The 42,084-nt window shown below is 44.9% G+C and carries 32 protein-coding genes; 20 read left to right on the plus strand and 12 right to left on the minus strand.

Annotated features, from left to right (window positions below; all coding sequences use genetic code 11):
• From QUA77_RS19020 to QUA77_RS19030, 3 genes are all read left to right on the plus strand, one after another.
• A partial coding sequence (locus QUA77_RS19020) for a WD40 repeat domain-containing protein (protein WP_445302090.1) occupies window positions 1-242 on the plus strand: 242 nt, incomplete at its 5' end.
• A complete protein-coding gene (locus QUA77_RS19025) occupies window positions 239-1,384 on the plus strand; it encodes an AAA family ATPase (protein ID WP_333451808.1) in 1,146 nt (381 codons plus the stop codon). The genes QUA77_RS19020 and QUA77_RS19025, both read left to right, overlap by 4 nt.
• 281 nt (window positions 1,385-1,665) lie before the next feature.
• On the plus strand, window positions 1,666-2,247 hold the full coding sequence (locus QUA77_RS19030; protein WP_333451810.1) for an HAD family hydrolase: 582 nt from the start codon (window positions 1,666-1,668) through the stop codon (window positions 2,245-2,247).
• A 15-nt stretch (window positions 2,248-2,262) separates the two neighbouring features.
• Here the strand turns inward: QUA77_RS19030 and QUA77_RS19035 are convergent, their stop codons facing one another.
• The 5 genes from QUA77_RS19035 to ftsH2 all read right to left on the minus strand — a co-directional run bounded on the left by QUA77_RS19035 (window position 2,263) and on the right by ftsH2 (window position 10,409).
• On the minus strand, window positions 2,263-3,492 hold the full coding sequence (locus QUA77_RS19035; protein ID WP_333451812.1) for an ATP-binding protein: 1,230 nt from the start codon (window positions 3,490-3,492) through the stop codon (window positions 2,263-2,265).
• Between the two features lie 6 nt (window positions 3,493-3,498).
• Window positions 3,499-6,426 carry a PAS domain S-box protein gene (locus tag QUA77_RS19040; protein WP_333451814.1) on the minus strand — a complete coding sequence of 976 codons (2,928 nt, stop codon included), beginning with the start codon at window positions 6,424-6,426 and terminating at the stop codon, window positions 3,499-3,501.
• Between the two features lie 128 nt (window positions 6,427-6,554).
• Window positions 6,555-7,844: an aminopeptidase P N-terminal domain-containing protein gene (locus QUA77_RS19045; protein ID WP_333041974.1), complete on the minus strand. Its 1,290-nt coding sequence runs from the start codon at window positions 7,842-7,844 to the stop codon at window positions 6,555-6,557.
• A 134-nt stretch (window positions 7,845-7,978) separates the two neighbouring features.
• Complete coding sequence (locus QUA77_RS19050) at window positions 7,979-8,389, minus strand: hypothetical protein (RefSeq protein ID WP_333041972.1); 411 nt, start codon at window positions 8,387-8,389, stop codon at window positions 7,979-7,981.
• Between the two features lie 133 nt (window positions 8,390-8,522).
• On the minus strand, window positions 8,523-10,409 hold the full coding sequence (ftsH2, locus tag QUA77_RS19055) for an ATP-dependent zinc metalloprotease FtsH2 (RefSeq protein WP_006633417.1): 1,887 nt from the start codon (window positions 10,407-10,409) through the stop codon (window positions 8,523-8,525).
• Between the two features lie 323 nt (window positions 10,410-10,732).
• On the opposite strand from ftsH2, the gene QUA77_RS19060 reads away from it, so the two are divergent.
• Window positions 10,733-11,815: a ParM/StbA family protein gene (locus QUA77_RS19060; protein ID WP_333041971.1), complete on the plus strand. Its 1,083-nt coding sequence runs from the start codon at window positions 10,733-10,735 to the stop codon at window positions 11,813-11,815.
• 20 nt (window positions 11,816-11,835) lie between these two features.
• On the plus strand, window positions 11,836-12,354 hold the full coding sequence (locus QUA77_RS19065) for a hypothetical protein (protein WP_333041970.1): 519 nt from the start codon (window positions 11,836-11,838) through the stop codon (window positions 12,352-12,354).
• 347 nt (window positions 12,355-12,701) lie between these two features.
• Here QUA77_RS19065 and QUA77_RS19070 read toward each other — a convergent pair whose 3' ends face one another.
• The 3 genes from QUA77_RS19070 to QUA77_RS19080 all read right to left on the minus strand — a co-directional run bounded on the left by QUA77_RS19070 (window position 12,702) and on the right by QUA77_RS19080 (window position 15,942).
• Window positions 12,702-13,625: a hypothetical protein gene (locus tag QUA77_RS19070; RefSeq protein ID WP_333451817.1), complete on the minus strand. Its 924-nt coding sequence runs from the start codon at window positions 13,623-13,625 to the stop codon at window positions 12,702-12,704.
• Window positions 13,626-13,864: 239 nt separating this feature from the next.
• Entirely contained in the window at window positions 13,865-15,262 is a 1,398-nt protein-coding gene (mgtE, locus tag QUA77_RS19075; RefSeq protein WP_333041966.1) for a magnesium transporter, read from the minus strand.
• A 437-nt stretch (window positions 15,263-15,699) separates the two neighbouring features.
• Window positions 15,700-15,942: a hypothetical protein gene (locus QUA77_RS19080; protein ID WP_333451819.1), complete on the minus strand. Its 243-nt coding sequence runs from the start codon at window positions 15,940-15,942 to the stop codon at window positions 15,700-15,702.
• Between the two features lie 100 nt (window positions 15,943-16,042).
• Here QUA77_RS19080 and QUA77_RS19085 point away from each other — a divergent pair, with 100 nt between their 5' ends.
• The 4 genes from QUA77_RS19085 (at window position 16,043) to QUA77_RS19100 (ending at window position 26,656) form a co-directional block, all read left to right on the plus strand.
• Window positions 16,043-16,243 carry a hypothetical protein gene (locus QUA77_RS19085; protein WP_333451821.1) on the plus strand — a complete coding sequence of 67 codons (201 nt, stop codon included), beginning with the start codon at window positions 16,043-16,045 and terminating at the stop codon, window positions 16,241-16,243.
• A gap of 716 nt (window positions 16,244-16,959) precedes the next feature.
• Entirely contained in the window at window positions 16,960-22,449 is a 5,490-nt protein-coding gene (locus QUA77_RS19090) for a PAS domain S-box protein (RefSeq protein WP_333451823.1), read from the plus strand.
• A 126-nt stretch (window positions 22,450-22,575) separates the two neighbouring features.
• Entirely contained in the window at window positions 22,576-25,671 is a 3,096-nt protein-coding gene (locus QUA77_RS19095) for a response regulator (RefSeq protein ID WP_333451824.1), read from the plus strand.
• A gap of 10 nt (window positions 25,672-25,681) precedes the next feature.
• Window positions 25,682-26,656, plus strand: coding sequence for a diguanylate cyclase (locus QUA77_RS19100; protein WP_333041958.1), 975 nt, complete (start codon window positions 25,682-25,684; stop codon window positions 26,654-26,656).
• Window positions 26,657-26,995: 339 nt separating this feature from the next.
• Here QUA77_RS19100 and crcB read toward each other — a convergent pair whose 3' ends face one another.
• On the minus strand, window positions 26,996-27,409 hold the full coding sequence (gene crcB, locus QUA77_RS19105; protein WP_333451826.1) for a fluoride efflux transporter CrcB: 414 nt from the start codon (window positions 27,407-27,409) through the stop codon (window positions 26,996-26,998).
• Between the two features lie 113 nt (window positions 27,410-27,522).
• On the opposite strand from crcB, the gene QUA77_RS19110 reads away from it, so the two are divergent.
• From QUA77_RS19110 to QUA77_RS19130, 5 genes are all read left to right on the plus strand, one after another.
• On the plus strand, window positions 27,523-28,152 hold the full coding sequence (locus QUA77_RS19110; protein WP_333451828.1) for a macro domain-containing protein: 630 nt from the start codon (window positions 27,523-27,525) through the stop codon (window positions 28,150-28,152).
• A 381-nt stretch (window positions 28,153-28,533) separates the two neighbouring features.
• Entirely contained in the window at window positions 28,534-29,139 is a 606-nt protein-coding gene (locus QUA77_RS19115) for a hypothetical protein (RefSeq protein ID WP_333451830.1), read from the plus strand.
• A 174-nt stretch (window positions 29,140-29,313) separates the two neighbouring features.
• Window positions 29,314-31,101: an aspartate--tRNA ligase gene (gene aspS, locus QUA77_RS19120; protein ID WP_333451832.1), complete on the plus strand. Its 1,788-nt coding sequence runs from the start codon at window positions 29,314-29,316 to the stop codon at window positions 31,099-31,101.
• 80 nt (window positions 31,102-31,181) lie between these two features.
• Complete coding sequence (locus tag QUA77_RS19125) at window positions 31,182-32,282, plus strand: AAA family ATPase (RefSeq protein ID WP_333060085.1); 1,101 nt, start codon at window positions 31,182-31,184, stop codon at window positions 32,280-32,282.
• Window positions 32,279-33,037 carry a DUF3226 domain-containing protein gene (locus QUA77_RS19130; protein WP_333451833.1) on the plus strand — a complete coding sequence of 253 codons (759 nt, stop codon included), beginning with the start codon at window positions 32,279-32,281 and terminating at the stop codon, window positions 33,035-33,037. The genes QUA77_RS19125 and QUA77_RS19130 overlap by 4 nt, the downstream gene beginning before the upstream one ends.
• 44 nt (window positions 33,038-33,081) lie before the next feature.
• Here the strand turns inward: QUA77_RS19130 and QUA77_RS19135 are convergent, their stop codons facing one another.
• A complete protein-coding gene (locus QUA77_RS19135; protein ID WP_190663608.1) occupies window positions 33,082-33,315 on the minus strand; it encodes a hypothetical protein in 234 nt (77 codons plus the stop codon).
• 74 nt (window positions 33,316-33,389) lie between these two features.
• Here QUA77_RS19135 and QUA77_RS19140 point away from each other — a divergent pair, with 74 nt between their 5' ends.
• Window positions 33,390-33,707: a ribbon-helix-helix domain-containing protein gene (locus tag QUA77_RS19140; RefSeq protein ID WP_333451835.1), complete on the plus strand. Its 318-nt coding sequence runs from the start codon at window positions 33,390-33,392 to the stop codon at window positions 33,705-33,707.
• Window positions 33,708-33,861: 154 nt separating this feature from the next.
• Here the strand turns inward: QUA77_RS19140 and QUA77_RS19145 are convergent, their stop codons facing one another.
• Window positions 33,862-35,328: a glycosyltransferase family 87 protein gene (locus tag QUA77_RS19145; protein WP_333451837.1), complete on the minus strand. Its 1,467-nt coding sequence runs from the start codon at window positions 35,326-35,328 to the stop codon at window positions 33,862-33,864.
• Between the two features lie 299 nt (window positions 35,329-35,627).
• Between QUA77_RS19145 and QUA77_RS19150 the strand changes: the two genes are divergently transcribed.
• On the plus strand, window positions 35,628-36,815 hold the full coding sequence (locus tag QUA77_RS19150; RefSeq protein WP_333451839.1) for a M20 family metallopeptidase: 1,188 nt from the start codon (window positions 35,628-35,630) through the stop codon (window positions 36,813-36,815).
• Window positions 36,816-37,024: 209 nt separating this feature from the next.
• Window positions 37,025-38,680 (plus strand): SpoIID/LytB domain-containing protein, encoded by a 1,656-nt coding sequence (locus tag QUA77_RS19155; protein ID WP_333451841.1) that lies wholly within the window; start codon window positions 37,025-37,027, stop codon window positions 38,678-38,680.
• A 344-nt stretch (window positions 38,681-39,024) separates the two neighbouring features.
• On the opposite strand, the gene QUA77_RS19160 is transcribed toward QUA77_RS19155, so the two are convergent.
• Window positions 39,025-39,324 carry a ferredoxin gene (locus QUA77_RS19160; RefSeq protein ID WP_106149950.1) on the minus strand — a complete coding sequence of 100 codons (300 nt, stop codon included), beginning with the start codon at window positions 39,322-39,324 and terminating at the stop codon, window positions 39,025-39,027.
• A 525-nt stretch (window positions 39,325-39,849) separates the two neighbouring features.
• Here QUA77_RS19160 and QUA77_RS19165 point away from each other — a divergent pair.
• From QUA77_RS19165 to QUA77_RS19175, 3 genes are all read left to right on the plus strand, one after another.
• A complete protein-coding gene (locus tag QUA77_RS19165; RefSeq protein WP_333451843.1) occupies window positions 39,850-40,890 on the plus strand; it encodes a Gfo/Idh/MocA family oxidoreductase in 1,041 nt (346 codons plus the stop codon).
• A 326-nt stretch (window positions 40,891-41,216) separates the two neighbouring features.
• Entirely contained in the window at window positions 41,217-41,453 is a 237-nt protein-coding gene (locus tag QUA77_RS19170) for a hypothetical protein (protein ID WP_333451845.1), read from the plus strand.
• A 65-nt stretch (window positions 41,454-41,518) separates the two neighbouring features.
• The gene (locus tag QUA77_RS19175; protein WP_333451848.1) at window positions 41,519-41,893 is read left to right on the plus strand and encodes a transposase; all 375 of its coding nucleotides are present in this window, start codon (window positions 41,519-41,521) and stop codon (window positions 41,891-41,893) included.
• The last annotated feature ends 191 nt before the right edge of the window (window positions 41,894-42,084 follow it).

The raw sequence follows: 42,084 nt of genomic DNA on the forward strand, positions 1-42,084 counted from the left end.
GTCACATCTGTTCGGTAAATGCAGTAGCCGTCACTGCTGATGGCAAGCGGGCGATTTCTGGTTCAGATGACAATACCCTCAAAGTCTGGGATTTGTTGAGTGGAAATGTCATTGCCCGTTTGATGGGTGAAAGTTCGATCGCCTGTTGCGCCATTGCACCCGATGGAGTCACAATTGTCGCAGGCGACAAATCGGGCCGCGTATATTTCTTGCGGCTAGAAGGGATGGAGGAACTAACATGAATTCCTCACCTCTCTCAACTCCCATCTCTACCGATTCTTATCCAAAAGAATTTCAGCAACTTCTACGAGAAAAAACCGAGAATTTTGCAGGGCGCAAGTTTGTTTTTTCTGCCATTTCCGACTTTCTAGCCTCCTACAGCCGCGGTTATTTCACAATAGTCGGCACTCCCGGCTGCGGCAAAAGTTCCATCCTCGCCCAATATGTCACCGCCCATCCTCGCAGTATCTATTACAACGCAGCAGTTGAGGGCAAAAATCGAGCTGAAGATTTTCTCGCTTCTGTCTGCACTCAACTGATTGACAAATACCTTGCCGCCAATGGGGAAACATCGGAAATTGTCAAGCTCAAATCTCAACTTCAAAATCTCGAATCCCATGATGGGAGTTGGTTTCTGTCTTTGTTGCTTCAGCAAATTAGCGATAAATTAGCCGTAGCTTGCGAGACGGCACGTCATCGCCAAAAGTTGATAATAGTCATTGATTCTGTAGACGCGATCGCCCGCACGAGTCAGCCTCCCAGCACAAATCTGTTTTATCTGCCGAGATATTTGGGCGATCGTACTTATTTTATCCTCGCCCGCCGCCCGTTTTTGAGAGAGCAATCCGGTTTGTTAATTGAAACGCCCTCTCAAACTCTCGATTTAAGAGATTATCCCGCCCAAAATCGCGAAGATACCCTTAACTACATTCAGCAATACCTATCAACCGCACCGGATTTAACTGCACCGGAATTGGGCCAACAACTCGCAACTGTCAGCGAAGACAATTTCATGTATCTGAGTCAGATGTTACCTGCCATTAACGAAAATTCACACCCCGATGCTAATCTGGGGGAATCCTCACTTGTCTCTGAACTTCCTCCCGGTTTAGCAGCGTATTATCAAAACCACTGGCTGCGGATGAGAGGTGATGCTTTATCGGCGATCGAGTTGTCTGTGCTGAATGTTTTGGTACAATCAACAGCAAGTTTATCTGTAAGTGCGATCGCCAATATAATTGATCTGGATGAATACGATGTTGAAAAAGCGTTAGACAATTGGATCGAGTTCTTAAATAAACAAGAAATGGGAGGAGAACTTTGCTATAGTTTGTATCATAATAGTTTCCGCGACTGGCTGGAAAAACAATCTATTTTAGAATGACGATCGTACCTATATTTTCGCTGTGCCAGCCTATAGTCTTCCTTGTCCAGTCTTCCCGATCCCCCCTAACCCCCTTAATAAGGGGGGGACAAGAGTAGTCAAAGTCCCAAGTGGAAAAAGAGGAGGACTGGAACACTCAAAGTCCCCCTTACTAAGGGGGATTTAGGGGGATCTAGACGCGATTATAAACGATAGATACAAAGGTTTTTAGGCTTAACTTAACACCAACGAGCACTGCCGCATCCTCACCCTAAACCCAATTTTCAAGCAACAATACAACCATGAAACGAGCAGTATTTCTTGACAGAGATGGCGTTCTCAATATCGAAGCCGGCTACATCCACAAAGTAGAAGATTTGCATTTAATCCCCGGAGTCGCCAAAGCTGTACGCCGTTTAAATGACAAACAAATATTTTGCTGTTTGGTTTCCAATCAATCCGGCCCGGCGAGGGGTTATTATCCGGTTAGCCACGTAGAAGCTTTGCACAAACGCCTGTGTCAGCTATTAGAAAATGAAGCGGGAGCCAAGTTAGATGCCCTTTATTACTGTCCTTATTTAAGCGCAGCCGAAGGCGGAACCAACCCAGAATTCACGCGATATACAACGTGGCGAAAACCAAATACAGGGATGTTGGTAGCGGCGGCTTGGGAACAGGATTTAGATTTGCGAAATAGTTTTATGGTGGGGGATAAAGCCACTGATGTTGATATGGCTCACAATGCCGGATGTACTGGTATTTTGGTGCAGACTGGTTACGGAGAAAGCGTCTTGAGTGGGGAGTATCAGCACCATACTAAACCGGATTTTATTGCAGCAAATTTAGCTGCGGCGGTGGAGTGGATTTTGCAACACTTTGATTAGTGTTTGTAGTGGCATTTAAGTTCTTTCTCGTTGAGTCCTACAGGAAAGTGCTACGTAAGGAAGCACGACTGTAAAGGTTGTACCCATGCCCATTTTGCTTTCGCAGGCGATCGCGCCTCCTTGCAATTCCACAGCTTTTTTAACAATTGTTAATCCCAAACCGTTACCTTTAATCTTTGCAGTATTCTTGCAACGGTAAAACATTTCAAATATTTTCCCTACTTCGGTTTCGGGGATACCGATACCTTCGTCTCGGATACGCAGAATTAGTAAGGGAGAGTTAATATTTGTAAAGTGGGAATTGCGAAACAAACACTGAGGAGAGAAGCCGAAAATAGCTTCTTGGTCTCCTTCGCTTGCTGGACGGCATTCCAATTCCAAGGTGACTTGCCCGCCGTTGGGAGAATATTTGATGGCGTTGACAATTAAGTTAGAAATAATGCCGTGCAGCAATTGTTGATCTAACATCGCGCTGGTAACATCTGACGGGATGAATGTTAGTTTGTGCTTGGCTTCATTTCCTAACTGCAATTGAGCCAGCAAGTCTTGACAAAATTCGACTAAATTTATCGGTAATGGATTGCATTTGAGTTGGCCTGATTCTGCTCTGCCCATAAACAGCATATCGTCGATTAGCTGGTTCATCTTTTGGGTAGCTGAGTGCACCAGCCGCAGGGTTCTAACTTGGGATTCGTCCCTGCTGCGAGTTCGATCGAGATCGAGAAGTTCCGCAGAAATTAAAATCGCGTTGAGCGGGTTCCGCAATTCGTGAGCCGCCATTGAAATATACTGGTTTTGGCGGTGCGATTTTTCTTCCACCGACTCTCTGGCTGCTTCGGCAGCTTTGAGAGATTCTCGCATCTTGGTTTCGATTTCGTGTCTGTGCAGGGCAATCTCGATCGCCACCCGCAAATCATTTTGTTGAAATGGTTTGATAATATAACCGAAGGGGTCTGTTAGTTTCGCTCTTTGCAGCGTTTGATCGTCGGCATAAGCTGTTAAAAATACTGTCGGCACATTTTTATTAGTTTTGATTTTCTCGGCCGCTGTTACCCCGTCCATGTCACCTTTAAGCACGATATCCATCAACACTAAGTCTGGGGGGTTTTCTATCGCTTTTTGAATTGCTTCTTCTCCTGAAGAAACTGTAGCTGTTACTCCATATCCCAGTTTTTTTAATCGACCTGCGATGTCTTGGGCTACAATAACTTCGTCTTCTACAACCAAAATTTGTATAGGGTTCATTTTTCGTTAAATACGCTGCCGATAATTTAACTCTTGGAAAATCAGAGTGTAGCAGGTTCCACGCTGACTGTCAATGGCAATACTCGCCTCTAATTGGTAAGCCAACATTTTCACTAATCGCAATCCTAATGTTTCAGTATTTTCTACGTCAAAATCCGCCGGAAATCCGCGACCGTTATCTTGAATAGTTAAATTAAATTGGTTGTAATTTGTTTGAGTAAAATTAATAGCTATTTCCCCATCTAAACGTGAAACAAAGGCATATTTTAAAGAGTTAGAAACCAGTTCGTTAATAATTAAACCGCACGGAATTGCTGTTTCTATATTTAAATAAATGGGGTCAACTTTGAGGTTAAACTGGATGGAAGTATTGCCGCAACCAAAAGATTGATACAAATTAGCAACCAAGTTTTCGACGTAGGGCGATAGGGCAATCTGATCGAGATGTTCGGATTGATAAAGTTGCTCGTGAATCAGAGCCATTGAATGGATGCGAGTCTGGCTTTCTTCAAATAAAGTTAGCGTCGCTTCGTCTTCAATATATTGAGCTTGAAGTTGCAGCAGGCTCGAAATTACCTGCATATTATTTTTGACTCGGTGGTGAATTTCTTTGAGCAATACTTCTTTTTCGCGGAGTGCTGCTTGAATGCGGGCTTCGGTAAATTTGCGATCGCTGATATCTTCGCCAATACCCGCGATGCGGTAAATTTTGCCCGATTCGTCGTAAATGGGAAAAGCTCGATCGCACACCCAGCGAATTGTGCCATCTGGCAGAAAAATCCGATATTCGGTATTGGTAGACTCGCCATGCAACACTCGCCCCATTGCCTCTTCCAACAAATGTTTATCTTCTGGATGCAGCCACTCCATCATTTTTAAGGGATCAGCATACAATTCTTCGCGACTGCGCCCCCAGATTTGTTCGTAAGCTGGACTCAGATACAATAAATCGGTGAATTCCGCAGAAATTAGCCAGACGGAATCTTGGATATTTTCTGCTAACTGGCGGAAGCGTTCTTCACTTTCGCGAATGGTTTTTTCTGCCTGTTTGCGGGCGGTAATATCTACTGCAATGCCCACAATGCGGTAGATATTACCCGATTGATTTCTAATCGGAAAAGCCCGATCGCGAATCCAGCGAATTTTGCCATCCGGCCTGACAATTCGATATTCTATCTCGTCTTCAAACTCAATTTTTCTAGTTAAATTAGCAATAACACGCTCGCGATCTTCTGGATGGAGGGAATCTGCAAAAAAGCGCCCGTAAGCATACAAATCAGCGCAGCTTCTGCCCCAAATTTTTTCGTAAGCCGGACTGATATAAATAATTTTCTGGGGTAGAACGTTTACCATCCAAAACACGCTTTCAATGTTTTCTGCTAGCTGTCGGAACCTTTCTTCGCCTTCTTTTAGTGCTGCTTCGGTTTCTTTGCGATCGCTAATATCTTCTGTCACTACTACATTGTAAATTGCCCCGCTCAGCGGTTCTTTGATTAGCGATACTGTAATATTTACCCAAACTACAGTGCCGTCTTTGTGCAGCAAGCGTTTTTCCATTTTAAAACTGTCAATTTCCCCGGAAAATAATTTATTGTTTTGTTCTAAATCTGCATCTATATCTTCTGGGTAAGTAACGTCCATCCAAGTTCGCGACAGCAGTTCAGTCGCAGTATATCCCACTATCTCGCAGAATTTTTGATTGACTCGCAAATAGCGGCCTGTTTGGTCAGGGTGGGTAATACCTACTGCTGCTTGTTCGACGGTTGCCCGAAAGCGTTCTTCGCTATCTCTGAGGGTTGCTTCTGCTTTTTTGCGATCGCTAATATCCCGCTGCACGCCAAAATAGCCGACGATTCTGCCGTGGGAATCATAAATGCAAATATAGTCGCCTTCCACCCAAACAGGAACACCGTCAAATTTGCGATTTTCATTTTCGATGTGAATTCTTCCCGTATCAAAAAATTGCTTTATTATCTCTCTACCACCAGTCAAGTTCTGCGAAAATAAAGAGTCAAGGGTGCGGCCAATAAACTGTTCCCTAATACCTCCGTATTGAGCTATCAAAGCATCATTTGCCTTCGTTACCCGCCCGTGAGTAAATACGTAATCCAAAACATTTTCTTTGTCAACTCTATCATCCCATTGCACGGGTTCGTCCAGCATCATAAAGAAAAAACCATCTAAAGATTGAGAGAAAAACAATTCTAGCTGTTCCTGGCTTTCCTGCAGATCTTTTTCGGCGCGCCAGCGAGAGAGAATTTCTTCCTGCAATTGATCGTTTGCTGTTTTCAAGTCTTCAGTGCGCTTTTGATATTTAATTTCTAGCTGATTTTTGATTTCTTCCAGCGCTATTTCTGCCTGTTTTTTTTCGGTAATATCTTGAGTAACGAGCATTCCTGCAAAAATTTCTTTCCGGTCATTTTTGACTGGAGCAACTGTTATTAAATAAACGCGATTTCCGTATTTATATTCAAAAGTATTTTCTTTTCCCGCCAAAGCCGCGCGATATTTAGTCTCAAAAAGTTGCCAATCTTCAGGTGGGGATACTTCCCACAAGGTTTTGCCTTCCAACAGTTCTTTAGACAAACCAACTGCTGCCAAACCTTGACCGTCAACCAGAGTATAGCGCAAATCGCGATCGAACAACAACACCGAGCCATTTGGATAATGTGTGATGAGAATTCGGTACATTTCCTGACTTTTTTCCAGAGATGCGATTAACCGAAGGCGATCGTCATCGGTGATATCAAATTCAGTTACCGAACCCGAAAAGCCAGCATTCTCGACTGCTTTGAGTTGTGCTTCTAATTTCTGGCACAATTCTCTCTGCTGCTGCAAATTCTCTTCGAGTTGCCGAATTTTTGCTGTTTGCTCTGCTACTAATGCTTCGCAGGTTTCCAGAGGTCGATCGATCTTGGTAGGATCAATACACATAAGCGCTCTTTGTTTGGCAGTTGCGGACTTGAGCTTTTTCAAGCCAATACTAACAAAGCTCAAGCCTTCACTGCTAACTTAATTAATCAATCTTTCTTGACTTCTGCCCCAAGCCTTCTACTTTTCCTTTATTTAGGAACTCCCGCCGTCAAGACTTCATGACAATCCGCTGTCACCAAAACATCATCTTCAATTCTCACGCCAATCCCGCGCCATTTTTCAGGAACCTCCGGCTGTCCTTCCACGGGTTTAATATAAGGAGAAATATAAATCCCCGGTTCCACCGTCAGCACTTGTCCTGCCTGCAAAACTTGCGGATTTTCGCCGTACTGATAAACGCCGACATCGTGCACATCCAGTCCCAGCCAATGACCAGTGCGGTGCATATAAAATGGCTTGTATTTCTCTTCTTTAATTATCTCTTCAATGTCGCCAACCAAAAGTTTTAAATCCATTAAACCTTCCACCAAAACGCGCACCGCTGTTTCGTGAATTTTGCTGTAAGGATTTCCAGGATATACTTGACTAATTGCCTGCAATTGTGCTTGCAAAACTAAGTCATAAATTATCTGTTGTTCAGTTGTAAATTTGCCGCTAACAGGAAAGGTGCGAGTAATATCGGCGTTGTAGTACCCGCAAGCACAACCGGCATCTATTAGCAGCAAATCGTTTTCCTGCATTTGCCGGTTGTTTTCGATGTAGTGTAGGACGCAGGCATTGTAACCGGATGCAACAATAGAAGGGTAAGCCGGAGTGCAGCCATTTAAGCCAAAAGTATGTTCTATTTCAGCTTGAATTTCATATTCGTATCTGCCCGGTTTGGCGAATTCTTGGGCGCGGTTGTGCGCTGCAACTGAAATATTAGCCGCTTTTCGCATTAATGCTAATTCAGTTTCGCTTTTCACCAGGCGCATCGGGTGTAAAATGATGTTGGAATCTTCGATTGCTGTGGGGCCTGTGCCGCGTTTTGGGTAGGTTGCCATCAAGCGCTGCCAGTGATTGAGGACTGTTTGGTCGAAACTACGATCGCGCCCGAAGTGATAGTATATGCGATCGGCTTTTTCTAAATATTTCGGCAGTTTTTCCGCAAGTTCGGCGATGGGGAAAGCTTCATCCGCGCCGTACAATTCCTTAGCGCCTTCTACTCCGGCGCGATAACCGTGCCAAGTTTCTTTTTCCAAGTCTTTTGGCTGCACAAACAACACAAATTTGTGTTCTTCGTGGTGCGGCGCGAGCACTGCTACCGCCGCAGCTTCATTGAAACCGGTTAAGTAGAAAAAATCGCTATCTTGTCGGTATGCGTATTCTACATCGTTGTGCATGACGGCTGCGGGCGCGCTGCGAAATATCGCTGTCCCGCTGCCAATTTTTGCCATTAACTGTTCGCGTCTTTGTCGGTATTCGGTGGAGTTTGTCATCCGATTTTAGATTTTAGATTTTAGATTTTAGATTGAGTGTAATATTAACACTCGGCGGTTTAAAGCGCTGTCAAACTTGCACCCGCAAGCCCAGGGTTGAAGATATAGGTGCTCTGTTTTTTTTCTTGGTCTACTTATTTATTCTCTTGTTCTGCGATCGCCAATTGACAAGTATAGTCAACCATGCCAGACAAAGATGAGTTGCGATCGACTAAAGTCCATCTCGGATCGAAATTCGACCAATTTTCGCCATCTTCGCTAACTCTGACAGTTCTAAACTGTCGCTGCTGGCAGTTAACTTCCATTTGCGCCAACAATTTCTCGTTACTAAACTGTTGAGTTCCTAAAATAATTCTGACTGGATAAGAAGGAGCACCGGGAATATCGGATTTACTTAATTCAACGCTGCTGGGGTCGAGGCAAATATCTACAAAACATCTTAATTTTTCAGCGCGGGCGCTCAAAGTATTGAGGGAAAAAAATATCCAAGTGGCTATTAAAAAAAATGACCAATTCTTAGTATGTATGGCAAATGTAGTATTCATCTGCGTTAATTGGCGTTTAGGGGCGGTTTAATATTATTGACAGTTTAATAAAAAAGTAGGGACGTGGCAATAGTGCTGCGTCCCTACTTTTTAAAGACACAGCAAGGCCGTGTCCCTAATTTTTAAACAAGTCTTAAAGCTGAGGAACGTATTGTTCTTTTTCAGGAACAAAAGTGTATTCAGAGACGATTAGACGCAACTCTTCGCCGTCGATGGTTTCTTTTTCGATCAACAAATCGACTAAGCGATCGATCACGGTGCGATTTTCGCGAATAATTCGGCGGGCGTCGTCGTAGCAATGATCGACAATCGATCGAACTTGTCCGTCAATCCGAGAGGCTATTTCTTCGGAATATTCCGATCGCGCTGTGTAGTCGCGGCCGAGGAAAATTTCGCTTTGTTGAGCTTCCAGGGCGATCGGGCCCAAAGTAGACATCCCGTAGCGAGTCACCATTTGCCGCGCCATGCCGCTTACTTGCTGCAAGTCGTTGCCGGCACCGGTGGTTACTTCGGCATCGCCGAAAACTACTTCTTCGGCTGCGCGGCCACCCAAAGCACCGCTAATGCGGGCTAAAATTTGCGATCGGGAAATCAAACCTTGGTCTTCGCTGGGCATGAACCAAGTCAAGCCGCGGGCCTGTCCGCGAGGAACTAAGGTAACTTTTTGAACTGGATCGTGGGCTTGAATGATTGTACCGACGATCGCGTGGCCGATTTCGTGGTAAGCAATCAAGCGCTTGCTCTTGCTGTCCACCAAAGGAGTGCCTTCCATACCTGCTACCACGCGATCGACTGCATCGTCAACTTCGAGCATCGTAATCGCTTCTTTGCGGCGGCGGGCGGTTAAAATAGCAGCTTCGTTGAGCAAGTTAGCCAAATCAGCGCCGGTAAAACCAGGAGTGCGGCGGGCGATGGCGTCCAAAGAAATCTCTGCAGACAGCTTCTTGTTGCGCGCGTGAACTTCCAAAATTTCCAAGCGGCCTTTAATATCCGGCGTATCTACGCTAACTTGGCGGTCAAAACGTCCCGGACGCAGCAACGCTGAGTCGAGCACGTCGGGGCGGTTCGTGGCAGCAATGATGATAATGCCAGTATTGCCCTCAAAACCGTCCATTTCGGTCAGCAACTGGTTCAGGGTTTGTTCCCGTTCGTCGTTACCGCCACCGATACCGGCGCCACGCTGGCGACCGACTGCATCGATTTCATCGATAAAGATGATGCAAGGAGCATTTTCTTTAGCTTTCTTGAACAAGTCGCGGACGCGGGAAGCGCCAACACCGACGAACATTTCCACAAATTCCGAACCGGAGATGCTGAAGAAAGGCACGCCGGCTTCGCCTGCGATGGCTTTTGCCAGCAGGGTTTTACCAGTTCCGGGAGGGCCAACTAGCAGCACGCCTTTGGGAATCTTCGCCCCGACTGCGGTGAAGCGTTCGGGTTTTTTGAGGAATGTCACCACTTCTTGAAGTTCTTCTTTGGCTTCCTCAACGCCTGCTACGTCGTCGAACAATACGCCTGTTTTAGCTTCCATTTGAAAGCGAGCTTTGGATTTGCCAAAGTTCATGGCTTGGCCCGGGCCCCCTGGCACGTTGCCACCGCGACGGAAGAGGAAAAACAGGCCTCCTACTAACAAGAGGGGAAAGACTAGATTGCCTAAAAGTCCCCAGACAGCGCCGTCGTTGCGTAGTGGGTGAGTGTCAAAGCTGATTTTGGAGTCTCTGAGCCTAGAAACCAGTTCCGGGGCATTTGAGGGCAAGTCTACCCGCCACCGCTGCTCGTGATTGTCCAGTTCGGGATCGACTGCTAGGACAATCGCCGTCCGACCTCCGTCGTAAAGGTCAACGCTGGTCACTCGACCGGCGTTTAAGTAATCTAAGAATCGACCGTAGCTCAGGCGGGTGCTGGCGGTGTTCTTGCTCATTTCAGCGGGGGATGGGGCAAAGGCCCCCTGCCACAAGAAAAAGCCGATGACTAAGGCGGGTAAAGTCCAAAGTAGTATAGTTCGCCAAGAAATTTTCATAAATGCGGATGCCTTGAATTGGGGACAGATCGGGTAAGATCGCGGTGTCGGAGAAGTGCGACAAAAGTTTACACTCAGAATCTTAACTAAATTTAACTTAACAATGCACTCTCAGGCAACAGAGCTTTGAGGACTATGGCTCCAGAAAAAGTTAGGTTAGTTACGGTAAGGGCGATCGTCCCGAATATAATGTTTGGTGCTGATTTCGATACCGATCTAGGTAGAGTTAGAAGAATCGTCGCTTTCACCCACTGTCTTTAAGCGTGGCAGTGTCAAGGGATAAGGCATGATAATGGTGAGGCTCAGTGAGGTAACACATTTCAATGACAACTAGACAGCTTGTTCCTAATTCGGCTATGCTGACCCAGCAGACTAAAGTCGCTTCTAACAAATCGATTATTAGTGCTGATTTGGGTCGGACGGCAACTAAAGCTTGCGTGAGTCGCAACCCGAGTAGCGTTGTTTTCATCCCTGCCAACGTGGCTACTATGCCCGTGGAAAAGGTGCGGGGTGGCAGCTTTGAGTCCAAAGCAACAGACCCTCTGTTGGATATGTGGCTGGAGTACCAGGGCAAGGGTTACGCTATAGGCCAACTAGCGGCAGATTTTGGCGCTAATCTCGGTGGCGCTGACCAGTCGAAAGTAGTAGATGCTTTGGTTAAGGTCTTTTCCTGTGCTGGATATTTCCAGATGAAGGGCGAAATAGCAGTTGTGCTGGGTTTGCCGTTTTATTCGCAGGATCAGTTTGAGAAGGAAAAGGAAGAGATTATCAGCCAACTGCGCTCTCCCCACGTTGTGGTGTACCGGGGTGAGCGTGTGGATATTAATATCAGTCACGTTTGGGTGATGCCGGAAGGGTTCGGCAGCCTGATTTGGTGCGAGGCTCAAGATAACAAGGAGTTTACGCCGGAGTTGCCGGAACTGTCGGTGGCTGTGGTTGATATCGGACACCAAACTACCGATTTGTTAATGGTCGATCGTTTCCGGTTCGCCCGGGCAGCTTCTAAGAGCGATTCCTTCGCCATGAACAAGTTCTACGAACAAGTTGCCTCAAAGATTCCGGGAGCAGACCCTCAATCTCTGTCTTTACTGGAAGCGGTGAATAAACCGGAAGGCCAGCGTTTCTACCGTCCGAGAGGAGCGACTAAGCCGACTAATTTAGATCCGATTATTAAGGATTTGCGAGAGGCTTTCGCTAACGAACTGTCCGAACGTTTGGTGCAGTGGCTGCCGGAACGTGTGACGGATGTGGTTCTGACTGGCGGGGGCGGCGAGTTTTTCTGGGAGGTTTTGCAACCTTTGCTTAAAGACGCCAATCTTAAGGCTCACTTGGCTCAGCCTTCCCGGAAAGCTAATGCTTTGGGACAGTTTATTTATGCTGAGGCTCAGCTAGCCACGATTAAGTAACGCATTAAGGCTTGAACCCTATGGCACTGTGGGCAAAAAATAAGGCGAATTTCTCGGTGGCGTTTACGGAAGATGCTGCGGATCAAACTTTGCTGGCCGCTATTGAAAAAGAGTTGGCTTTCACGAAGTATCAGACTTTCAGCAATCTCTGCAAGCAAGCTTTGTGGCAGTTTTTGTCTGTATCTGAGTCTGCTAGCTCTACACAGAGCTTTCAGCGGTTGGAACAGCGTATTGCTGAACTTGTGGTCAAATTTGCTGAGTTTGAGCACAATGTTTCGGCAGAGGAATTAAGCCGTTTGGAGGGACTGGAACATCACCTGACTCAACTCAGCGCGCAGTTGGATCAATTGCAGGGGAGTGTTAACAGTAAGTTTGCTCAAGTTTCTTTTGCCCCAGTTTCAAAAGTAGTAGAGCCTGACCCCATTGAGTCTGAGTCTGTGGCGGATGATAATGTAGTGTCTGACGCTGAGGTTGCTCCTCCTCGGAATTCCGATCCTTTGTTGGAGCGTTTAAGTTCTTTGTTACCCCAAGATTTCTAAAATGAGGTAGACCAAGGCTAAAAAGCCTTGAGATGTAATGTTAGTGGCCCGCTGTTGGCAGCCGGTACTGAATACAGACACAAAGCGATCGCTCTTTTGAAAAAAAAAGGGCGATCGCTTTGTTATATCAATTCATCTGCGTTAATCTGTGTTTATCTGCCCTCATCTGCGGTTAAAAAAAGAGAATTTATTAACCGCAGATGACAAAGGATTGACGCTGATTCACGCAGATGAATATCAGAGAGATAGGAATAATTCCGATACTAACAGATTTGATATTATTTGTTAGTTGTCAGTTGACTGTTGACGCTTGTCTGTTTTCTGTGGTTACCAATTACCAATTACCCTTATTCGATTAATCCTAATTTTTGTAAGCGCGAACGAATCGCACTAGGCTGTCGCTGAAATCTCTGAGCTAATTCGTCAATTTGTTGACCACTAGCATATTCTTTCTTCAAATTTTCGTCTTCATCCTGACTCCACTTGACATAAGCTCTGGGATATTTCTGGCGAATTTTCTCATTCTGGGTTTTAGGTCGATAACCATTCTTTTGAGCGACATTCAAACCCGAACCAAACTGTGGGTTAATTTCCCCACTGCGACTAGCTAGCGCCTCTTGCACGCGGTTGGGAATCACAGCAATTTCTTCTGAGAGTTCAGCCAAAGCAGTGTCTACTTTTTGCTGAAGTTCTGTTAGCTGCCGCTGCTGCAAACTGCCCCACTGTGGCAGTTCGTTGATAAACTGCTGCAAGTCCAGAATTATTGTTGTCAAAGTTTCGACTTGTTGCAACTCGGGTCGCTGTTTGAATTGGCGGCTGGTGAGTTCGATCTCGCTTTGAATCATTTTAATAGTTTTTTCTAAAATTATTAGTCGCTGGCGCAGGTTCTCAATTGCTGAAATTAGAGAGTGTACGTTTTCTCCAGGCGCAACATTGAGATTTTCGCGAGATGTTTGAGAAAGAGCTTCGTCTAAAGCATTTACAGCAAGTTGCAATTCCTCGATCGCGCGCTCGGTAGTAGCTGCTTGTTGATTTACGCGATCGAACGTGGCCGCCGCACTTGTTTTAACTTGCTTGTGCAGCTTCTGCCGGTTCACAAAATTCAACACCAATGAAATCACTACAGGCACTTGAGCATAAACGCTCTGCCCCCAAACCAAACTAGCAGCCAATCCCACAGCAGAGGCAGCAATAAAAACCACTTCAGCAGTTTCTAACCAATTGCTCGACTTGGGATTTTGGATTTTGGTGGGTGAATTGGATGATGACATAGGCTAATACCATTTTAGATTTTAGATTTTAGATTTTAGATGTGGAATGACTGAGGAAGCTCGGAGTTTGGAGCACGGGCCTATAGTTGCATTCTTTTTTTCAACTGGTGCAAGTATGCGGATAAAAATAAAGTACGCGCGACGGCAGATATCCGGTATGTAATCGCACGTAGACCCCGAATTTAGCAGTGGTCAAAAACAGATTAAGTTTTTTATTCACAGCCATCTAATTAAATATATTAAAGCTGCAAAATTAGTCTAGCTAAAGTGAAATAAATCAAGACCCCGAGGACATCAACTGCGGTGGTAATAAAGGGAGCAGACATTAAAGCGGGGTCTAAACCCAAAGAACGAAATAGAAACGGCAGAGCTGAACCGGCAATAGAAGCTAAAATTGCGATCGCAAACAAACTCACTCCCACCGCGAGTGCCACTGCTAAACTCCCTTGCAGAGTATAAGCCCAGCCCGTCGCTACAGTCCCCAATATAGCTCCTAGCAGCGCTCCCGCCATCCCCTCGCGAACAATTACTTGAAACGGGCCCATTGCTGTAATTTCGTCAGTGTTCAAACCGCGAATTACAACCGTTGAGGACTGAGCTCCGACATTGCCTCCAGTACCAGTCAGCAGGGGAATAAAGGCTGCTAAGGCGACTACTTGGTTCAAAATATCTTCTTGAGCTCTAATAATTGCGCCGGTGACAGTATTAGTTAAAAGCAGAACAAACAGCCACACCACCCTTTTCCGAGCAACAGTGATTAAATCGGTCTGAAAATAATTGTCGCCGCCGGACTGGACGCCACCCAAGGTATAAATATCTTTGGCTGCTTCTTGTTCTAAAATGTCGATCGCATCGTCAACTGTAATGATGCCGACCAGCCGCTGTTCGCGGTCTACAACGGGCACAGCTAAAAAATCGTAACGCTGGATCAGCCTAGCTACTTCTTCTTGATCCGTTCCTGTTTGAACAGAAACTACGTCGCGGGTCATAATTTCGCCGACAGTTTTGTCGAGGGGGGAAGTGACTAAATCCCGCAAGGATAAAATGCCAGTCAAGCTGCGTCCGGCGTCGGTGACGTAAAGAGAATAAATTGTTTCGGTAGTTCTAGCCAAAGAGCGAATTCGGTCTAAAGCTTGGGCGACGGTAAAACTTTCTTTGAGAGAAATATATTCCGGGGTCATGATCCGACCGGCGGTACTGGCTTCGTAACCCAAAAGTTGGGCCGTTGCTTCTCGTTCCGTCGGGCTCAGTTCACCCAACAGGCGACGGACTAATATTGCCGGCAGTTCGTCAAAGAGTTTAGCTCGATCGTCCGGCGACATTTTGTCTACAATATCAATGACTTCTTGGCGCTTGAATTTTTCGCAGAGGGACTGCTGAACGCTGGAGTCGAGATATTCGTAAACTGCTATGGCTTCGTCTTTGGAAAGCAAGCGGAAAGCTATTACTTGCATGGTTTCTGGCAGGCCTTCGATAGCTTCAGCTATGTCTGCTTCCTGCACCGGGTGCAAAATGGCTTTTGCTCCTTTAAAGTCTCCTTCTTCCAACAGGGCCCTTAACTGCGATCGAACTAATTCCCGCAGTTCCTTTCGCGCGTAGGTGGGTAGAGAAGACGATTGATAATTTTTTTCTGTCACTGATGACCCTCCTAAACCTGTGCTGCGCGCCTTCCTGAATCCAGTTTAGAGCCTATTGACGCCACTGGTTGCAGTGATCAGACTTGCCCTGACAAGATCCACACCTGACCCCTATTTTTCTGGTGCGCGCCCAGCATCTTGCCCGATTTGGGTTCAAATACATTTATCTTGATCGGCGACACTCATCGGTAGGAAAGGAGAATTGCGCCCGAGCACTTTTTCCAACAGGTTCGTCGAACTTTGATTGCGAATATAATTATTGACTGTTTCTTTCCATTCAGTGTCACTTGCTGGCAATATCATGCCGTAAGAAATGCAAGTTAAAGGCTGCTGCGGTATAACAAAATATTGGCTACGCTGCGAAAGCGCCCTTTTTCTGCTGATTTGTTGAGATCAGTTTCTAGTTTTTCTAAGCGGATGGAGCGATTTAATTTTTTTTATAAGTTAGCTCGGAAAAATTCTAAGCCTTCCATGCAAACTCCTTGCCATTTTTCACCTTCTAAGTAGCCGAAGGGAGGAGCATATTTTCTGATACCAACTTTGAGAATGCCGGTTTGCCGAATTTCTGCCAGTGCTGTCTGGGCTGAGGCAATTGTAGGTAAAGCTGCGGGAAATAATATCGAAAATATGGCTGTAAATGCTGCGAGTTTGAGGTTTTTATTAGTTCGCATTGAGTTCATTCGTTCGGCATCCGAATAGATATTGTACTGGTTTTTAATATGATACGCAAAGAAAGAATATTTTCAATATATTTGGGTGCTTGTATTTTAGGCTATTGGGGTGTTTTGGGTTGTGCGATCGGCTAACTTCAACCAGCACCGTTTAAAATTAATTTTCGGGGGCTACGCCAATCCTTTTTTCGGCCGCGTCACGGGTTATACACATAAAGAAGTTTTGGGCAAGAATTGGTTTGACAACTTATTATCTTGGTATAGTCAACAATTAATTAAAACTGTCAATATCATTGGCCAGCAGTCATAGCAAATCCCCTGACTCCCGCTATGGTTCCTGTTCAAACTGCCAAATGTGTAGGGCTGAGATTTAGACTCTCCGATCAAATCAAGGAACAGGGAACAGGAAAATTATTTTATGTAGGAATGGATCTCAAAAGCTGCATCTGAATAGTGTAGAATTATAACAAACCAGATGGGACATTCCAAGGTGCGTATTGTGGGATAAAAATTCTCTGCAATCTGAATTTCATTACGGAATGTTTAAACTTGTATCTTTTCCTTAACCATTTTATATTCTTTACCAAATCTTTATTTTTTTTCTCTAGGGTATTGTTATGGTTGCTTCAAGCGAGCTTACAGCACTTTGTAACAAGAGTGAAATACCCTTTAGTTAAAAAAGAGGTCTTGATGACACACTGCCCCTGCTGCTCGAATTAAATGCTGCGTCACGTTCGCGAGCATCAAATCTACTGGTTTTGTCGCCAATGTTGGCAAACAATACCTATTTACAATCTCAACAGATGTTGCTCATCGCCATCTATAAATATAGTTAAAGGGCTAGGGGTTCAGGAAGAACATTCTTTACCGATGGAATTTAACAGTCAACTTAGGGGGTCTATAGTTTAGAAAGTGCCTTATCGCTAACTGGTTTTCCGGCTCAAAACTTAGTTTTATTGCCTCATTAAATTACCCAAGTATAGCCCAAAAAATTGAAGACCGTTCTATTCATATATCGCTTAATTTATGGTAATCCCTCGACGCAAAGTAATTATAAGTTTAGACCAAACACCACTTAAACGATTGCTACCTCTTTTGCTTGGTGTGGTGGCCTCTCTTGCTGTTTTATTTACGTGGCAACAGCTAACCATCAACGGACAAATTCACATCGAGCAGTTAATTCAGCAGGAAGCCAATGCGATTCAGTCACAACTGACCGAAGGACTATCCATTCGGGTGTTGACACTTCGGCAAATGGCTAATCGCTGGCAAGCCAATGGCGGAACACCAAAGGCTCTTTGGGAAGCCGATGCTGAGGCTTATGTAAAGGATTTTTACGGTTATCAGGCGATCGCATTAGTCGATCCATCATTTAAAGTGCGATGGGTTGTGCCACTGGCTGGGAATGAGGCAGCGCAAAACCTAGATTTTAATAGGGAACTGCGTCGCAAAATCACTTTGCAAGTAGCTCGTGATTTGCGTCAACCTATCTTAAGTCGCAATATTTCACTTGTTCAAGGGGGTCAAGGATTTTTAGCAAGTTTTCCTTTGTTTGTAGGTGAACGTTTTGATGGGTTGATTGTCGGAGTTGTTCAGTTTCAGGTTCTATTTGAAAGTATTTTAAAACTGTCACCAGGATACAATGTGGCTATCTATGATGGCACAACTTTGCTCTACGGTCAAGAGTCTTTTTCTCAAAATTCAGATCATAAAACAGTTGTAGTGAAAGCCTATGGTGTAGACTGGAAAATCGATGTTTATCCAAATTTAGATTTAGTAGAAAGAGTCAAGTTTTATTGGCCTAGACTTGTATTAATTGGGGGCTTAGTTTTAGTTGGGCTGCTTATGTGGGTCATGTATCTCGCACAAGTTAGTTATTGCAAAGTCGATAAATTCAAAAAAGCCAATCGCCAGTTGCAATGGGAAATTCACCAGCGACAACAGGCAGAAATTGCGATCGCTCAACTAGCTGCCATCGTTGAATCTTCGGAAGATGCCATTCTCAGTAAAGACTTAGAGGGTGTAGTTACCAGTTGGAATGTAGGAGCCGAAACAATTTTTGGTTATACAGCGGCAGAAATAGTAGGGCAATCAGGGAGAAAATTGATTCCCGCAGACTATCGAGATGAGGAAAACGAAATTCTCACCAAAATCCAGCGAGGACAACGCATCAAACACTACGATACAAAGAGGCTGAGGAAAGATGGAACATTAATCGATGTCTCGATGAGTGTCTCCCCCATTAAAGACCCAGCAGGAAATATAATTGGAGCCTCAAAGATTGCCCGGAATATTGCTGACAGCAAACAAGCAGAAGCAGCACTACGTGAAAGTGAAGAACGCTGGGAACTGTCTGTACGCGGGAATAATGACGGCATTTGGGATTGGAATGTTCAAACCAATGAGGTCTTCTTTTCTAGTCGCTGGAAGGAAATGCTGGACTATGAAGACCATGAAATCCAAAACATTATAGACAAATGGGCGAATCTGCTACATCCCGATGATTTGGGACGGGTAATGCAAGCCGTTCAAGACCATTTTGCCAAGAAAACTCCTTTTTATATCACAGAACATCGCGTTCGCTGCAAAGATGGTTCCTACAAATGGATTTTGGATCGTGGTCAGGCACTGTGGGATGATGCAGGTAACGTAATTCGGATGGCTGGCTCTCACACCGACATTACGGAGCGCAAGCAAGCTGAAGTTGCTTTACAGGTAAGCGAAGCCAGATATCGGCAATTGATCGATAACTTAAATGCGGGTTTTGTGATTCATGCGACAGATACCAGCATCCAATTATGTAATGAAACGGCCTGTGAATTACTAGGGCTTTCAATGGATCAAATGCTGGGAAAAACTGCGATATCTCCGGCCTGGCATTTTGTGCGGGAAGATGGCAGCGTTATGCCCCTAGAGGAATATCCGGTAAATCAGGTTTTATCCAGTGGAAGTTCCCTCAAAAATTATGTTGTAGGAATTAAAAAAGAAATTGATAGTTTTGTTTGGGTATTACTTAATGCCTACCCGGAGTTCGATCAAAACGGTCATATCACCCAAGTTGTAGTTACGTTTATTGATATTAGCAAGCGCAAAAAAGTCGAGCTGGAAATCCAAAAAACTCGCAATTTCTTACAAGCACTGTTGGATCATCTACCGATTGCAATTTTTGTTAAGGACGCAGAGCCTAAACGATTTGGCAGATTTCAGTTTTGGAATAAAACCAGCGAACTGTTATTTGGCATCTCAGCCGAACAAGCGATCGGCAAAAGTGGCTATGATTTTTTTCCAATAGAACAGGCTATCTTTTTTGACCAAAAGGATAGAGAAGCTTTTGAAAAAGGTAAGACTGAGGATATTCCTGAAGAACTCATTGAAAGTCATAGTCTGGGCAAACGTTGGCTGCATACTGTGAAGATTCCCATTTACGACGAACAGCATCAGTCCCAGTACCTAATTTGTTTTTCAGAAGATATCACCGATCGCAAACACGCAGAAGCAGAGCTTAGAGAAATGAGTGAGGTGATGAAAAATGCGCTGTCGGGGATTTCCAAAATAGACACTCAAGGACGTTACCTCTATGTCAATAAAGCATATTCTGACGTGACAGGCTATCAGCCAGAAGAAATGATCGGGATGTCCTGGGAAAAAACCGTATATCCCGATGAGTTGGAAAAACTGGTTGCAGCCTATTGGCTGATGGTGCAAGAGGGCAGAGTTGAACTTGAAACCAAAGGGGTTCGTAAAGACGGTTCTGTTTTTTATAAGCAATTGGTGATGATTTCAACTTACGATGAACAGGAGCAATTTTTGGGGCATTACTGCTTCATGAAAGATATTAGCGATCGCAAAAAAGCCGAACTTGCACTAGAACAGGAACTCCTGCGGAGTAAAGCCTTCTTCAAAACTTCCATGGACGGTGTTGTTGTCATGGATTGGGTCGGAAAAGTTGTCGAAGCTAGTCCCAGTTTTGCTCAAATGCTGGGCTACACGCTAGAACAAACCATGAATCTGAGTGTGTTTGATTGGGATGCTGAATGGACGAAGGAAGAACTACAAATTATGCTCCAGAGAGAGGAGGTTATTCCGCTGTTTGAGACGCGACATCGCCGCAAGGACGGTTCTGTATATGACGTGGAAATTAGCTGGAACCGGGTGGAATTACAAGATGAGATGATGAACTTCTGTATCTGCCGGGATATTAGCGATCGCAAACGCAACGAAGCGGAACGCCAACAAGCAGAACAGGCACTGCGAGAGAGTGAAACTCGCTTCCAAGCCTTCATGAATCACAGCCCAGCCCCTGCCTGGATTACCGATGAAAATGGTGTAATGCTCTATGCCAGCCAGACTTATCTCAATACCTTTAAGTTACCCACTGACGATGTGATTGGAAAATCCATTTTTGAACTTTACCCCGCCGCCTTCGCCCAACAATATCTAGACAATATCCAAACGGTTGCTCAAACCAATGAGCTAATTGAAACGATTGAGATTGCGCCCCGTCGAGATGGAACCCTGGGTGAGTTTCTGGTTTACAAATTTCTCATCCCCGACTTACCTGGGCAAATGCTAGTAGGTGGTGTGGCGATCGATGTGACGCGACAACATCAAGCGGAAACCGCTTTACAACTGAGTGAGGAACGCTTAATGCTGGCACTAGAAGCCTCTGGAGATGGACTATGGGATTGGAAAATTGAAACTGGAGAAGTTTACATTAATTCCTACTACCAGGAGATGCTGGGCTACAAGCCCGGTGAGTTGGTGATGGATGTGAACGTCTGGGAACAGATGATTCACCCTGATGATAAATTCTGGGTTTTTGAGGATCTCAATAGTAACTTGCCAGATAGCTCTCTAAAATATGCCTTTGACTATCGTGTGCGTTGCAAGTCAGGTGAGTGGAAGTGGATCGCTAACTACGGGAAAGTCGTTGCCTACGATGAACATGGTAAGCCTTTACGGATGATTGGAACGCACAAAGACATCAGCGATCGCAAACAAAAAGAACTGGCCCTGCAGCACGCAATGGAAGCCGCAGAAGCAGCGAACTTGGCAAAAAGTACCTTCCTAGCCAATATGAGCCACGAATTACGCACTCCCCTCAACGTGATTCTAGGATTTGCTCAGGTAATGACCCATGACTCCTCCCTAACTCCCAACCAAAAAGAAGACCTGCAAACAATTCGTCGCAGTGGCGATCACCTCTTGAGTTTGATTAACGATGTGCTGGATCTCTCGAAAATTGAATCGGGACACTGCACAGTTGAACAAAGCGGATTGGACTTAATTGCGCTGCTGCATTCCCTCCGAAATATGTTGGCGGAACGAGCAAGTTCTAAAGGACTTGACCTTTGTTTCGAGATTGCGCCAGAAGTTCCCCAATTTATGCTTGTCGATGCTCAAAAACTGCGCCAGGTTTTGCTCAATCTGCTGAGTAATGCCATCAAATTTACCGATCGGGGAAGCATTACTTTGCAAGTCAGCATTGAGGCGGACGGTACAGGGGCATTAAGCACAACTCGGCCGATTCTCCAGTTTGTAGTCGCTGACACAGGTTTAGGGATTGCATCGGTCGAAATCGATACCATCTTCGATGCGTTTGTGCAAGCCCAAGCTGGGAAGCGATCGACCGGCGGTACTGGGCTAGGTCTAACCATTAGCCGCAAATTGTTGGAACTCATGGGCGGAGAAATTTCTGTCAGCAGCACTCTGGGAGAGGGGAGTAGCTTCACCTTTACCCTTCCCGTCACCCCCATCAGTGGAGTTAATGTTACACCCGAAGAGAATAATCGCCTCGTGATTGGGCTGGCTCCCAGTCAAGGGGATCATCGCATTTTGGTGGTTGACGATCAAGCAGAAAATCGCTTGCTAATGGTCAGATTACTGACACAATTAGGATTAGAGGTAAAAGAAGCTACCAACGGACAGCAAGCTGTGCAGATTTGGCAACAATGGCAACCCGACCTAACCTGGATGGACATTCGGATGCCCGTGTTAGATGGATACGAGGCTACGAAGCAAATTCGGGCAATGGAAGACGGACAGAACAGTATCATTATTGCACTTACGGCCCAGGCTTCCCAGAGCGATCGCGCCCTCGCCTTAGCTGCTGGCTGCAACGACTACATCAGCAAGCCCTTCCGGGAACAGACCCTATTTCTTAAGATGGCGGAATACCTAGGTTTAGAGTATGTATATGAGGAAGAGGAAACTGAAATAGGGGAACGGGGAACAGATTGTTTTCCTTCTTACTTCTGTTGTGTTGCCTCTTCCGTTTCAGATTCTCTCGATCCAACGCTTCTGGCGACATTACCAAAAGAATGGGTGGTTGAGTTGGAAGATGCTGCTTTATGTGGGGATGATGTTGCGATCGTTGAACTGGTAGCTCAACTTTCATCAGACTTCGCTCAATTCGGTACTCATCTGACGGAACTCGCCAACCAGTATCAATTTGAGAAAATCCTTAATCTAATTCAAGGTAATTTCCCAAGTGTAATTCCTCCATTGGATTTATAAACTGTTGTGTAGTTAAACGTTTGCTTAGGACTACGGAATTAGGAATCTGCCCTGAACAATTAAATTTAATTGTTGGCAAAGTCTGCCCAAAAACTCCTTAATTTTTATTGATAATTGCTCTCTAAAATGCCTCATAAAATACCCAAAAATCCCCCAATTAATCCTTTCCATTTAACAAATCTAGAGGAATGCAGTGAAGAATCAGTTTATGCTCCCGGTCATATTCAGCCCCACGGAATAGTTTTATTGCTGCAAGAAAAAAGCCTCAATATTTTACAAGTAAGTGACAATGTAGAAGTGTTTTTTGGCATTTCTGTCGCAGAATTACTAGGTCAGCCATTGCCCTGGTTATTTGGTCACGAGCAAGTACAAGAAATTGTTAGGTATCTCAATCAAGAAAAGCACAAAATTAATAATAGTTTTGAGCTGAAAATACCTCTAAAAGACGGTCAAATTCAAACATTTAGAAGCACACTGCATCAGCAACCAGATGAGTTAATTCTGGAACTAGAACCCCAATTGACTATTGAAAATAATCATTCAATGGATTTTTATCAGCGTCTGCAAACAGTTATCCTCAACTTTCGCAGTGCGTTCGGTCTTTCTGATTTAGCTCAAACCATTGCTAGAGAAGTAAAAGCCATGACCGGATTCGATCGCGTGATGATTTATCGCTTTGAAGCCGATGACCATGGGGTGGTGATTGCTGAAGAGAAAGAAAGCTATCTAGAAAGCTACCTGGGATTGCATTACCCGGCGATCGATATTCCCGTACCCGCCCGCAAATTGTTTTACAGCAATTGGGTGCGCCAAATTCCCAATATCAATTACACCCCTGCCCCCCTAATTCCCACCAACCATCCCCTAACCAATACACCCCAGGATCTCAGTGCTTGTGTGTTAAGGGGAGTATCTCCCTACCACATTGAATATTTGCAGAATATGGGAGTGGCTGGGACACTGACGATTTCGTTAATTGACGATCGGCGCCTCTGGGGATTAATTGCCTGTCACCATTACAGTCCGCGATTGGTAGATTACGAAACTCGCAAAAGCTGTGAATTTTTAGGACAATTTGCCTCGATCGAACTGGTGCATCAGCAAGAGCGAGAATTGAACGTTTACCGATCGCAGGCTAAAACTATTCAGGATAAACTTCAGCAGGCATTCCGGCGAGAGTCTAATTTTATCGAACAGGTATTGACCGAAAATGCTTCTCAATTGCTAGATTTAGTTCATGCTCAGGGAGCTGCAATTCTGCTCGATGGTCGTCTGACATTGGTGGGTCAAACACCATCTGAAGCTGAGGTTGACGAACTCGTGCAGTGGTTGTTACAACACAACAAAGAACGAGTGTTTGCAACAGCTTCTTTGTCTCAGTTGTATCCCCAAGCCAAGCAATTCAAAGAGCGAGCTAGCGGTGTTTTAGCAATCTCAATCTTCCTCTGCTACGCCAAACAAAAGTCATACCATATACTTTGGTTCCGACCGGAACAAATTCAAACCATAAACTGGGCAGGTAATCCACAGGATGCTGTGTCGATCGACGAAATTGGAAAAATGCACCTGTGTCCCCGCAAATCCTTTGAACTGTGGCAAGAGACAGTGCGGGAAATGTCTTATCCGTGGCAGATTGCAGAGTTAGAAGCTGCAGCCGAAATGAGACATATCCTCATGCTGGCGGTGTTAGAATTTTCGCAAGCTGCCCTAGAACACGCTGCTGAAAGGGCAGCTATAGCCAACCGTGCCAAAACCCAGTTCCTGGCCAACATGAGCCACGAGCTCAGAACCCCACTCAACGCCATTCTGGGATTTACCCAGCTTATGAACCGCAGCCCTTATATCCCAGAAGAATTTCAAGAGCATTTAGGGATCATTACCCGTAGTGGAGAACACCTGCTGACATTGATCGACGATGTTTTGCAAATGTCTAGGATTGAAGCAGGGCAATTGGTACTGAGTAAAAGCTGTTTTAATCTGCATCGACTGCTAGGTTCTATTAACGAGATGTTCACCATCAAAGCGCCTGAGAAAGGGTTACATCTGAGCAGCGAGTGGGATGCTACTGTCCCGCGTTATGTCTGTGGCGATCAAGCAAAACTTCGCCAAATCTTGATTAATCTGCTGGGGAACGCGCTCAAATTTACAACAACAGGAACCATAGCCCTGCGCGGACGAGCTTTTTCATCAGATGATATGCCATCGAGTACAAATTGCGATCGCGCCACTAATCCACCGGATATTAAACCAACTATTACCCTGTGTCTCGAAGTTGAGGATACCGGACCTGGCATTTCTGCCTCAGATTTAGAATCAATTTTTGACGCTTTCATGCAAACCAATCGCGGTCGCAACGATCGAGGAACAGGTTTAGGACTGTCTATCAGTCGTGAGTTTGCGCGTCTGATGGGAGGCGATATCACCGTGCAAAGCACCCTCAATCGAGGCTCGACTTTTACCTGCCAAGTCGTTTTGGAACTACCAGAGTCCGTTGATTTAGAGGAACCTGAAATTAGCGCTCGGGTTATCAGGATCGAACCTGGGCAACCTATCTACCGAATTTTAGTAGTAGAAGACGTTCCAGAAAATCGGCAACTGCTGGTGACACTGCTGGAGTCAGTTGGGTTTGATGTGTGTGCGGTGGAAAATGGGGCAGAGGCGATCGCTCGTTGGCAGGCCTGGCACCCTGACCTGATTTTGATGGACATTCAAATGCCTGTCATGGATGGTTATGAAGCCACGAGACAGATTCGAGCACAAGACTCATTAGTCATTAGTCATGGGTCATCAGCAGATAACTCAGGGCAAACGTCACAGGACAACAGACAAATTACACGCATCATTGCCCTCACTGCCTATGCTTTTGAAGACGATCGTATCGCCAGCCTGCAAATCGGTTGCGATGACTACATTGCCAAGCCGTTTACTGAAGACACACTTTTCGACAAAATAGCTCATCACTTGGGTGTGCGCTACTGCTACGCCGAAAAAGTTCCGCGAGATTTATCAGCTTCGCCACCAAAGATATTTATTCCCGACTTGAAAACCATGCCCACCCAGTGGATTGCAGAAGTTCATGAAGCAGCATTAGATCTTAGTGATAATAAGCTTTATGAACTTATCGCTCAAATTCCCAAGGAGAAACGAGATTTCATCGCGGCGATGACATCTCTGGTCGATAACTTTCAGCTTGAAGCGATCGCAACTCTCACCCAGATTTAGGAATAAGAACATGACAGATCTATTCAAACTTGTGGCCCAAACGAATATTCTCATCGTGGATGATACCCCAGACAATCTGCGCTTGTTAGCCAAAATTCTAGAGTCACAGGGCTATATTGTGCGTAAAGCCCTCAACGGGAGAATGGCACTCCAAGGTGTTCATCGCGACCCACCGAGTCTGATTTTACTTGACATCAATATGCCAGAGATGAATGGGTACGAAGTCTGCCAAAAGTTAAAAGCATCGGAAGCGAGTGATCAGATACCGGTTATTTTTATCAGTGCGCTCGAACGACTGGAAAACAAGGTACGAGCCTTTGAACTGGGTGGCGTAGACTATATTACCAAACCCTTTCAAGAGCAGGAAGTGCTGATGCGAGTAAAAAATCAATTACTCATCCAGCAGCAACGCCAACAACTGCTGGAACAAAATCAACGTTTAGAACACGAAATCCAAGAACGTCTGAGGGCAGAAGCCGAAGTAAGGCAGCTATCCGTGACCGATGAATTAACTGGATTATATAACCGACGAGGCTTCTTTTTACTAGCCGATCAACAACTAAAAATTGCCCGACGCACGCAAACATCCTATTTTATTTTGTTCGCTGACCTAGATGGTTTGAAAAAGATTAACGACACTTTAGGACACGAAATGGGAGACAGAGTAATCGTTGACGCCGCTCAAATATTGAAGCAAACCTTTCGTGAGGCGGATATTGTGGCTCGACTGGGCGGAGATGAATTTGCTTTATTTATTCCTAACTTTTCGGGTGATTCATCTATTAATTTCCAGGCTCGGCTGCAAGAAAATATAGATCGCTTTAATCAACACTCCGAGCGAGCTTATATATCAATAAGTCTTGGTGTGGAGTTTGGGGATTTAAATAATGAAGTTTTATTAGAACAATTGCTAGCAAAGGCTGACAAACTAATGTACGAGCATAAACGCACCAAACGCTGTTTAAATCCTCAACCGTTCTTTTGATAACAGCTATATCGGAGCGCCATAAGCATTATTTATTAAACGTGAGTTCAACCGAGAAAGAGTAAACTGAAAACAAGATAGGGAAACAGCTTGAAGACTTTACCCCGTCAGCCGGAAAACACGATGCAGTAAACTTCACCACACCTAAACCTGAGAGGGTAGCAACCCCGTTAAAAGCTTTCCCTGTATTAGTTTAATGGTGTGTGTGATCAAAAAATATTGTAGGTATTGTCCACAATCCTGAGCTAAAATCGACTGACTGATGCTGTATGGGTGGAGAGTTGGCCTACAGTTGTATTCTTTTTTTAAACGGGTATTATTTGCATAAACCGATTTTATTTATTTGCCCAATCGCGCTAAAATGATGCCTAACTGAACTGCAATTACTCCTAGTATGGCACTGCCTGCCCAGTAAAAAGCGGCGATGCTGTAAGCTCGATCGCGCCACAAGACATTCGTCTCTAAACCGTAAGTTGAAAAAGTAGTATAAGCACCCAAAAAGCCCGTTGCTACCATTAATCGCACTTCCGACGGAATAGTCGGCACTCGTTCAAAAGCGAGCGTAATGAAAAATCCCATAGCTAAGCAACCAGTGATGTTAATAAAAAAAGTTCCGTAGGGAAAAGCCGTACCGAAACGGCTGGCAAACCACAAGGTGATATAATACCGGCTCAAAGCGCCGGCAACGGCACCTAAACTAATTGCGATCGGGTGGCGCAGATTCGGGTCTTGCAGCATACAGATCTTGGACATTTGCTAGTTGAAATTGAGATGAATTTTAGATTCAGCCGACTTATGTAAAGTATTGTAGGATTAAATTGGCGATCGCTCTAGCTGTTCGCAATTAAAAATAAGAGAGAGTATTTATGCAAATTGTGCTGGCTACCTTAGACGATGGTTTAGTTAGAGCGTGGGAAAGCACTTGCGGCAGTATGGAAAATGTAAAGATACATCACGGTTCAATATTTGATGTGAAATGCGATGCTATTGTTAGTCCGGGGAATAGTTTTGGTTTCATGGACGACGGCTTAGAGCTAGAAATTTCGGAATATTTTGGAGGGCAGGTTCTTGAACGCTTGCAAAAACTAATTCAGACTCGACATCACGGTGAACTCTTAGTAGGAATGGCAGAAATTGTAGACACCGATCATGCTGAAATTCCCTATTTAATAGCTGCACCAATTATGCGCGTTCCCACAGTTTTAAGAGAAACAGTAAATGTTTATCTAGCAACCCGCGCTATTTTGACTCTCGTAAAATTTGGCTCAGTCCCCGATGGAACGCCAGTCAAACATATCATTGGAACTATCGCTATTCCCGGCATGGGTACGGGAATGGGCAAAGTGCCGCCAGATATCTGCGCCAATCAAATGAAAGTTGCGCTCGAAGATATCCTTTTATCTCAGTACGAATTTCCTCAATCTTTACTGCACGCTCAAAGATGTCACCACTTGTTATATACGGACGAAAGCGAAGATTTGCAGTTGGAAAATTGAAAGTATTAAATTTGCCAGTTTTATTGTGTTGAGAAACCAAGTTTATTTGTGTGTGTTTTTTTAGGTATAGAGACTTATCAGAAATTAAAGTGCGCTAAACCGTACCTGCAACTTGGCGGTATCCTACACACGAGAGCAACTTTGGTAGATATAATGTAATAGAACTGAGGTCATTCCAACTAGGTAAGCGCGGATACAAAAGTTGATAAAGCTGGAACAAGAATTGCCTAGTTTTTATTAAATGTCAGAATTCCTTCTGGCGCTACACCTACAAAGTCGGTATAAAAAACCACAATTCTTTCTGGCGCTACACCTACAAAGTCTGCATCCAGGGACTGTGAGATTTTTGGAAAATGTTTACTACCACAGGAGAAGATTGAGATGACAGATCCAAAAGTAACCGAGGAACCCGTTTTAGAGGCAACTCTCGAAACGACGGAGCTCGTCAAAAAAGAGATGCCCGACGCGACTGATGAGGCGATCGCAGAAACTGCGGCGCTGTTTGAAGCAATTAAAAAACGCGCCGCCGCCGAAGTGCAAGCAGCGGGCGAACTCACCCGCGAAGCTTATTTAAAAGCTGTGAATAAGGCCTCCGGGGCGATCGAAGAAAATAAGGATCTCGCCCACGAGAGATTCACAGAAGCAGTCAGGCTGATTAAAAAAGAAACTGAGAAAAATTGGCTGGTGGTAGATGCGATTAAAACGCGGGCGCAAGCGCAGGTGCAAGATGCCGGCGAAGTCAGTCGCGAAGCTTATTTGAAAGCAGTGCGACAAGCGCGAGAAGCGGTGGAACAAAATAAATTGATCGAACGCGATCGCATCGAACAAGCTGTTGACCACATTCACACGGAAGCTGAAAAGAATTGGCACGTTATTGTGAAGCAAATTGAGTCGATCGGCACTCGCTTGACGGATGCGGCTAAGTCTGCATGGACCGCGCTGACGGCGTTTTTTGACAAGTCTCACAGCGATCGCGGGGATTCGTAGAACACGGTATTTTTGGGGCGGGCGGGACGCCCACCCCACAATAATTTCATCAGCATTGACTGTAAAATTGAGATGCGCCTCTGCTTAAAAATCGTCCGTGCATTTGCATTCAGCAGATGTTTCAGGCATACTGCATAATTAAAAAGCTTTATTTTTAGTCCACAACCCCCAATTATGAGAAGTTACTACTGCGGCGAACTGCGAAGCGAACACATCGGAGAGACTGTCACCCTTTACGGCTGGGTGGATCGCCGCCGCGATCATGGCGGGGTGATTTTTCTGGATGTGCGCGATCGATCGGGTATCGTGCAAATTGTCAGCGATCCTGAACGCACCCCCGATTCCTATCACGGGGCTGAGGCTTTACGCAGCGAATACGTGCTTAAAATTACTGGGCGAGTCACCAGCCGCCCCGCCGATTCCCTCAACCCGAAATTGCCTACGGGTGAAGTAGAAATTTATGCTGACGAAATTGAGTTGTTAAATGCGGTTCGCAAACAGTTACCGTTTCAGGTGGCGACGGCGGAAAATGAAAGTGTGCGGGAAGATTTGCGGCTGAAATATCGCTATTTGGACTTGCGGCGCGATCGTATGAGTCGCAATTTGCAGCTTCGCCACCAAGTAGTCAAAGCTATGCGCCGCCACTTGGAAGATGTGGGAGGTTTTATTGAAGTTGAAACACCGATTTTAACGCGCTCGACTCCTGAAGGTGCGAGAGATTATTTAGTGCCCAGCCGCGTTAATTTGGGCGATTGGTACGCATTGCCGCAGTCGCCGCAGTTGTTCAAACAATTGTTAATGGTTTCGGGTTTGGACAGATATTATCAAATTGCCCGCTGTTTCCGCGATGAAGATTTGCGCGCCGACAGACAGCCGGAATTCACACAATTAGACATGGAAATGAGTTTCATGTCTTTAGAAGAAATTCTCGAATTAAACGAAGGTTTAGTCTCCCAGATTTTCCAAAGTGTCAAAGGCGTAGAAGTGCCTCGTCCTTTTCCGCGCTTGACTTACGCGGAAGCAATGGATCGCTATGGTAGCGACAAACCAGACACTCGCTTCGGTATGGAATTAGTCGATGTTTCCGATTTGATGAAAGAGTCGGGATTTAAGGTATTTTCCGGGGCGGTTGCTGCGGGCGGAATTGTGAAAGTTTTGCCGATTCCGGGCGGGAATGATGCGATTTCTAACGTGCGGATTAAACCGGGTGGCGATTTGTTTAGGGAAGCCAGCGAAGCCGGTGCGAAGGGATTGGCTTACATTCGCGTGCGGGATAACGGCGAAATTGATACGATCGGCGCTATTAAGGATAATTTGACGGAAGCGCAAAAACAGGAATTGCTCGATCGCACGGGCGCGCAACCAGGTCATTTGTTGTTATTTGCTGCGGCTGACGCGATAACTGTCAATAAGACTTTGGATAGATTGCGTTTGTTTGTCGGTAACGAATTGGGATTGATTGACAAAGACAAGATGAATCTGCTGTGGGTGACAGATTTCCCGATGTTTGAATGGAACGCTGACGAGAAGCGTTTGGAAGCATTGCATCACCCGTTTACTGCGCCGCATCCCGACGATATTAACGATTTGAAAACTGCGAGAGCTCAAGCTTACGATTTGGTGTTAAACGGTACAGAAGTCGGCGGCGGTTCTCTGCGAATTTATCAGCGGGAAGTTCAGGAAAAGGTGTTTGAGGCGATCGGCTTATCGACTGAGGAAGCTTACAATAAGTTTGGCTTTTTGTTGGATGCGTTTGAGTATGGAACTCCGCCCCACGGAGGTATTGCTTACGGTTTGGATCGGTTGGTGATGCTGTTGGCTGGTGAGGAATCGATTCGCGATGTGATTGCGTTTCCGAAGACGCAGCAGGCGGGTTGTTTGCTGACGAATGCGCCGGCTGCTGTGGATGAGAAGCAGTTGAAGGAGTTGCAAGTGCGATCGACTTATACGCCCAAGTCATAAGGCGATCGGGACTTAGGCAAAGCCGATGTGTCATGCTGAGAGAAGAAGCGAAGCCTCTCAGTTGAAATGCCTAAATCATAATGATGAAACACCTTGACAATTTAACCATTCATCGGTTCCGAGGCCTGCGAGATTTAACCTTGCAGGACTTGGGTCAAATCAACATATTGGTTGGTGGGAATAACTCAGGTAAAACCAGTGTTTTAGAGGCGATATCAACCTATTGTCGCCCCTTAGATCCGCTGGAATGGCTGAACACATCGTGGCGGCGAGAAATCAAATATTCTCGCAAGCCAAGACTGGAGGCACTAAAATGGCTGTTCCCTCAAAATAAAGAAGAAGAACAATTGGATTTTTACCAAATGGAAACTCGTGTTTCTGGTAATGGTAAGTTTTCAGTGAGAGAGTCGAGGGCAATTTACCAAGAATTTGAGGGAGTGGAATTATCGGATGATGACGAAAGTCAATCCTCAGACGATCTTGGGTTTGATAATACTCTGCGAGGTGCAGAAATAGAGCTGAAAGCTATTATATCGGATTCACCAAATGAATTATCTGAATTTTTTGAAATTTGGGAAAATGAGCGTTTAACGAATCGGCGAATTCGCTCAGATGCAATGCTGTCAGTTGATACTGTGACACCTTTTTCTCACCGCATAGAACAGTCACAGGTTGGCTTGCTCTCAGAAGCTATTTTTCAGCGTTTTAAGCCGGAAGTGATTAAGCTATTGCAAGTGATGGATTCAGGAATTATTGATTTAGTGATTCTCTCGCATGGCGGCAATCGTAGCAGTCTCTATATTGACCACAAACAGGTTGGAATTTCACCATTAAGTTCTTTTGGTGATGGAGTACGTCGCTTGCTATTTATTGCTCTAACGCTGACAAAAGTCAGAGGTGGAGTTTTGCTAATTGATGAGATAGAAACAGCAATTCATACTGAAGCACTTCGCAGTTCATTTGCTTGGATTGTGCAGTGGTGCAAGCAAATGAATGTTCAGTTATTTGCAACTACCCATAGTTTAGAAACAGTTGATGCGATGTTGGATGCTAGCGATTCGGAGACAGACTTAGTTCTTTATCGTTTAGAGAAACGGGAGTCACAAACTAAAGCTATTCGGTTAGATAGAGAAACACTCCATATAGTTCGGGATGAGTTGGGACAGGAGGTTCGCAGGTGAACCGCAGTTACGCACTCATCGGAGTAGAAGGCCCACAAGATCAAGCATTTGTAGGCAAAGTGCTGAAGTTCCTCGGGTTTCAATCTTTTGATGGACAAGAATCGAAATTAGAGCCGTTTTGGCGCAATTTCATACCTCCTTATCCCAGACAGGGAAACTTGTACAAGCGTCTTGATATGCCTTCTATTTTGTTGACCGAGACTCTTTCTGTGGCTATCTATTCTGGGGAGGGTAGCAACTTGGGAAGAAATCTTAAAGCAAGTTTTGCTAACCATCCTGAATATAAAACAGATATTGCAGCCTTTGGAATAGTTGCTGATTCTGACAAGAAGCATCCTGATACTGTTGCTAGAGAATATTATCAGCAGTTTCAGAATGATTTTCCTGGATTTCCAAATCAGGCGGGAATTTGTCAGGAAGGGCCACCGCGAACAGGAATTTATGTTTTGCCAGATAATCAGCAGCAAGGTGTTTTAGATAATTTATTGTGCGAGTGTGGCAACGTTGTCTATCCTGAAGTTATGAATTGCGGGCTGGCTTATTTGAATGGACTGTCTGAGGAACAAAAAAATCACTGGGGGCCGTTTGATGATCGGAAGGCTTTAGTTGCTACTGTTGTCAGCGTTCTAAAACCTGGGAAGACTAATACAACCAGTATTGCTGATAATAATTGGGTGAGCGAACAGACAAAGAAGCAGGTTCCTGCTTTGGCAAATTTTATTGAGTTTTTGAGTCAACTTTTGGAAGTGAGTTAATCGGCGATCGCACTTCACAAAAAAAGTGCGATCGCCCTCAAAGATTACTCTTTCCAGTAACGGGTTAAAATCCGAATCACCTCACCCGCTATCGGCGATGGTAGAGGCGGGCTCCATTCCCCAACTTCTGCAAAACCTAAAACGTGCAACAGATTAACGATGCTGTCTACCGCTTTGGGAACGCCACACAACAGCAAACGAATCGGTTGCTTACCTTGAGGTACATCAGGAATTTCTTCCCGGAGCAGTTCGGGAACTGACTTTGGCTGTGATATCATACAGTTTCTCCTAAATATGGGAGTTCCAGCCCCCACCGAACGATTGCGAGTCTGAGCGGTGGGGGTTTTGTTTTGTGTCAACTCTAAAGTATCACGGTATGCACTCCGAGTCAACCCTTGAGGGTGAAATTGATACTGTAGAGGTCAAAAAAAGGTACAATAGGGCAGTAAAAGCACAAATAACAGCCTTGCCAGCAAAACTCCCCAGAATAGTTGTATATCTTCCAGAAGAACTTAAAGCAGACCTAGAGCGGTTAGCCAAATCGCATTATCGGCCGGTCTCGAATATGGTGTTGACATTAATTCAAGAAGCAGTAGATGAGGCTAAATCTGAGGGGAGAATTCAAAGCGAAGAGCGATCGCAGCAACAGAAAAGCGACAGTGACGAGTAATATCATTTAAGGCTGTTTCTGAATGATTTAACCGCAGAGGACGCAGAGAGCACAGAGGAAGAGAAGAGAGAGATGAATAAATTTGTTATAAAATGATATGGTGAACACGCTACCTATTACTTGCTCTTGGTCAGATGAATGTCTATTTCCTGCTTCAGTTCTGTCGGTCAAATTCAGGAACCTGTTTTTGACCAAGAGAGGTAATTGCTAAGACTAAAACAGTTAACGTAAGGCCTAAAATCGCATAACTCGGTAGTGAAAAAATAGTTACTTTAAACAAATAAGGCAATTCCCCCCCCTTCCAGTTCCACCGCTTTCCTAGAAACACCAACAGCCCGCCATGAATCACAGCGGTTTGCACCATGACACAGCCAACGCCCAATAACCAAACCGACATTCTTTGCCTAGAGAACGCACAATTTTTAATCTGAAAACATAAATCATTCAGCAAAAAAACCACCGCCGGTGCTAACATCACAGAACTGGTGGGCTGAGAATAGTTGATAGCAATACTCAAAGTAGAAATTAGCACCATTTCAGATAAATCAACTTTTTTTGACCAAGCATTGCGAGATTGTTTTTTGTAAAAATACCAACTCACTAAACCAACTAGCACCAGAATAATTAAATCAGAAAATAGCTTCGCCACGAAGGGACTATCGGGGAAAAATCTCGGCCCCATAACCCTTAAATCAAGGCGACTCATAGAAATATAAGCATTATTCGATGGATCGTTGAGCCAGAGTGGAAATCCACGAGTCGCATCCTGTATAAATCCTGTTAAAGAATTGCCCGTTACAGCTAGACCTATAACTGCCAAAAAAGTTACCGTGACTAGAGATATAAAAACTAGCTGAAACCGTCTTTTGATTAAAAAATAAGGAATAAACAATATAACTAAAGTTGGTTTAAGAAGTGCAATTCCTAATAAAACTCCAGCAATTACATCCTGATTTTTTCTAGCATAAATAAACATCCATAACAGCAGAACCGCAATAAAAGTGGCCACATTGCCAACTTGAAGATCGAAGACAAAACCGTAAAGGAATGCAACTGATATACTACAAATAGTCCTAAAAGCTCGTGAGTGCGACACCAACAAGATATTCGCTCCCCATAAAACAAAACCTGTGGCAATAAGATGCAGCCAAGTCCAGATAGTGAATGCAGTCTTCATCGGGAAATAGCCCAAAAACCACAGCGGAGGAATGATATTAGGTGGATAAACAAAAGATGGAATAAACCCACACACTTTAGTGATGCTACAGAAACCGATGTTAAACACCTCGACATTAAAGGGACTCAAATGCTGATGGGCTAATCTACTCGCTACATAAAACCACTTAAAATCCCAGTAAGGCGGATCGGGTCGAGTAGTCAGATTGTAAACCAACCAACCGGTATAACTGAGAAATCTGGTGAGAGCTAATACAATAACTGCTTGCAAAATAAAGTTAACAATAGGTTGACGAAAAAAATGAGTCAACCTTTGAATCGAAGGATGTTTTAAAAACAAAGAATCTTGCCATGCTGTTTTTTCGCTATTTAATCGCCAATTAAAATTGAGAAACAAAGCGACTGTAATTAGAATTATTACATTCCAAAATCCAAAGCTAATCATAAGAAATAATTTTAATAAATTTACTTTTTGATGATATCACAACCAGAAATGCTCAACTATAAATCAGGATTTCAACCTAAAATATAGACTGTTGTTCCCCGTTTCAACCTAACTCTCTCTTCTCTCTTCTCTCTTTTCTCTGCGTCCTCTGCGGTGAAAAAAAAATATTATTCACAAACGAAATAGCATTGCTATCTAAAAGCCCGATCGCACTTTTGCGCCTTATAACCCTGTTCACCCCCAAACATATGCGTTAACCTAGTTGACTACAACTTGTACCCCACTCCCCAACTAAATTCATGCTTCCCCGCATCAAAGAATTAGCCGCCACCCTAGCCCCCCGCTTAATCGAAATTCGCCGCCACATCCACTCCCACCCCGAACTCAGCGGCCAAGAATATCAAACCGCCGCCTACGTAGCCGGAGTTCTCGCTTCCAGCGGAGTCCGCGCGATCGAAGGAATCGGCAAAACAGGAGTGCTCGGCGAAATCAAAGGCAACAGCAGCGACTCCCGGTGGCTGGCAATTCGCACCGATATGGACGCTTTGCCGATTCAAGAACGCACTAACTTAGAATTTTCCTCCCGCAACGAGGGAGTGATGCACGCCTGCGGCCACGACATCCACACCACCGTCGGTTTGGGCGCAGCCATGATATTGTCTCAGCTAGGGGAAAAATTGCCCGGTCACGTCCGCTTCTTGTTTCAGCCGGCGGAAGAGATTGCCCAAGGTGCTCAATGGATGATTAAAGATGGGGCGATGGAAGATGTTGACGGCATCCTCGGAGTGCACGTTTTTCCGACCATTCCGGGCGGTTGCATCGGTATCCGCCACGGGGCACTGACGGCGGCGGCAGATGACATAGAATTGATTGTGATGGGCGAATCCGGCCACGGTGCGCGTCCCCACGAGGCGATCGACGCAATTTGGATTGCTTCTCAGATAATTACCACTTTGCAGCAGGCCATTAGCCGCACGCAAAATCCTTTGAGGCCACTGGTTTTGACGATCGGGCAAATTAACGGCGGACGAGCGCCGAACGTGATTGCCGATCGGGTAAAATTGCTGGGAACCGTGCGATCGCTGCATCCGGAAACCCACGAAAAACTGCCGGCTTGGATCGAACAAATTGTCTCCAGCGTTTGCGCGACTTACGGCGCTAAGTACGAACTCACCTACAAGCGCGGAGTGCCCGGAGTCCAAAACGACCCAAAACTCACGCAATTAGTCGAAAGTGCGGCTTTAGAAGCTTTAGGGCGATCGCGCGTCCAAATTTTACCAGAACCATCCCTCGGCGCGGAAGATTTTTCGATGTACTTAGAACACGCACCGGGAACCATGTTTCGCTTAGGAGTGGGACTCACTGACAAACCGAACTATCCCCTCCATCACCCGCAATTTGAGGTTGATGAAGCGGCGATCGTCACCGGCGCTGTCACCTTAGCCTATGCCGCCTACCAATATTGGAAAAACCAAGTAAGTAGGTAAATTCGCTTTCATTGAATTACCCGTAATAAGATTGTGGAGTGGGTAATGGCTCAAAATTGCTTGATGTAAAGTTTATTTGCGCCTAGCGGCTTAACAGAATTCTGGCAACTAAACCAGCTAATCTTCGGCAATTCCCTTATAGCAGCGGCCAAATGTGCTAACGTACAATCAAAAATCCCCCATTTTCAACTATCGCGAGACAGATAACCGTGTTCGCTCAAGCACCTCCAACTCCCAGTTACAAATGGTTTAGCTGCATTTCTAGCACTGTTTTCACCGCATTGTGCCTGTTGCCCATTTTCAGCGCTGCGGGATACGCCCAAACTCCCCAAAATAGACCCATCAAAATTGGCGTAGTGCAGCGGTTTGGCACCAAAGCAACCGACAAACTGACGCTGAAAGCATTACCGGGCGACAGCTTAACTTTGCGTTACAAAACTCCTCAAGGCATAGAAACCAAAACTGCTGCTAGCGTCAAGTTAGAAATAGCCCCGAAACCTCTGGAATCGCCCTTAGTAGAAGAACGAGTGGTACTAAGTTCTCACCGCAGTTTTGAGAGTGCGGAAGACAGCGCCAATCAGTGGCGCGCCCAGGGAATAGAAGTAGAAATTGCTCAACCTTTGCGCTGGCAAGTTTGGGCCAAAAGAGATGTTTATAACTCTCCTTTGGTGCGGCGCTGGCTGTTGCAAAGTTTGCAATCTCAAGGGAACACAACAGCTTTTTTGGATTCCAAGGTTGTTAAACAAATACCCCAGGCATTTTGGGTTTTAAACGGCTTTCGCTTCAACCGCAATGAGTTGGATGTGACGGCGGGGAAAAATGTGATTGAGGTATTGGAACAAACCACCCACGAGGCGACAGCTACTGAACCCGAAAAAGCAATTCAACAAACTCGCCGTTATGGTGGCAATTTGCGCCTGCAAAAAAATGCTTACGGCACTTATACTTTAGTCAATGAAGTGCTGACCGAAACTTACTTGCGGGGTGTTGTTCCTCACGAAATAGGGGCTTTTTCGCCTTACGCTGCGATTGTAGCTCAAACTATTTTGGCCAGAACCTACGCCCTGAGAAATTTGCGCCGTTTTGCTGTGGATAATTATGAGTTGTGCGCTGATGTTAACTGCCAAGTTTATCAAGGTTTGACCGAGGTTTACCCGCAAAGTGATAAGGCGATCGCCCAAACGAGCGGTTTGGTGCTAACTTACGAAAATCAGCTAGTAGACGCGCTCTATTCTGCGTCTAGCGGCGGCGTCACAGCCTCTTTTAACGATGTGTGGCAGGGTGCGGAACGTCCATATTTGCGATCGATCGTCGATTCCCCTAATAATGTCTGGGATTTGTCCAAGCAGAGTTTGTCTGACGAAAACAATTTCCGCCGCTTTATCAGTTTGGAAAAAGGGTTTAATGAGGAAAAAGAAGACACTTTTCGGTGGCGCGAACCAGCTTCTTTAACTGCGATTGGTGGATTTCTCAAACAGTATCTTCAGAAGAAACAGCACCCGCTGGCTAATTTTAAAACTGTCACTCAGGTGGAAGTGGTGGAAAGGTCGCCCGCAGGTCGAGTTTTGAAAATGAAGGTTCAAACTGACTTGGGCCCCATCGATATCGACAAAGACGAGATTCGGAATGCTTTTTACCCGCCGATTAGCACGCTTTTTTACCTAGAACCAATTTACAATCCAGATAAAACTCTCAACGGTTATGCTTTTGTCGGAGGCGGTTTCGGACACGGGGTGGGAATGAGTCAGACTGGTTCTTACAATTTGGCTAATTTGGGCTGGAACGGATCTCAAATTCTGGGCTTTTATTTTCCCGGCGCTCAAGTTGTGCCGCTCAGCGATAACATTACATTTTGGCGCGAATAGTCGATCAAAGTCGGCCTAAGAGTCGGCAATTCAAATCGCCACTAAACCAACAAAGTCCGCGCAACGCGAGACTAAATATTAGCCGTTAAACTTTTAGATTTTAGACTTTGGATTTTAGATTGGTTTCACCGTTAATCTAAAATCTGCCATCTAAAATCTAAAATTATTTGGTCAGCTATCTGCTCAAACACCTATGAATTCATAGCTGGGAGTGACAGACTGCTGGCGGCTTTGTTGCAATGTTAGACACAGAAACCCGGTTTCTTAACATAATTGCCGTATTTCAGCTTAATTCTGGAAACGAGAAACCGGGTTTCTTAGGGTATCACGCAGAGCGTCCTTTCTTAGTAGAGCGATTCTTCTTGGTGAGTTTCGATCGTACAGTCAGACTTGGGATAGGCGACGCAGGTGAGGACAAATCCGGCCTCGATTTGGTCATCGTCCAAGAAAGATTGGTCGGATTGGTCAATTTCGCCTTTGGTGATTTTGCCGGCGCAGGTGGAGCAAGCTCCAGCGCGGCAAGAGTAGGGGAGGTCGAGTCCTGCTTCTTCAGCAGCATCAAGAATGTAAGTATCGTCATCAACGTCAATGGTCTGGTTAATTCCTTCGGCTTCGCTGATGAGGGTAACTTTGTAAGTTGCCATGCACTAAATCCTCTCAAAAATTCAACAAGATTGATAATTTTTCCTAATGCAAACTTCAAGGCTCTATTAGCTTTGAGGTTAGGTCTTAGGTTCGTTCCCTCTATGATAGTAGGGGATAGAAGGGAGGTTGACACACTTATTTACAAAACATTTGAATGGGATTAGTTATAACTTTTTCTAATTTCATCTTGATTACTTATACCTATCTTGGGTTCAGCCTTGTGATACTGTTGCCGCAAGACTTGCGCTAAATAATCCGGTTTCCAGGAAAAATCCTGTTTTGAGCCCTACAGCACAAAAACCGGGTTGTTGGTATGCGGTGTGTCGATCGAGTTTCAGCAAAGTCGGCTACAAGGTAAGTCCCGGCAGGCGGTGAAATGTATAGTTAGATCGCATCAAGGCTTGGGTGTTGAAGGCTCGATCGAATAAATCGCACCACAACCACAGCTTAAAATCGGGGCGATAGAACCCTAAAGTCCTGCACCGCAAGTCTGTAACTATCTAAAATCTTAAATCTCAAATCCCATGACTAATATTGATACTCGCTTTGGTTCTTCGGTTAATTCTCCAATTCGCGTGGGAATTGTGGGTACTGGTTTTGCCGCTAAGTTGAGGGCCGAGACAATTCAAGCTGATGGGCGATCGCACTTGGTAGCGGTTGCTGGTCACAGCCCGGAGAAAACCGCAGCATTTTGTCAAGGGTTCGGGGCAGAAGCTGCGGTTTCTTGGCGCAAGCTGGTAGAAAGAGACGATTTAGATTTGGTTATTGTTTGTACGGTGAACCGGGATCACGGGGCGATCGTCCTGGCCGCGCTAGAAAATGACAAGCACGTTGTGGTGGAATATCCTCTATCTTTAGAGGTATCTGAAGCAGAAAGGGCGATCGAACTTGCCGCCCAAAAGCAAAAACTCCTCCACATCGAACACATCGAACTGTTAGGCGGTTTGCACCAAGCAATCAAAGAATCTTTGCCATTAGTCGGTAAAGTTTTTTACGCCCGCTACATTACTATTACTCCTCAACATCCAGCCCCGCAGCGGTGGACTTATCAACATTCCCTCTTTGGCTTTCCCTTAGTTGGTGCAATTTCGCGACTGCACCGATTTACTGATTTGTTCGGGGAAGTGGCAAGCGTTAACTGTCAAGCTCAATTTTGGGACAGTCAGCCGGATTTCTACAAAGCTTGTTTGTGCAATGCACAGTTGCGCTTTGCCAATGGCTTTGTCGCTGAAGCTGTTTATGGAAAAGGAGAGACTTTTTGGCAGTCGGAAAACATTTTCACTATCTACGGTGAAGAAGGAACGCTGGTTTTTACTCCAGAATCCGGTCAATTAATTCAGGGAGAAAATCGGCACAACATCAAAGTAGGGACGCGGCGCGGTTTGTTTGCCAAAGACACCGATATGGTGTTGGAATATTTGTCAAACGGTACGCCTTTGTACGTTAATAATGCCAGTAGTTTGTACGCTTTGAAAGTGGGCGATGCTGCGAGGCGATCGAGCGAAACTAGGCAAACTCTCGAACTTATAAAATCGCAAAAAACTAGCCAACATAAGGTTATTTGATTTTGAGAAAAGCCAATATAACTGAGATGTTGCACTCTCCTCAATTACCTATTTAGGAACTGGTCAGAGAGGTTGTTCCCCAAGAAAATTCCTTCTTTGTGGAACAGACCCGAAAGGGTGTTATTGAGAAGGGTGCAAGATTTTAGAGACAGCGGTTTCCGCTGTTATGAGGTACAATAAAATATCCTTGTTGTAGTCCAACCTAATGAAAGCGTATTCTCTCGATCTCCGGCCAAAAATAGTGAAGGCTCATTTGGCAGAAAAGATGTCTATAGAGGAAATTAGCTACGAGATTTGGGGTCAGTAAAAGTTTAGTTCAAAAACTGGTGAATATTCAAAAAACCGAGGGTAATTTACAGCCGAAACAGAGAGGAAAACTGCAATTGACTCCTCTGATAAATGCCCAACCATTCGTCAAAGCACTGGTGGCAGAGCATCCAGATGCCACTGGGGTAAAGTTGTGTGAATTATTTGCTCATCAGACTGGAAATGGGGTGAGCAGAACGGCCATGTGTCGGTATTTGCAGCAGTTAGGATTAAATCGTAAAAAAAACATAGTATAGTAGCCAAGCCGCAACAGAAAGAGTTTAAAAATTAAGAGTAAAATATTGGGAAACTATCAAACATATTGAGCCAGAAAACCTGGTATTTTTGGATGAAACTGGGATTTTACGCTGGTTTGGCCAGAACTCATGCCCGTTTGCAACCGGGGACAAGAGTATCCTTATTAAAACCATTTTATCGAGGCGCAAAGATTACAGCTATAGGTGCAATTAGTATTAACCAAGTCCTGGCAGTAATGACAATAAAGGATTCAATGGATGGAGCAGCATTTGCACTATTTATTGAGAACTTTTTGTGTCCTGAATTATGGTCAAGAGCATTAGTAGTGATGGATAATTTACCCGCTCATAAACTAGCATCAATTGTACCAATGATTGAAGCTGTAGGCGCGAGTTTTATTTATTTATCTCCTGACTATCGCCTATTTTATGCCTATTGAACTCGGGTGATCACAACTCAAATCTTTTTTGCGGAGATTCGCTCCAACTAACGCATCTATGATTGATAGAATAATAGCAGTTGCCCTCAATTTAATAAATCCTCAACATTTAAAAACTGGAGTTTAGACTAAACAATGGTCGCAGCTAAAAGTAGCTGCCTTTCACTAGAAGGCAAGCTGTTACTCAACAA

The sequence above is a fragment of the Microcoleus sp. K5-D4 genome (assembly GCF_036704575.1).
Classification (GTDB): Bacteria; Cyanobacteriota; Cyanobacteriia; order Cyanobacteriales; family Microcoleaceae; genus Microcoleus.

Excerpts from the sequence above, each read along its gene's own strand:
- QUA77_RS19100 (WP_333041958.1), top strand. The coding sequence starts at position 25,682 with ATGACAGATCTATTCAAACTTGTGGCCCAAACGAATATTCTCATCGTG.
- crcB (WP_333451826.1), bottom strand. The coding sequence starts at position 27,409 with ATGTCCAAGATCTGTATGCTGCAAGACCCGAATCTGCGCCACCCGATC.
- QUA77_RS19090 (WP_333451823.1), top strand. The coding sequence starts at position 16,960 with ATGGTAATCCCTCGACGCAAAGTAATTATAAGTTTAGACCAAACACCA.
- QUA77_RS19115 (WP_333451830.1), top strand. The coding sequence starts at position 28,534 with ATGACAGATCCAAAAGTAACCGAGGAACCCGTTTTAGAGGCAACTCTC.
- QUA77_RS19135 (WP_190663608.1), bottom strand. The coding sequence starts at position 33,315 with ATGATATCACAGCCAAAGTCAGTTCCCGAACTGCTCCGGGAAGAAATT.
- QUA77_RS19150 (WP_333451839.1), top strand. The coding sequence starts at position 35,628 with ATGCTTCCCCGCATCAAAGAATTAGCCGCCACCCTAGCCCCCCGCTTA.
- QUA77_RS19080 (WP_333451819.1), bottom strand. The coding sequence starts at position 15,942 with ATGAACTCAATGCGAACTAATAAAAACCTCAAACTCGCAGCATTTACA.
- QUA77_RS19145 (WP_333451837.1), bottom strand. The coding sequence starts at position 35,328 with ATGATTAGCTTTGGATTTTGGAATGTAATAATTCTAATTACAGTCGCT.
- QUA77_RS19030 (WP_333451810.1), top strand. The coding sequence starts at position 1,666 with ATGAAACGAGCAGTATTTCTTGACAGAGATGGCGTTCTCAATATCGAA.
- QUA77_RS19050 (WP_333041972.1), bottom strand. The coding sequence starts at position 8,389 with ATGAATACTACATTTGCCATACATACTAAGAATTGGTCATTTTTTTTA.
- QUA77_RS19060 (WP_333041971.1), top strand. The coding sequence starts at position 10,733 with ATGACAACTAGACAGCTTGTTCCTAATTCGGCTATGCTGACCCAGCAG.
- ftsH2 (WP_006633417.1), bottom strand. The coding sequence starts at position 10,409 with ATGAAAATTTCTTGGCGAACTATACTACTTTGGACTTTACCCGCCTTA.
- QUA77_RS19065 (WP_333041970.1), top strand. The coding sequence starts at position 11,836 with ATGGCACTGTGGGCAAAAAATAAGGCGAATTTCTCGGTGGCGTTTACG.
- QUA77_RS19110 (WP_333451828.1), top strand. The coding sequence starts at position 27,523 with ATGCAAATTGTGCTGGCTACCTTAGACGATGGTTTAGTTAGAGCGTGG.
- QUA77_RS19165 (WP_333451843.1), top strand. The coding sequence starts at position 39,850 with ATGACTAATATTGATACTCGCTTTGGTTCTTCGGTTAATTCTCCAATT.
- QUA77_RS19045 (WP_333041974.1), bottom strand. The coding sequence starts at position 7,844 with ATGACAAACTCCACCGAATACCGACAAAGACGCGAACAGTTAATGGCA.
- QUA77_RS19160 (WP_106149950.1), bottom strand. The coding sequence starts at position 39,324 with ATGGCAACTTACAAAGTTACCCTCATCAGCGAAGCCGAAGGAATTAAC.
- aspS (WP_333451832.1), top strand. The coding sequence starts at position 29,314 with ATGAGAAGTTACTACTGCGGCGAACTGCGAAGCGAACACATCGGAGAG.
- QUA77_RS19035 (WP_333451812.1), bottom strand. The coding sequence starts at position 3,492 with ATGAACCCTATACAAATTTTGGTTGTAGAAGACGAAGTTATTGTAGCC.
- QUA77_RS19025 (WP_333451808.1), top strand. The coding sequence starts at position 239 with ATGAATTCCTCACCTCTCTCAACTCCCATCTCTACCGATTCTTATCCA.
- QUA77_RS19125 (WP_333060085.1), top strand. The coding sequence starts at position 31,182 with ATGATGAAACACCTTGACAATTTAACCATTCATCGGTTCCGAGGCCTG.
- QUA77_RS19040 (WP_333451814.1), bottom strand. The coding sequence starts at position 6,426 with ATGTGTATTGATCCTACCAAGATCGATCGACCTCTGGAAACCTGCGAA.
- QUA77_RS19070 (WP_333451817.1), bottom strand. The coding sequence starts at position 13,625 with ATGTCATCATCCAATTCACCCACCAAAATCCAAAATCCCAAGTCGAGC.
- QUA77_RS19095 (WP_333451824.1), top strand. The coding sequence starts at position 22,576 with ATGCCTCATAAAATACCCAAAAATCCCCCAATTAATCCTTTCCATTTA.